Genomic DNA, 54,913 nt, shown 5'->3' on the forward strand with positions numbered 1-54,913 from the left:
TCCATCCAGCTATTCTGGCGCTGCTGGAGCTAAATAGATACCCCTTTTATTTATACAGTCATTCAATGCATTCCGAAGACGACCCCCCGCCCTCACTGGCTCCTGTCGTATGGGCGCCCGCGCAGCCGCTCAAGGGGCGGGGTACGGCCACGCGTATGGCCCACCGCTTTATGCGCGATGCGCGCGAGGCGTTCGACGACGGCTGGGGCGGGCCGGAGGAGGGTGTGACGGGCGACGAAAGTGCCGCGCCCGCCGCGCCGCTGACCCAGGTGATCTGGGAAGATGCGCGCAGCGCGCTGTGCGGCAACGATTCGCCCGACATTTTCTTCGAGCAGTCGGTGAACCCTTACCGCGGCTGCGAGCATGGCTGTGTGTACTGCTACGCACGGCCCACGCACAGCTACCTCAACCTGTCGCCGGGGCTGGACTTCGAGACCCGCATCATCGCCAAGCGCAATATCGCCGAGGTGCTGCGGGACGAGTTGGCGCGCGCCAGCCATCGGCCTTCGGTGGTCAACATCGGCTCCGCCACCGACTGCTACCAGCCGGTGGAGCGTGAGCTGCGCCTCACGCGCGCGCTGATCGAGGTGATGCGGGATGCGCGACACCCGTTCTCGCTGATCACCAAGAGCAGCGGCGTGGAACGTGACCTGGACCTGCTGGCTCCGCTGGCGCACAGCCGGCTGGCGGCGGCCTACGTGACCATCACCACGCTGGATGCGCGCCTGGCCCGCGTGCTGGAGCCGCGCGCGGCCGCGCCGCACCGGCGGCTGCGCACCATCCGCGCGCTGGCCGAAGCCGGCGTGCCCGTCGGCGTGAGCGTGGCGCCGCAGATTCCTTTCATCACCGAGGACATGGAGCAGGTGCTGGCCGCCGCGCGCGACGCGGGCGCCACCTCGGCCTTCTACACGGTGATCCGCCTGCCGTGGGAACTCAATGCCCTGATGCGCGAGTGGCTGCAACTGCACTACCCGCAGCGTGCCGAGCGCGTGCTGGCGCGCATTCAGGATCTGCACGGCATCGACGCAACCGCGCGTATCGCGGGCAAAAGCTACGACAGCAGCCACGCCACGCGCATGAAGGGCTCGGGCCTGTGGGCCGACCTGCTGCGCCAGCGCTTCGAGAAGACCTGTGCGCGCCTGGGCCTGAACCGCCAGCGCACGGAACTGGACCTGTCGCAGTACCGCCCGGCGCTGGCGCGCGGGCAGGGCGTGCTGTTCTGAGCGCGGTGCGCGCCGCGGCTAGCATGGGCGCTTTGCTGTGGGGAGGGGTGCCGAATGCTGTTGATCGTAGGAACCATTCGCCTGCCGGCGGACGGGCTGGCCGCCGCGCTGCCGGCCATGCGGGCGATGGTGCAGGCCTCACGGGCCGAACCGGGCTGCATCGAATATGCGGATGCGCAGGATGTGCTGGACGCCGGGCTGATCCACGTGCATGAGCTGTGGCGCAGCCAGGACGACCTGGACCGGCACTTCGCCAGTGCCCACATTGCGCAGTGGCGCGCTCTGTGGCCGGCGCTGGGCATCGGCGGGCGTGACCTGCGCGCCTACGCGGTGGGTGCGCCCCGCCCGGTGTGAGCGGTTTGGCGGGCGCCGGGTGTCAGACGGTGCATGACCTCGGGCGGCCCGGGCCACCGCGAAAGGGCGACAGAAGCGCGGCCAATCGCGGCGCCAGGCGCATCCCTCGTGCGGGCTGTAGCGGGCATCCGCAACGGCGCGCGGACAGGTGGGGCGGAACGAGAGAGCCGGGCGGTTCGTTCACACTGCCTCAGGCGCGCCCAACTGCTGCGCGTGGTGGCGCAGGTGGTCGTCGATGAAGCTCTGGATGAAGTAGTAGCCGTGGTCATAGCCCGCGTGGCGGCGCAGCGTGAGCGGCTGGCCGATGGCGCTGCAGGCCGCCTCGAACAGGTGCGGGTGCAATTGATCGGCCAGGAATTTGTCGTCCAGCCCCTGGTCGATGAGGATGCCGCCGGGGTAGGGCGCGAGGGGCTGGTTCTCCATGAGCACGGTGGCGTCGTGCTGTCCCCAGGAGGAGCGGTCCGGGCCCAGGTAGCCGGTGAACGCCTTCTCGCCCCAGGGGCAGCGCGTGGGGGCGCAGATGGGTGCGAAGGCCGACAGGCTCTTGAACCGGCCCGGGTGGCGCAGTGCCAGCGTCAGCGCGCCATGGCCGCCCATGCTGTGGCCAAACAGGCCCAGCCGGGCACCGTCGATGGGCAGGGNCCAGGCCCAGCTCTGCCGCCAGGCGCTGGGCGCCGGCCTTGGTGGGGAAGGTCTCCTCGGTGCAGGTCAGGCCCGCGAGGTAGAGCAGCGCGGGGACCTTTCTATCCGCACTCTCGGCTGCCAGCGCACGGGGCGGCAGGTAGACGGCGAAGCGCATCGGCAGACCCACTGCGTGCGATGCATGGCGGTAAAAGCGTTGCTCGCCGCCAAAGCAGGCGTGGGCCGAGAGTTGTTCCAGGGTGTCGGACATGGGCGTGTTGCTCCTTTTTAAGTAGCTGCTGGCGCTTGGTATGGGCGGGATTCAGTAATAAAAGTACTGGAATCCCTTGCGCATCAAGCGCCAAGCGCTCCTGTTTTTATGCAGCGTAGTTCACCACCGAGCGGATCGACTTGCCCTCGTGCATCAGGTCGAACGCCTGATTGATGTCCGTGAGGCCCATGGTGTGGGTGACGAACGGGGCGAGCTGGATCTTGCCGGCCATGGCGTCCTCCACCATGCCGGGCAGTTCGCTGCGGCCCTTGACGCCGCCGAAGGCCGTACCCAGCCACTTGCGGCCCGTGACGAGCTGGAACGGGCGAGTCGAGATCTCTTGTCCCGCACCGGCCACGCCGATGATCACGCTCTGCCCCCAGCCGCGGTGTGCGCATTCCAGCGCCGCACGCATCACGTTGACGTTGCCAATGCACTCGAAGCTGTGGTCCACACCCCAGCCAGTCATCTCCACGATCACCTGCTGGATGGGCTTGTCGAAGTCCTTGGGGTTCACGCAGTCGGTGGCGCCGAAGGTGCGTGCCAGGTCGAACTTGCCCGGGTTGGTGTCGATGGCGATGATGCGGCCCGCGCCGGCCAGTTGGGCGCCCTGGATCACCGCCAGGCCGATGCCGCCCAGGCCGAACACGGCCACGCTGTCGCCCGGCTGCACCTTGGCGGTGTTCTTGACCGCGCCCAGCCCGGTGGTCACGCCGCAGCCCAGCAGGCAGACCTGCTCGGGGTTGGCGTTGGGGTTGACCTTGGCCAGCGACACCTCGGCCACCACGGTGTATTCGCTGAACGTGGAGCAGCCCATGTAGTGGTACACGGGCTGGCCGTTGTACGAGAAGCGCGTGGTGCCGTCGGGCATCACGCCCTTGCCCTGCGTGGCGCGCACGGCCACGCACAGGTTGGTCTTGCCGCTCTTGCAGAACAGGCATTCGCCGCATTCGGCGGTGTACAGCGGAATCACATGGTCGCCCGGCTTGACGCTGGTGACGCCTTCGCCCACCTCCACCACGACGCCCGCGCCCTCATGGCCCAGCACGGCGGGGAAGATGCCCTCGGGGTCGTCGCCGCTGAGCGTGAAGGCATCGGTGTGGCATACGCCGGTGTGGGTGATCTTGACCAGCACCTCCCCCTTGCGGGGCGGGGCCACGTCGAGTTCGACGATCTGCAGAGGTTCACCAGCTTTGAAGGCGACGGCGGCGCGGGATTTCATGGGAGGGCTCCTTGTGGTGAAAGGGTGGGGGACGTTACTTCAGGTACGAGCGCAGCAGGGCCAGCGTCTCGTCCACGGCCTCGGGCGAGGGGGCGGGCTCTTGCGCCAGGGTTTCGCGCACATGGCTGTCCAGCATGTCGGCCATCAGCCCATGCACGGCGCCGCGCAGGGCGGCCAGCTGCTGCAGGATGGGTGCGCAGTCGCTGCCCGCCTGGACGGCGCGCTCCAGCGCCTCGGCCTGGCCGCGGATGCGGCGCAGGCGTGTGATGGCGCGTTGCTTGTCTTCGGCGGTATGGGGCATGGCGGTTGGATGGGCGGGCGTTGTGCCGGGACGTGTTGCTATGTGTCTTGTACTAGGGGGAAGTATAAATCGATGGCGCTTTAGGATAAAGCGCTGGCGGGTATTAAATACCTATTACTGGGAGGGGGTATAGGTGGATGCGCCCGATCGGCGTGTCGCGCGGGCATTGGCGGCGCAGCGGTTGACCGCGGGCTGCAGCACGGTTCCCGTTGTGCGCAGCAAAAAGGCCCGGACGCAAAAAAGCCCGCAGGCAACAGGTGCGTGCGGGCGGGGGGCGGGGCACGCCTGCCTTCGCGGCAGGCGGCGCTGCTTGATCAGCGCTTGTTGAGGGCTGGAACGTCGCGGCGCTCGGCGCCCACGAACAGCTGGCGGGGGCGGCCGATCTTGTACTCGGGGTCGCCGATCATCTCGTTGAGCTGGGCGATCCAGCCCACCGTACGGGCCAGCGCGAAGATGCCGGTGAACAGGTTGACCGGGATGCCGATCGCGCGCTGCACGATGCCGGAGTAGAAGTCCACGTTCGGGTAGAGCTTGCGCTGCACGAAGTAGTCGTCCTCCAGGGCGATCTTCTCCAGCTGCTTGGCCAGGGCGAACAGCGGGTCCTTTTCCAGGCCCAGCTCGGCCAGCACTTCGTTGCAGGTTTCCTGCATCAGCTTGGCGCGGGGGTCGTAGTTCTTGTACACGCGGTGGCCAAAGCCCATCAGCTTCACGCCGGAGGACTTGTCCTTGACCTTCTCCATGAACTCGCCCACCTTGGACACGCCGCCCATGGCCTGGATTTCTTCCAGCATGTTCAGGCAGGCCTCGTTGGCGCCGCCGTGGGCAGGGCCCCACAGGCATGCCACGCCGGCAGCGATGGCGGCGAACGGGTTGGTGCCCGAGGAGCCGCACAGGCGCACCGTGGAGGTGGAGGCGTTCTGCTCGTGGTCGGCGTGCAGGATGAAGATGCGGTCCATCGCGCGTTCGATCACGGGGTTGACCTTGTAGTCCTCGCAGGGCGTGCCGAACATCATGCGCAGGAAGTTGCCTGCGTAAGAGAGGTCGTTGCGGGGGTACATGTAGGGCTCGCCCTTGCCGTACTTGTACGCCATGGCCACCAGCGTGGGCATCTTGGCGATCAGGCGAATGGCGGAGATCTCGCGGTGCTCGGGGTTATTGATGTCCGTACTGTCGTGGTAGAAGGCCGACAGCGCGCCCACCAGGCCGGTCAGCACGGCCATGGGGTGTGCGTCGCGGCGGAAACCGCGCAGGAAGAACTGCATCTGCTCGTTGACCATCGTGTGCTTGGTCACACGGTCGTTGAACGTGGCCTTCTGCGCGGCGTTGGGCAGCTCGCCATTCAGCAGCAGGTAGCAGGTTTCGAGGTAGTCGCACTGGGTGGCGAGTTGCTCGATGGGGTAGCCGCGGTACAGCAGCTCGCCCTTGTCGCCGTCGATGTAGGTGATGGACGACTGGCAGGAGGCCGTGGAAAGGAAACCGGGGTCATAGGTGAACATGCCCGTTTGCGCGTACAGCTTGCGGATGTCGACCACGTCCGGGCCGATGCTGCCTTGGTACACGGGGAGTTCCACGCTCGGGCTGCCGTTGCTGAACGATAGCGTCGCTTTGTTGTCTGCCAGTTTCATTTCCAGTTTCCTTCTGTTGTTTGCCTTGCACGGGGCTGGGGCTTAAGCGCGGTTGCGCAACTGCTCCAGCACTTCCTTGACTTCGTCCTTAGCGACTTCGCCCGTGGGCTCCTTGCGGCGCAGCAGCAGGTCCAGCAGGTCGTTGTCCGACAAGTCCATCAGTAGCGTGAGTCCTCGCGCCTGACGGATCGTCAGGCAGGAGCCGTGGGTTGCGAAGAACCGCTCGAGAAACAGGTCGTTCTCCACCAGCCCGCGGCGGCAGCGCCACCGCAGGATGGCCACTTCGCGTTCGTCCAGCAGCGCTTCGTCAGCCATGGTTCTCAGATGGCACGGCGTGCCATCAATTCCTTGATCTTGCCAATCGCGCGCGTGGGGTTCAGGTGCTTGGGGCACACGTCCACGCAGTTCATGATGGTATGGCAGCGGAACAGGCGGTAGGGGTCTTCCAGGTTGTCCAGGCGCTCGCCCGTGGCCGTGTCGCGGCTGTCCGCGATGAAGCGGTAGGCCTGCAGCAGGCCGGCGGGACCCACGAACTTGTCGGGGTTCCACCAGAACGAGGGGCAGCTCGTGGAGCAGCTGGCGCACAGAATGCACTCGTACAGGCCGTTGAGCTCTTCACGCTCTTCGGGCGACTGCAGGCGCTCCTTGGTGGGCGACGCGTAGATGTCGCTTTGCAGGTAGGGCTTGATCGAGTGGTACTGCTTGAAGAACTGCGTCATGTCCACGATCAGGTCGCGGATCACCGGCAGGCCGGGCAGGGGCTTCAAGACGATGTCGCCCGAGAGGGTCTTCATGTTCGTCAGGCAGGCCAGGCCGTTCTTGCCGTTGATGTTCATGGCGTCGGAGCCGCACACGCCTTCGCGGCAGGAGCGGCGGAACGACAGCGTGGGATCCTGTGCCTTGAGCTTGAGCAATGCATCCAGCAGCATGCGTTCGTGGCCGTCGAGCTCGACCTCCACGGTCTGCATGTAGGGCTTGGCGTCCTTGTCCGGGTCGTAGCGGTAGATCTTGAAAGTGCGTTTCATGGGTTGTTTCTCTCGTGGGCAGCGGCTGTCTTAGAACGTGCGGACCTTCGGAGGAATGCTGTCCACCGTCAGGGGCTTCATGTTCACGGGCTTGTAGCTCAGGCTGTTGCTGGCGCTGTGCCACAGCGTGTGCTTGAGCCACTCCTTGTCATTGCGGCCCAACGGGAAGTCGGGATGGTCGGCAGGGTGCTCGTAGTCGTCCACGGTGTGTGCGCCACGGCACTCCTGGCGGGCCGCGGCCGAGGTCATCGTGGCCTGGGCAACCTCGATCAGGTTGTCCACTTCCAGCGCTTCCATGCGTGCGGTGTTCCAGACCTTGGACTTGTCCTTCAGGGTCACGGTGCCCACGCGCTCGCGGATGGCGTTGATCTTGACCACGCCTTCGTCCATGCCCTTTTGCGTGCGGAACACGCCGGCGTGCTGCTGCATGGTCTGGCGGATGTCGTTGGCCAGGTCCTGGGCGTAGACGCCGTCCTTGGATTCTTCCAACTGGTTCAGGCGCGCCAGGGTGCGGTCGCTGCCATCGGCCGGCACGGCCTTGTGCTCGCCGTAGCCCCCAACGAATTGCACGATGTGCTTGCCGGCCGACTTGCCGAACACCAGCAGGTCGAGCAGCGAGTTCGTGCCCAGGCGGTTGGCGCCGTGTACCGACACCGCGGCGCATTCGCCGACGGCGTACAGGCCATTGACCACGTTGTTCTTCTCGCCGTCCCAGGTGACCACCTGGCCGTGGATATTGGTCGGAATGCCGCCCATCTGGTAGTGGATGGTGGGCACGACGGGGATCGGTTCCTTGGTGATGTCCACGTTGGCGAAGTTGTGGCCGATCTCCTCCACAGACGGCAGGCGCTTGCGGATGGTGTCAGCGCCCAGGTGGTCGAGCTTCATCAGGATGTAGTCCTTGTTGGGACCGCAGCCACGGCCTTCCTTGATCTCCTGGTCCATCGAGCGGGACACGAAGTCGCGCGGTGCCAGGTCCTTCAAGGTGGGCGCGTAACGCTCCATGAAACGCTCACCATTGCTGTTCAGCAGGATGGCGCCTTCGCCGCGGCAGCCTTCGGTCAGCAGCACGCCCGCGCCGGCCACGCCGGTGGGGTGGAACTGCCAGAACTCCAGGTCCTGCAGCGGGATGCCCGCGCGTGCGGCCATGCCCAGGCCGTCGCCGGTGTTGATGAAGGCGTTGGTCGATGCCGCAAAGATGCGGCCAGCGCCGCCTGTGGCCAGCAGCACGGCCTTGGCGTGCAGTTCGTACAGGTCGCCGGTTTCCAGTTCCAGCGCGGTTACGCCGACCACGTCGCCCTCAGCGTCGCGGATCAGGTCCAGCGCCATCCATTCCACGAAGAAGTTGGTCTTGGATTCGACGTTCTTCTGGTACAGCGTGTGCAGCATGGCGTGGCCGGTACGGTCGGCCGCGGCGCAGGCGCGCTGCACGGGCTTCTCACCGTAGTTGGCCGTGTGGCCGCCAAAGGGGCGCTGGTAGATGGTGCCGTCGGGGTTGCGGTCGAACGGCATGCCGAAATGCTCGAGCTCGATCACCACCTTGGGTGCTTCGCGGCACATGAACTCGACGGCGTCCTGGTCGGACAGCCAGTCGCCGCCCTTGATGGTGTCGTAGAAATGGTAGTGCCAGTTGTCTTCGCTCATGTTGCCCAGCGATGCGGACACGCCGCCTTGCGCTGCCACGGTGTGCGAGCGGGTGGGGAAGACCTTGGACAGGCAGGCCACGTTCAGGCCCGCGCGCGACAGTTCCAGCGAGGCGCGCATGCCGGAGCCGCCGGCCCCCACGATGACCACGTCGAACTTGCGCTTGGTGATGTTGGCTTTGGTGTAGCTCATTGTTTTCTTTCAATCGCGGGAATCAGAGACGCCACAGAGTCTGGAAGCCCCAGCCGGCGCAGGCCACCAGCCAGACGATGGTGAAGACCTGCAGCAGCAGGCGCAGCCCGGCGGACTTCACGTAGTCCATCCACACGTCGCGCACGCCGACCCAGACGTGCCAGACCAGGGCCACGATGACGGAGAACGTGAGCACCTTCATCCACTGGGTTGAGAAAATGCCGGCCCAGCGGTCGTAGCCGATGGGGCCCTTGCTGAAGATCACCTGCGCCAGCAGCGCGATGGTGAACAGGGCCATGAGGGCGGCGGTCACGCGCTGGGCCAGCCAGTCGCGGATGCCGTAGTGGGCACCGACCACGGTGCGCTTGGAGCCGTAATTCACGGACATGGGGAGTTCCTTATCGTGGGTGGGGAGAGCGATCCGCGCGGGATCAGTACAGGCCGAACAGCTTGGCGCCCAGCACCAGCGTGAGGCCGATGCTCAGCACCAGCGTCACGATGGCGGAGCTCTTGCCGAACTCCTTGCTGACGGCCTCGTGGCTCACGTCCATCCACAGGTGGCGCAGGCCGGCGATGAAGTGGTGCAGGTAGGCCCAGATCAGGGCCAGCGCCACCAGCTTGACGAACCAGCCCGGCACGAAACCCAGGCCCGCGGTGAACGCGGAGGTGAAGCGGCCGAACGAAATCTCCGAGGACACCGAGGTGTCGAACATCCACAGCACGAAGGGCAGCAGCAGGAACATGATCATGCCGCTCGCGCGATGCAGGATGGAGACCCAGCCCGCGGCCGGCAGGCGGTAGGTCCTCACGTCGTTGAAGATGTTGATGTTGCGGTATTCGGGCCGTTTCTTGGCGAGCTCTGTCATGGCGGGTGCTTTCGTGGATGTAACTGCGTTGTAATCGCGCTGAAGGCAGACAACCCAAAATTCTATTGCAATGCATTACGGGAAGCTTGCGGAGACTGCGTATTTTCCCTGGTTGCATTCGTGGTCGGGCAGTGGATCAGCTCAGTTCATTGTGATAGTGATGTGTGTCAGTCCGGTACAGCCCGCGCCGTAACTCCATGGGAACATCGTTATAGGTGTAAGCGAGGCGCTCCACGCTGAGCAGTGGTGTGGCGACGGGGATATTCAGCCATTGAGCCTGCGTTTCATCGGGAAACACGGCGCGGATCTTTTCTTCGGCGCGCACCATGCGCACGCCAAAATCCAGCTCGAACATGGCGTAGGTGGGTCCCTGGTAGTGGGCCATCTGCTCCGCGGTCAGGCCCTTGAACGCCTGGCCGGGCAGCCAGATGTCCTCCAGGATGGTGGGTACGCCCACAAACGACAGGATGCGCTTGACCTGCACCACCACATCTCCGGTCCGCAGCGCCAGCGTGCGTGCAATCTCCGCACTGGCGCGCATGCGCCGGCACTCCAGGATGGTGCGCTGCGCCGGGCCTTCCACGCGGGCGTCTCCCGTGTCAGGCAGCAGTTTCAGGAAGCGGTACTGCACCTGCCGCTCTGCGTGGGTGGCCACGAAGGTGCCTTTGCCCTGGCGGCGCATGACGAGGTTTTCGGCTGCCAGCTCGTCGATGGCCTTGCGCACCGTGCCCTGGCTCACGCGAAAGCGCGCAGCCAGTTCCATTTCGCTGGGGATGGCTTCACCGGGCTTCCATTCACCATGCTGCAGGCTGTGCAGGATGAGCCCCTTGATCTGCTGGTACAGGGGGCTGAATGCGGGAGTCGATGCCCCCGCGCCCGCACCTGGGGGCGTGCCTTCTGTGGTCGGAGGGGGCGAGGAGGACATGGTGGGCTGTGCCGGGGGCGGAGCATGCCGCTGAATTGAGGGCGATCATATCTTATATAAGACATAAGACAAATTGACCCTGCGCAGTAATCGGCGGTAAACTCCTGGGCTGTTCTGCGGGGCACGGGCTGCTGATGACTGGCGCTGGTGCGACCTTGCACCAACACCACCTCCCTCACACCTCTTTCTGGAGTTTTCGCATGAGCAAGAAACCCGTTCGTGTCGCCGTGACCGGCGCTGCAGGCCAAATCGGTTACGCGCTGCTGTTCCGCATCGCTTCCGGCGAAATGCTGGGCAAGGACCAGCCCGTCATCCTGCAACTGCTGGAAATTCCCGACGAGAAGGCCCAGAACGCGCTCAAGGGCGTGATCATGGAATTGGAAGACTGCGCGTTCCCGCTGTTGGCCGGCATCGAAGCCCACTCGGACCCCATGACCGCCTTCAAGGATACCGACTACGCCCTGCTGGTCGGCGCCCGTCCGCGCGGCCCCGGCATGGAGCGTGCCGACCTGCTGGCTGCCAATGCCCAGATCTTCACGGCCCAGGGCAAGGCCCTGAACGCCGTGGCCTCGCGCAACGTGAAGGTGCTGGTGGTGGGCAACCCCGCCAATACCAACGCCTACATCGCCATGAAGTCGGCCCCCGACCTGCCGGCCAAGAACTTCACGGCCATGCTGCGCCTGGATCACAACCGTGCAGCTTCCCAACTGGCGGCCAAGGGTGGCTTCAAGGTGGGCGACATCAAGAAGCTGACGGTGTGGGGCAACCATTCGCCCACGATGTACGCCGACTACCGTTTCGCCACGGTGGACGGCAAGTCCGTGAAGGACGCCATCAACGACCCTGCCTGGTACAAGGATGTGTTCCTGCCCACCGTCGGCAAGCGCGGCGCAGCCATCATCGCCGCTCGTGGCCTGTCCTCGGCTGCGTCTGCCGCCAACGCCGCCATTGACCACATGCGCGATTGGGCCCTGGGCTCCAAGGGCGAGTGGGTGACGATGGGTGTGCCCTCCAACGGCGAATACGGCATTCCCGCCGGTATCGTGTTCGGCTTCCCGGTCACCACCGAGAACGGCGAGTACAAGATCGTCGAAGGCTTGCCCATCGACGCTTTCTCGCAAGAGTGCATCGACAAGACTCTGGCCGAGCTGCAAGGTGAGCAGGACGGCGTCAAGCACCTGCTGTAATCGCGCATCTCCATGCACGACTGGGATCCCGCGCTCTACCAGCGCTTCGAGAGCGAGCACACACGCCCGGCTGTCGAGTTGCTGGCGCGGGTCTCCCATCCCGCACCCCGCCACATCGTGGACTTGGGCTGCGGGAATGGCAATTCCACGCAATTGCTGCTGGAGCGGTTCCCGCAGTCGCAACTCATCGGTCTGGACAACTCCGAAGCGATGCTGGCCAGTGCGCGCAAGCGTTTGCCCGGTGTGCCCTTCGTGCAGGCCGACATTGCCGACTGGGCGCCCACCGTGGCGCCCGATTTGATTTTTGCCAACGCCTCCCTGCAGTGGGTGGCAGGGCATGCCGGGCTGTTCGCCCGGTTGATGCGCTGCCTGGCACCCGGCGGTGTCCTGGCGGTGCAGATGCCCGACAACCTGGACCAGCCGTCGCACCAGCTCATGCGCGAGCTGGCGAGCCAGTCTGCGTGGCGTGATCAGCTGGCGCATGCCGCGGACCAGCGCGCGGCGCTGTTGTCGGTGGAGGCTTATTACGACCTTCTCGCGCCCATGGCCTGCCGGGTCGATATCTGGCACACCGCGTACCGCCATGTCATGCCTTCGGTCCAGACTATCGTTGAGTGGCTGGAGTCCACAGGCCTGAAACCCTTCCTTGATCCGCTCCCCGCCGTGTTGCGGGATGCGTATCTGCAAGCCTACACGCAGCGCATTGGCGAGGCCTATACCGAGCGCGCGGATGGCCATCGGCTGTTTGCGTTTCCCCGTTTGTTCATCGTTGCCCAGCGTGCCCCATGACCTCGTCCGCTGCCCATCCCGCTGAAGTCCTGCTGGGCGCTCAGGCGGGCGCCCATGCGATCCCCGTATGCGACCACTACAGCGGCGTGGAAGTGCGCATGCGCAAGAGCCTGCAACTGCAGCAGGAGCTGCTTGCCGAGTTTGGCCATTGCGTGTTTGACGTGACGCTCGACTGCGAGGACGGCGCGCCCGTGGGGCAGGAGCGCGAGCACGCCATGCTGGTGGCACGCCTGGCGCGCGAAGCCGGGGCCGGCGCGCGCGTGGCGGCACGTGTGCACACGGTCGACCACCCCGCCTTCGCGCAGGACATGGCCATCATCGCCGGTGAGGCGGGGCAACACCTGTGCCACATCATGCTGCCCAAGGTGGAAACCGTGGACGACGTGCTCGCAGCCGAGCGAGCGCTGGAGGCCGCAGGCGCCAGCCATCTGCCGCTGCACGCCCTTATCGAGTCCCCCGCTGCCGTGCACCGGGCCTTCGAGATCGCCGCGCACCCGCGCATCCAGAGCCTGAGCTTCGGCCTGATGGACTTCGTTTCCGCCCATGGCGGTGCGATTCCCGCCTCGGGCATGACGTCCACCGGGCAGTTCGAGCATCCGCTCGTCGTGCGTGCCAAGCTGGAGATCTCCGCCGCCTGCCATGCCAATGGCAAGGTGCCATCGCACTGCGTGGTTACTGAATTCAGCGATCCCGACGCCATGCAGGCCGCGGCCGGCAGGGCTGCGCGCCAGTTCGGCTACACGCGCATGTGGAGCATCCACCCCGCGCAGATCCGGCCCATCCTGGCGGCTTTCGCACCGGAAGGTGCGGAAATCGCGCGGGCCAGCCGCATCATTTCTGCCGCCATCCAGGCTGACTGGGCTCCCATCAGCGAGGAGGGCGTACTGCACGACCGCGCAAGCTACCGCTATTTCTGGCAGGTGCTCGAGCGTGCACACCAGACCGGCCGCATGCTGCCCGCCGAGGCGCAGGGCTGGTTTGCCAAGGCTGAGACCACGTTCACCTGATACGGGTATTCTTGTCGCCCCATCTGCCTTCCATTCATTCTTTCCCCGCAGGAGTCACCATGAAGACCCTCATCGCTTCCGCATTGATACTGTTGGCGCCCGCCCTCACCACGGCGCAGACGGCGACCAAGCCCGCCGCCCCCGCCGAGGCCAAGAAGAGCAGCGCCAAGCCTGCGGCGAAGAGCACCTCCGCCAAGGCGACCAAGCCCAAGGCCGAGAAGAAGAGCGACACCGTCGCCAAGGCATCGCCCACCAGCAGCCGCACGCGCCTGCACAGCGGTGCCGTGCAGGTGGCGTCGGGCCTGGCTGCGGCCGAGGCGGCGCTCACTCCCGAAGAACTGCAGATCGCCGAGCGCGTGTACACGGGCCGCATGGCGTGCGAACTGGGCGCGTTCGTGAGCATCGAGGCCGATACGCAGTCGCCCGGGCGCTTCCATGTGGAAGGCAAGGGCTTCAAGTACCACATGGCCCCGGTGGCCACCACCACCGGCGCGGTGCGCCTGGAAGACCAGCGCGCGGGTGCCGTGTGGGTGCAGATCGCCAACAAATCCATGCTCATGAACCAGAAGCTGGGCCAGCGCATGGCTGACGAATGCATGAGCCCGCAGCAGGTGGTGGTGGCCGAGGCCATCAAGAAGAACCCGCCGCAAAGCCTGCTGGACAACCCGGCCGCCAAGTAAACCTAGAACCGCCTGCCGGCGGGGCCACGCAGTGCACGCCTGCCGTGTGCGCCAGTGTGGCCGGCCGGTTGTCGCCCCACTTTGAAAACCTAGACTATCCCGGAGAAAGAAGACATGTTGAAAGCCTACCGCGACCATGTGGCCGAGCGCGCTGCATTGGGCATCCCGCCGCTGCCGCTCGATGCCAAGCAGACGGCCGAACTGATCGAGCTGATCAAGAACCCGCCCGCTGGCGAGGAGGCTTTCCTGGTGGACCTGCTGACCCACCGCGTGCCGCCGGGGGTGGACGACGCAGCCAAGGTCAAGGCGTCCTTCCTCGCGGCCGTCGCCCATGGCGACATCACGGTCGGCCTGATTTCCAAGGCCAAGGCCACCGAGCTGTTGGGCACCATGGTGGGTGGCTACAACGTGCACCCTCTGATCGAGCTGCTGGACGACGCCGAAGTCGCTTCCGTGGCTGCCGAAGCGCTGAAGAAGACGCTGCTGATGTTCGACTTCTTCAACGACGTGGCCGCCAAGGCCAAGGCCGGCAACGCCAAGGCCCAGGAGGTCATGCAGAGCTGGGCCAATGCCGAGTGGTTCACCAGCCGCCCCGAGGTCGAGAAGAAAATCACCGTCACCGTGTTCAAGGTGCCCGGCGAGACCAACACCGACGACCTGTCGCCCGCACCCGATGCCTGGAGCCGCCCCGACATTCCGCTGCACTACCTGGCCATGCTCAAGAACACGCGTCCTGACGCGGCGTTCAAGCCCGAGGAAGACGGCAAGCGCGGCCCGATGCAGTTCATCGAAGACCTGAAGAAGAAGGGCCACTTGGTTGCCTACGTCGGTGACGTGGTGGGCACCGGTTCTTCGCGCAAGTCCGCTACCAACTCGGTGATCTGGGCCACCGGCCAGGACATCCCCTTCGTGCCGAACAAGCGTTTCGGCGGCGTGACGCTGGGTGGCAAGATCGCCCCCATCTTCTTCAACACGCAGGAAGATTCCGGCGCTCTGCCGATCGAAGTGGACGTTTCCAAGCTGGAGATGGGCGACGTGATCGATGTGCTGCCCTACGACGGCAAGATCGTGAAGAACGGCGAAACCGTGGCTGAGTTCGCGCTCAAGAGCGACGTGCTGCTGGACGAAGTGCGCGCCGGTGGCCGTATCAACCTGATCATTGGCCGCTCGCTCACCGCCAAGGCGCGCGAGGCCCTGGGCTTGCCCGCATCGACCGTGTTCCGCCTGCCCAAGGCGCCGGCTGAATCCAAGGCCGGCTTCACGCTGGCGCAGAAGATGGTCGGCCGTGCCTGCGGCCTGCCCGAAGGCCAGGGTATCCGTCCCGGCACGTATTGCGAGCCGAAGATGACCACCGTGGGTTCGCAGGACACCACCGGCCCGATGACGCGCGATGAGCTGAAGGATCTGGCCTGCCTGGGCTTCTCGGCCGACCTCGTGATGCAGTCCTTCTGCCACACCGCTGCGTACCCGAAGCCGGTGGACGTGAAGACCCACCGCGAACTACCAGCCTTCATCAGCAGCCGCGGCGGCGTGTCCCTGCGCCCCGGCGACGGCGTGATCCACAGCTGGCTCAACCGCCTGCTGCTGCCCGACACAGTGGGCACCGGCGGTGACTCGCACACCCGCTTCCCCATCGGCATCTCCTTCCCCGCAGGCTCCGGCCTCGTGGCTTTCGGCGCTGCCACCGGCGTGATGCCGCTGGACATGCCCGAGTCGGTGCTGGTGCGCTTCAAGGGTGAGATGCAGCCCGGCGTGACGCTGCGCGACCTGGTGCACGCGATCCCGCTGTACGCCATCAAGGCGGGCCTGCTGACCGTGGCCAAGGCCGGCAAGAAGAACATCTTCTCGGGCAAGATCCTCGAAATCGAGGGCCTGCCGGACCTGAAGGTGGAGCAAGCCTTCGAGCTGTCCGACGCCTCGGCCGAGCGTTCCGCCGCCGGCTGCACGATCAAGCTCAACCCCGAGCCGATCGCTGAGTACCTGCGCTCCAACGTCGTGCTCATGAAGAACATGATCGCCGATGGCTACCAGGACGCGAAGACGCTGCAGCGCCGCATCGAGAAGGTCGAAGCCTGGCTGGCCAACCCGAATCTGCTCGAAGCCGACAAGGACGCCGAGTACGCCGCCGTGATCGAGATCGATCTGGCCGACATCAAGGAGCCCATCGTTTGCTGCCCGAACGACCCGGACGATGCCAAGTTCCTGTCCGAAGTGGCTGGCACCAAGATCGACGAAGCCTTCATCGGCTCGTGCATGACCAACATCGGTCACTTCCGCGCCGCAGCCAAGCTGCTGGGCGGCCAGCGCGACATTCCCGTCAAGCTGTGGGTGGCACCGCCCACCAAGATGGACCAGAGCGAGCTGATCAAGGAAGGCCACTACGCCGCCTTCGGCACGGCTGGTGCGCGTACCGAAATGCCCGGCTGCTCGCTGTGCATGGGCAACCAGGCCCAAGTGCGTGAAGGTGCGACGGTGATCTCTACCTCCACCCGCAACTTCCCCAACCGCCTGGGCAAGAACACCAACGTGTTCCTGGGCTCGGCCGAGCTGGCCGCCATCGCCTCGCGCCTGGGCAAGCTGCCCACGAAGGAGGAATACCTCCAGGAAATGGGCGTGATCGATGCCGACAAGGCCAGCGTGTACCGCTACATGAACTTCGACCAGATCGAGGAATATGCAGAGGTCGCCAAGGGCGTGACGGCCTGATCGCCGGCTGAGGCCCGGGCCGCGGCGCGGCCCCTCCCGTCAACCCCCGCAGGGCGCATGCCTGGCGGGGGTTTTCTTTTGCTCATTAATTGATAGCTGTTGGCGCTTGCTGGTGCTGCGTTAGCGGCCATTTTCACTTAAATGCTCGCGCCGCGTGTGCCCGAGCAACGGGGGATGTCGCACGCCGAGACCGTGGTCACGACCCGGGAGACGGTGCCGTTCAGGCCGCGGCCAGCGCGCGCAGTGCGGCGGCGCTGGCGTCGTCGGCGGGGAAGAACGTTTCCAGCGCCAGCTCCTGCAGCGTCACGTCGACGGGCGAGCCGAACACCGTGGTGGTGCTCACCAGCTGGAGCGTGCCGGCCGGCGTGCGGAACTCGAACGGCATGAGCACGCCCAGGTGCTCGCCCGGCAGCGGCGGGCTGGCAGGCGGCAAAGGGTAGGCCTGCAGTTCCTGCAGCAGGGCGGCCAGCACCGGGTCGCTGCTCTCGTGGATCTGCTGGCGCAACCGCTCCAGCAGGTGCGCGCGCCATTGCGCCAGGTTGGCGATGCGCGGTGCCAGGCCCCCCGGGTGCAGGCTGAGGCGCAGCACATTCACGGGCGGCTGCAGCAGCTCGGCGTCCACGCCGGACAGCAGCAGGGGCACGATGCGGTTGGCCATGAGCAGGTTTCAGTGCCGGTCCATCGCCAGCGCCGGCCAGGGTTCGTGGCAGTCCAGGATGCGCTGCACCGCCGCGCGCGCGCGTCGGCCATCTCGGGCGCATCGAGCGGGCGTTCGCGGTACATCGGGGCATAGCCCGCGGCCACCAGCAGCGCGTTGCGCTCGCGCAGGGGCACGTCCAGGCGACGCGCCAGGCGCAGCACCATGTCGCGGCTGGGGCTGGCGCGGCCCGTTTCCACGCAGCTCAGGTGGCGCGTAGACACCTCGGCCGCGTGTGCCAGGTCCAGTTGGCTCAACCGCCGGTGCTGGCGCCAGTGGCGCAGGCGTTCTCCAAAAGGCGCGGGTGTCGATAGGGCGGGAGCATGGTGCATGGCCTGCATGGTAGGGCCGGCCGCGCGGCGTGGGCATGACCTGCCAGGTCATGGACGCGCAGCCGCCGCGTGCCGACGATGCAGGCCATGTTCAACCCCTCAGGAGATCACACCATGGCCTTCATCGATGCTTTCACGTCCCCCGGCGGCCTGCGCCGCGTGCTCTGGGCCGATGCCGCCGCAGGCGCCGGCATGGCGGCGCTGCACCTGGCGGCGGCAGCGCCGCTGGCTGAATGGCTGGGCATGTCGCCCCGGTTGCTGTTGGCCAGCGGCTGGCTGCTGCTGCCTTTCGTGCTGGTGGCCGGGTCGCTGGCCCTGCGGCGCGAGGCAGCCGGCGGCGCGCTGGCGCTGCTGGTGGCGGGCAATGTCCTGTGGGTGCTGGCCAGCGCAGTGGTGCTGTGGGGCACGACGTGGGTGACCGGCGGCTGGGGCCAGGCCTATGTGGCCGTGCAGGCGGTGGCCGTGCTGGCCCTGGCGGAACTGCAGTGGATGGCGCTGCGCCGCGCACGCGTGGCGGTGCAGGGCGTGCGCGCGGCAGTCTCCTGACGGGCGCTCAGCCCTGCTCGGCCAGCAGGTCTTGCAGGGCCTTGACCTGTTGGCGCAGGCGCTCGTTTTCGGCCTCCAGTTCCGCCACGCGCTGCTGCAGCTTTGCGGCGTCGGGGGCGGCCGTCGATTCCGGCCCGGCGGTGCCGTCGGCCTCCGTTGCGGCGGCATCGGCCTTTGGTTTTTTCTTGCCATCGCGCACGCGCTTGGCGGCCTGCTTGAGTTCCTGTGCGCCGCCGGCCGCGGCGCTCTTTTGCTCCTCCACCGGCAGGGTGGCCACCACGGCTGCGGCGTTCAAGGACAGTTCGCCCGACTTGACGGCAGCCACCACTTCCGGCGCTGCGTTCTGGTGGATGGTCTCGATGGCCTTGACCTGGGCTGCCGTCAGGCGGGCGGCGCGGGCCAGGGCCTCGCGCGTGTCCAGCGCGTCTTCGGGCACCTTGGGCACGCTGGCCAGCGCCTGGGCGACGACCGGGTCGGTGTCACCCTCCCAGGGGGCCTGCTCGGGTGCCTGGGCGGCCTCGGCCTTGGCAGCCACCACGGCGGCGGCGGCCGCGGCGCGGCGCTCGGCAATGATCTCGCGCTTGCGCAGTGCCAGCACGCCGCGCTGGAACTCCGACACGCTGCGCCGCCCCAGGTGCTGGTCGATCATCCACAGGTGCACGTCCTCCATGTTCTGAAAGCGGGTGTTCTGCACCGTCTGGAAGGGCAGGCCGTGCTTGTGGCAGATGCCGAAGCGGTTGTGGCCGTCCACGAGGATGTTGCCCCACAGCACCAGCGCGTCGCGGCAGCCCTCTGCGAGGATGCTGCGCTCCAGCGCGTCGTGCTCTTCGGGCGTGAGCGGGTCGATGTAGGCCTTGAGTTCGGGCAGGACGACGATGTCTTCAGGATTCATGGGTTCTGGGTATGAGGCGGGGCAAGAAATGGGCAAAGGCCCCGCCGGGGCCTTTGTAAAAAGAGGAGCTGCTCGCGCTTGATGGCTGGGTGTTTCGGTATCAAATCTACCTGAAACGCCCTGTGGACGGGCGCTGCCAGCTATGGTTTCAGGAAGGCTGTAGCAGCCGCGCGATGAGCGCGCCGTCCACCGGGCCGTCGATCGGAATGCGCACACGCAGCGGATTGCCCGGCGCCACCTGCACGCTTTCGCCGTCCAGGTTGAACATCTGCGTGAGCTGCACCGTGCGGTTGCCGCTGGGGTGGATCACCTCCAGCGTGTCGCCCACGGCGAAGCGGTTCATGGTCTCGACCTCGGCCATGCCGTCGGCGTAGCCGCGCACCTGGCCGACGAAGTGGGCGCGCTGCAGCACGCTGTTGCCGGTCTCGTAGTTCTGGTAGTCGTTGGCCGGGCGGCGCTCCAGCAGGCCGCCGGTGTAGCCGCGGTTGGCCAGGCCTTCCAGCTCGGTGATCAGGTGCGGGTTGAACGGGCGGCCCGCCACCGCGTCGTCGATCGCGCGGCGGTACACCTGGGCGGTACGCGCCACGTAGTACAGGCTCTTGGTGCGGCCCTCGATCTTCAGCGAATCGACGCCGATCTTCACCAGCCGCTCCACATGCTCCACGGCGCGCAGGTCCTTGGAGTTCATGATGTAGGTGCCGTGCTCATCCTCCATGATGGGCATCAGTTCGCCGGGGCGGCCGATCTCCTCGATCAGGTAGACCTGGTCGGCCTTGGGGTGGCGCTGGCCGCTGCCGCAGGTGCTGGTGAACTGGCTGTCGGCTTCCTCGCGCGCCTGTTCGAAGTTGAAACCCTGCTCCATGGACGTGGCCAGCGCTTCGCCGGTGTTGGGGTCCACCGCCGCGTCGTGGGTCTTGTATTCCCAGCGGCAGGCGTTGGTGCAGGTGCCCTGGTTGGGGTCGCGCCGGTTGAAGTAGCCGCTGAGCAGGCAGCGGCCCGAGTAGGCAATGCACAGCGCGCCGTGCACGAAGACCTCGATCTCCATGTCAGGGCATTCCTGGCGGATCTTCTCGATCTCGTCCAGGCTCAGTTCGCGCGAGAGGATGATGCGCGACACGCCCGCCTTCTGCCAGAACTTCACCGTGGCGTAGTTGGTGGTGTTGGCCTGCACCGAGAGATGGATCTCGGTCTCGGGCCACTTTTCCTTGACCATCATGATCAGGCCGGGGTCGGCCATGATGAAGGCGTCGGGCTTGCACTCGATGACGGGCTCGATGTCGCGCAGGTAGGTGCGCACCTTGTCGTTGTGCGCGATCAGGTTGCTGGTGACGAAGAACTTCTTGCCCCGCGCGTGCGCCTCCTGGATGCCCTGGGCGATCTGCTCCAGGCGGAACTCGTTGTTGCGCGCACGCAGGCTGTAGCGCGGCTGGCCGGCGTAGATGGCGTCGGCGCCGAAGTCGTACGCCGCACGCATCTTGTCGAGCGAGCCGGCGGGCAGCAGCAGTTCGGGGGCTTTGAGGGTCATAGCCTGCAATTTTCGCTGATGTGCGGGGTGAGGGTGGGGCGCGTGGGTAATGACCGGGTTGGGGTCTTTGGGGCGGTTGCTTTGCGTTGTCGGCGGTGGCAGCTGGGAGGATTAGGAGGGGTGTGTGACGTAGGGTCGAGAGGCTGGAGCGAGAGCGGACTGCTCACTGGTGGCGGAGTTGGGCCCCCAGCGGCTTGTGCCGGACGCGAATCCGACGCGACGAACCTTTGCTCAACGCCGCGTGCGCCCGGCTTTCCCTTGGATATTGGAGCCATGAACAGGTATATCCAAGACGAGGGCCTGTTCACATTCCGTGCCAACAGGCCCTAGCTTCGTGGCATCGCCTCGAAATCGCTCGGGGCGGCGGCGCGGAAGGAGGGCAGCGCTTCACAGTGTTCGGCCAGTGAGATCAGCGCGGCGTGGGCGGACGGTGACAGCACTTCATCCATCCGGTTCCGCATGTACCAGATCAGCGTGGTGATCATCGCATCGGCATGGGTGAGTGCCGCCCCGCAGGCATACGGTGTGGCAAGGCGTTTGGTCAGTTCGTCGAGACCAGCGCGTGCCTGGCCAAGGCAGCGATCCAGCCAGACGGCGCTGCGGTGTTCGGGGGGTGAAAGTGCCTCTCGTACACCACAGCCGCGACCTTTTCGAGGGTGCCTTGCGCCAGTGCCGTCATCTGGAGAACGCGCCGGCGTTTGGTGCCGGAGCGGGGGATCAGCGCCGCGTCGCCTGCCTGCTCATCGAGATGATCCAGGATGGATGCGCTGTCGATCAGCACTTCGCCATCGTCGAGGACGAGGGCCGGGATGCGGGTCAGCGGGCTGATCCTCCCGATTGCTGCCGCATCGCCAAAGATGGATCGCGTATCGCGGGTGAAGGGGATGCCGTAGTGATGCAGCGCGATGGCGACACGGCGCGTGACGGGGCTGTCATATTGGCCGACGAGGATCATGGGCAGGTCTTCCATCTCAAACAACGCGGTTAGAGGATCCTGAATGTATACGGCGACAGCCTCCCCATCAGCCGCCCTTCGTAAAGGCAGGCTCAGGCCGATGACAGCCCATGCGCGCCCAAGGCGCTAAACCCGCCGCTTGTCCAGCTTGCGCGTGAGCGTGCGGCGGTGCATTCCTAGCCGCCGTGCGGCTTCGGAGATGTTGAAGCCCGTCTCGGCCAGCACTTCGTGGATGCGCTCCCACTCCAGCGTCTTGATGGAGCTGGCGCGGTTGGTCAGTTCCACGTCGGCATTGCCTTCGGTAAGGCCGAAGGCGGCCTCGATATCGTCGGTGTTCGATGGCTTGGCCAGGTAGTGGCAGGCACCCAGCTTTACGGCCTCGACGGCGGTGGCAATGCTGGCGTAGCCCGTGAGCACGACGATGAGCATGTCCGGGTTGGCCGCGTGCAGCGCCCGCACGCAGGCCAGGCCTGTGGCCTCGCCCTTGAGCTTGAGGTCTACGACGGCATAGTCGGGCGTGTGCCCGGCCAGCAGTGCTTCGGCCTGTGCCAGGCTATCGGCGTGCAGCACGCGGTAGCCGCGCCGCTCGAACGAACGGGCCAGCGTGCGCGCGAAGGCCTCGTCGTCTTCCACAATGAGCAGCAAGCGTTCAGCGTCCATGGTGCGTGGGTGTCTCCTGCAACGCAATCGCGGCCAGCGGCAGCGTGATCGTGACCTGGGCGCCGCCGCCCGGAAGGTTGCGTGCCTGCACGGTGCCCCCCAGGGTGCGCGCCACGTTCATTGCCAGGAACAGGCCCAACCCGCCGCCGGGGCGGCCCTTGCTGGACTGGTAGGGCTTGCCGAACTGCGACAGCATGGCCGGCGCGAAGCCGGGGCCATCATCGGTGACGGTAATGCGCAGCAGGTCTTGATCACGCTCGGCCACCAGGCCGACCCGGTGGGGCGATGCGTCGCGGGCATTGTCCAACACATTGAAAACCATTTGCTGCAGCGTGACATCGGACACCATAGGGGTGTCCTGGCCGAAGCGGTTGTCATAGGTGAACTCGTCAACCGAGCGCGTGGCCTGCCACTCGCTGGCGAGTGAGTCCAGGAATTGACACACGGTGGTCTGCGCCGATGCCTCGCCGCGCGTCTCGCCGGCGGACATCAGGATGCCGCTGACGATGGTCTTGCAGCGCTGCACCTGCGCCTGCATCTCGGCCACGTCTTCCTGCAGCGCGGGGTTGGCGGCCAATGCAGTGTCACGCTTCCAGTCCCCCAGGATCACCGCCATGGTGGCCAGCGGCGTGCCCAGCTCATGGGCAGCGCCTGAAGCCAGCAGCCCCATGCGCACCACGTGCTCTTCCTCGGCGGCGCGTTGGCGTATGGCGGCCAGACGCGCGTCCCGCTGGCGCAGGTTCTGGCCGATGCGGCTGATGAAGATCACCACCAGCGCCGCGTTGAGCATGAAGCACACCAGCAGGCCCAGCACGTAGGGACTGCCCAGCCCGCGCGCGAAGTCGGGCGCCAGCTGCAATGGCACGCTGTAATGCGCCAGCAGCGCAAAGCAGGCTGCGGTGATGAGCACCATGGTCCAGATGTAGGCGCTGCGCAGCAGCGCCGCGCCCAGCGCCACCTGCAGCAGGTACAAGAAGACGAATGGGTTGCGGATGCCCCCGCTCAGATACAGCTGCACGGTGAGCACGGCCACGTCCACCAGCAGCGCCAGAAACAGTTCCACATTGCGCACGCCGCGGCCGGTGCGCCAGCGCACGAAGCTCACCGCGTTGTAGAGCACCAGGCAACCCACCACCAAGAGCATCTCGCGCAGGGGCAGGGGAAGTTGCAGCACGTAGTGCGCCACCTCGATGGTGAACACCTGGCCCACCACGGCGATCCAGCGCAACTGGATGAGCTGGTGCAGGTTTTTCAGCCCGGCCGCGGCATCGGCCGAGCGTGCCTTCAGGGCGGGCGGGGAGGCGGAGGGGGTGGAGTTTGCGGATGCGGTCATCGGGAGCGCAAGGTGGCACGCAGGCGAAGCTCGTAGCGTGCCACATACGCAGCCGCTGCCGCCACCATGGCGGCCAGCCCAAACCAGGTGATGGCATACACCAGGTGGCTGTTGTGGAAGCGAACCACCGTCAGTCCCGGGCGGGGCCAGGGACCGGCGGTGGTGGAAGTCTCGGCATCCATCGGCGCTGGGGCGTTCGCGTCGGGAATGCCCGCGTCGATGAAAAACGGGGCCGCGGCGTCCAGGCCCTGGGCCTGGGCGATGGCCGCCACGTCGCGCGAATGCCAGCGCTGCGCCCCGGGGTCGTTGCGGCGCAGGAAGCCGCCTCCGGGCTCGCTCATGCGCAACAGGCCCTGCAGCTGTACGGCTTCGCCTTCCTGCATGCCGGGGCCGCCAGCGGCCCACTGGGCGCGCTGTGCCTGGGGGATGAAGCCGCGGTTGACGAGCACCTGGCCGCCGCCGTCCAGCTGCAGCGGGGTCATGACCCAGAAACCCGCGCCGAGCGCCGTGGTGGCCTGGGTCAATACGGTTTTGCTGGCCAGCCAGCGACCCTCAGCCTGCACAGGCTGGTATTCAAAGCCAGCCGCATCCACGCCAGGCCACTGCGCGCGCGCGGGCAGCGGCACGGGCGCGGCATGCAGACGCTGCTCTACGCGTTCCATCAGGGCCAGCTTCCAGGTGCGCCGCTCCACCTGCCACCAGCCGAGGGCACAGAACACAACGAACAAGGCGATGCCCGCCAGAGCGAGCACCGCCATCGTCAGGTTGGAGTGCGCGCGGGTGCGCTGCGGCTCCGGGGCGTGCATGGTCGGAGCGGTCAAGGCGCCTTCGGTTGGTGTGCCTCGCTGCCCTGGTGCTGTGCGGCCATGGGGTTGGCGTGCGCGGGCATCATGTTGGCGTTCATGTGGAACATGACCCACAACGTGCCGATGATGGTCACTGCCAGGAACACGATGGTGAAGATGGTGGACAGCATCGTCCAGCCGCCCTGGATCTTGCCGTTCATGTGCAGGAAGTACACCATGTGCACCACCACCTGGACCATGGCGAAGATGCCCAGCACCAGCACGGCGGTGGTGCGGCTCTGGATCACGTCGGCCATCACCAGGGCAAAGGGAATCACGGTGAGGATCACGGCGAGGATGAAGCCCTTGACGTAGTCTCCCTTGGTGACGTGCAGGTCGTCATGGTCGTGGCCATGGTCGTCGTGGCCGGCGTGAATTTCGTGTGCGCTCATTTACAGCACCCCCATCAGGTACACAAAGGTGAAGACGCCGATCCAGACCACGTCCAGGAAGTGCCAGAACATGGACAGGCAGTTCAGGCGGCGCTTGTTTTCATGGATCAGGCCGTGCTTGCTGATCTGAATCATCAATGTCACCAGCCAGATCAGGCCGAAGGTCACGTGCAGTCCGTGCGTGCCCACCAGCGTGAAGAAGGCCGACAGGAACGCGCTGCGCTGGGGTGTCGCGCCCTGGTGGATCAGGTGTGCGAACTCATACAGCTCCACGCCCAGGAAGGCCAGGCCCAGCAGGCCGGTGACGGCCAGCCAGGTCAGCGTGCCGCGCGCGTTGCCCGCCTGCTTTTGCAGCATGGCAAAGCCGAAGGTGATGGACGACGTCAGCAGGAAGGCCGTGTTGATGGCTACCAGAGACAAGTCGAACAGCTGCGCGCCCGTGGGGCCCGCAGCGTAGCTGCGGCCCAGCACGCCGTACGTGGCGAACAGCGCTGCGAAGATGAGACAGTCGCTCATCAGGTAGAGCCAGAAGCCCAGGGACGTGCCGTTCTCGGGGTGGGGCTCATGCGCGAGGTGGTACTCGCGCGGTGCCAGGGCGGCGGTGCCGCCCGCTTGGAGGGTGTGCGTATTAGACATGGGCTGCGGCAAGCTGCTTGGTGCGTGCGTCTTCCGTGGCGGCCACTTCGGCTGCCGGAATGTAGTAGTCACGCTTGTAGTTGAAGGTGTGGATGATCGAGGCCAGCACGGTCGCGGCGAACGAGGCGATCGCCAGCGGCCACATGTGCCAGATCATGGCGAAACCGAACACGGTGGACAGCGCGGCGATCACCACGCCGGCGCCAGTGTTGGCGGGCATGTGGACGGGCTGGAAGCCGGTCAACGGGCGCTTGTAGCCGTGCTTCTTCATGTCCCACCAGGCGTCGATCTCGTGCGCCACGGGCGTGAAGGCGAAGTTGTACTGCGGCGGGGGCGAGGAGGTGGCCCACTCCAGCGTGCGGCCGTCCCAGGGGTCGCCGGTCACGTCGCGCAGCTGGTCGCGCTTGATGTAGCTCACGAACAATTGGATGAAGAAGCAGGCGATGCCCGCCGCGATCAGGCATACGCCCACCGCGGAGATGATGAACCAGATGTGCAGCGAAGCGTCTTCCACATGGTTGACGCGGCGCGTGATGCCCATCAGGCCCAGGATGTACAGCGGCGTGAACGTGACCCAGAAGCCAGTCAGCCAGAACCAGAACGATGCCTTGCCCCAGGACTCGATCAGGCGGAAACCGAAGGCCTTGGGGAACCAGAAGTTGATGGCAGCGAACACGGCGAACACCACGCCGCCGATGATCACGTTGTGGAAGTGCGCGACCAGGAACAGGCTGTTGTGCAGCACGAAGTCGGCCGGGGGCACGGCCAGCAGCACGCCGGTCATGCCGCCGATGGCGAAGGTGCACATGAAGCCTACCGTCCACAGCATGGGCACGCTGAAGCGGATGCGGCCCTTGTACATGGTGAACAGCCAGTTGAAGATCTTGGCGCCCGTCGGGATCGAGATGATCATCGTCGTGATGCCGAAGAAGGTGTTCACCGTGGCGCCCGAGCCCATGGTGAAGAAGTGGTGCAGCCACACCAGGTACGACAGGATGGTGATACACACCGTGGCGTACACCATGGAGGTGTAGCCGAACAGGCGCTTGCGCGAGAACGTGGCGACGACCTCGGAGAACACGCCGAAGGCCGGCAGCACCAGGATGTAGACCTCGGGGTGGCCCCAGATCCAGATCAGGTTCACGTACAGCATGGAGTTGCCCCCCAGGTCGTTCGTGAAGAAGTTGGTGCCGATATAGCGGTCCAGCGACATCAGCACCAGCGCGGCCGTCAGCACGGGGAACGAGGCGACGATCAGCGCGTTGGTGCACAGCGCGGTCCAGGTGAACACGGGCATCTTCATCAGGTTCATGCCCGGCGCGCGCATCTTGATGATGGTGACGATCAGGTTGATGCCCGACAAGGTGGTGCCCACCCCCGCAATCTGCAGGCCCCAGATGTAATAGTCGAGACCCACGCCAGGGTCCTGCGCCCCGAGGTTGGACAGCGCCAGCCAGCCGGAGGTGGAGAACTCGCCCAGGAACAGCGAGATCATCACCAGCACGGCGCCGCCGGTGGTCATCCAGAAGCTGAAGTTGTTCAGGAAAGGGAACGACACGTCGCGCGCGCCGATCTGCAGCGGCACGAGGTAGTTCATCAGGCCCGTGACGAAGGGCATGGCCACGAAGAAGATCATGATCACACCGTGGGCCGTGAAGATCTGGTCGTAGTGGTGCGGCGGCAGGTAGCCCATGCTCTCGCCCACGGCCATGGCCTGCTGCAGGCGCATCATTACCGCGTCGGCGAAGCCGCGCAGGAACATGACCAGGCCCAGGATCATGTACATGATGCCGATCTTCTTGTGGTCGATGGAGCAGATCCAGTCACGCCACAGCGGGCCCCACAGGCGGAACTTGGTGAGGCCGGCCAGCATCACGATGCCACCCAGGACCACCGCGATGAAGGTCCACAGCACGATGGGCTCGTGCGCCATCGGGATCGAGTCCCAGGTGATGCGGCCCAACAGCCAGTGGGCTGGGGTAGTTTGTTCAGACAACATATCGAATCTCTTGGCTAATGGGCCCGGCGCCGGCTTGGCGCCCGCGTCGGGTCCGTCAAATTCACTGTTGGGTGGTGGCCTCGGGGAGGGCGGCTGCGGGCTGCAGCGCGGCCAGGATCTGTGGCGCGTTGCCTGCGGTGCATACGTCCTGCGGCAGCGTCAGACCATTGGCTTTGACGAAGGCTTCGCCGCCGAGCGCGTCGATAGCCATCATGTCGTGCATGCACATCTGCCCGTCTTCCACGCAGCGGTTGAGCACCTTGCCGTACAAGCCCGTTTCCACGGTAGAAAAGCGCTGCACGGGGTCGCGCTGGCTGGGCTTGGCCAGTTGCAGGTAGGTGGTCTTGTCCAGGGGCTTGCCTTCGGTCTTGGCCTTGTCCACCCACTGGGCGAACTCGGCATCGCTCAGGCCGTGGAACTTGAAGGTCATGCCGGAGAAGCCGGGGCCGCTGTAGTGCGAGGCAAGGCCATGGAACACGCCGGGCTTGTTGATGATGGCGTTCAGCTCGGTCTGCATGCCAGGCATGGCGTAGATCATGCCGGCCAGGTCCGGCACATAGAACGCGTTCATGGTCGATGTGGCGGTGAGCTTGAACAGGATCGGGCGGTCCACTGGCGCGGCCAGCTCGTTCACCGTGGCAATGCCCTGCTCGGGGTAGAAGAACAGCCACTTCCAGTCCATGGCCACCACCTGCACTTCCAGCGGTTTGACGTCGGCGGCCAGCGCGCGCTGGGCGTCGATGCGGTCCAGGGGGCGGTAGGGGTCCAGCTTGTGGGTAGCGATCCAGGTCAGCGCGCCCAGGGCAATGATGATCATCAGCGGCACGCTCCAGATCACCAACTCCAGCGAGGTGGAGTGGTGCCAGTCGGGGTCGTACTCGGCGTCGGTGTTGCCCTGGCGGTACTTCCAGGCGAACAGCAGCGTCAGCAGGATCACCGGCACGATGACGATCAGCATCAGCACCGTGGCAGTCACCACCAGGTTGCCCTGCTGGGCAGCGATATCACCCGCCGGGTTCAATACGACGGCCTTGCTGCAACCAGCCAGGCTGGCTGCGGCCAAAGCCGCGGCGAGCCAGGTGGGCCCGCGGAGTTTCTTCAGTTGGAGCATTGCTAGGCGTGTCAAAAAGCGTGCACGGCCTTGCGTCGCGCGGGCGGGCGCGGCGCTAGGTGTAAACGCGAATTACTGGACGGAGACGAATGTAATACGCCTAGCGCATTTGTCGATTGGACATTTTGTCCAGGGTCAAACTTATGGCGTGATGGCAGGCCGGATGCGGCCTGCGGGCGCGACCATGGCGGCGCGGATGGCCGACTGGGCGTGAGGGTTTTCCCGCGCGGGACGTCAGTGTAAGCGTACTTGTTGACCGCGGGGCTTGCGTGTAGAACGGAGCTGTGTCTGCAAAGCCAAGGAGTACGGTCATGAGTAGCGGTTCCGTCGCATACCCCGTTTACGGCCCCGAGAGCGCGGCATCGCTGTCGCGCGCGCACACCGACGAAGACGTCACCCCGGGCGAGATCGCCGTGGGCGTGATCATCGGGCGCGCGTCGGAGTATTTCGACTTCTTCGTATTCGGGATCGCCTGCGTGCTGGTCTTCCCGTCGCTGTTGTTCCCCTTCATGTCGCGGCTGGACGGCACGCTCATGGCCTTTGCCATCTTTGCCATCGCCTTCATCGCCCGGCCGCTGGGCACCGCCATCTCCATGGCCGTGCAGCGGCGCTGGGGGCGCGGCACCAAGCTGACGCTGGCGCTGTTCCTGCTGGGCGGCTGTACGGTGAGCATGGCTTTCCTGCCCAGCTACCAGGTGGCGGGGCTGGCAGCCGCCGGGGCGCTGGCGGTGCTGCGCTTCGGCCAGGGGCTGGCGCTGGGCGGCTCCTGGGACGGGCTGCCGTCGCTGCTGGCGATGGCCGCACCGCCGGAGCGCCGGGGCTGGTATTCCATGGTGGGGCAACTGGGCGCGCCCGTGGGGTTTGCATTGGCCGCCGGGTTGTTCGCCTACCTGTACGGCAGCCTCTCCAGCGAAGAATTCCTGGCCTGGGGCTGGCGCTACCCGTTCTGCGTGGCCTTTGCGATCAACGTGGTGGCGCTGTTTGCGCGGCTGCGCCTGGTGGTGGGGCAGTCCTATGCCGAATTGCTGCAAGAGAAGGAACTGGAGCCCGTGGGCGTGGCCCGCGTGATGCGCGAAGAGGGGAGCAATGTGGTGCTGGGCGCCTTTACGGCACTGGCCAGCTTCGCACTCTTTCACGTGGTGACGGTGTTCCCGCTGTCGTGGTTCGCCCTGTTCTCCGACCGCTCCATGGCCGAGGTGCTGTGCGTGCAGATCGCCGGCGCATTCCTGGCCATCGGCGCGGTGGCGGTGTCGGGGCGGTTGGCCGACCGCATGGGCCGGCGCAACCTGCTGGGCTCCATGGCCGTGCTGATTGGCCTGTTCAGCCTGGCCACGCCCTGGCTGCTGGGCGGTGGCGCGGTGGGCGGCACGGTGTTCCTGCTGCTGGGCTTCGTGCTGCTGGGCCTGTCGTACGGCCAGGCATCGGGCACGGTGACGGCCAACTTCTCCACCCAGCACCGCTACACCGGCGCGGCGCTGTCGTCCGACCTGGCGTGGCTGATCGGTGCGGCCTTTGCGCCGCTGGTGGCGCTGGGGCTGTCGGCGCGCTTTGGCCTGGGTGCCGTGACGCTGTATTTGCTGTCAGGCGTGGTGTGCACGCTGGGCGCGCTGCGCATCAACCGCATGATTGAGCGGCGCGCCTGAACGGGCTGGGCATTATCAAGAACAATAGCTGCCAGCGCTTGTTGCATAAGGGCTGGGGCCTGTTTTGGCTTAAATACATGCAGGCCAGCCGCTGACAGCGACCTGCCTGGCTGATCAATCCTTGGGCCGAAAGCCGATCACCAGCGATGAGGGCACGCGGCCGTCCACGTCGCGCGGCAGGGTCTCGGTGCGCTGTAGAGCGCGCACCACGGCGTCATCCCAGGCTTTGTTGCCGCTGGACTGGATGATGCGCGTGCCGACGATGGTGCCGTCCGGTGCGGCGCGCACTTCGACCTCGGCACGCGGGTTGCCGGAGATGGTGTCCGGATAGACGATGTTGGGCTTGACCTTGGCCGCCACCTTGCCGCCGTAGCCGCCCGACGGGCCCGCGCTGCGCAGCGCCGTGCCGGTGGCAGACTCGCCGCCAGTGGCGCCTGGCACGCCCTGCATCATGCGGCGCAGGTTGTCCTGGCGCATGGCTTCCACGCGCTTGGCTTCTTCGGCGGCCTTGCGTTTGTCCTCGGCCAGTTTTTTCTGTTTTTCCTGCTCGGCCTTTTGCTGCTCCAGCTTCTTTTGCTCGGCCAGCTGTTTTTCGCGCTGCTCCTTCTCGCGCTGGGCTTTTTCGCGTTCGGCTTTTTCCTTCTCTTTTTGCAGGCGCTCTTTTTCTTTCTTTTCCTGCTCCAGCTGTGCCTGCCGCTCGCGTTCACGTTCGCGTTTTTCGCGCTCCATTTGCTCGCGCTTTTTCTTTTCTTCTTGCAAACGCTTTTTTTCGCGCTCAAGGGCAATGTCGGCCTCGCGTGCGTCGGCCTGCTCCGGCCGTGGTGGCGGTGGAGGCGGCGGGGGCGCAGGTGTCGGCGCGGGTGCGGGCTCAGGTGTCGGGCTGGGCGGTGGCGGTGGCTCTGCGGCGCGTGGCGCGGCTTGCTGGGGCACGGCTGCCCACAGCTCGGCCTCTACCGCTGGCTGGTCTGCGCTGCTCTTCCAGTTCACGCCCCATGTCAGCGCGCCGATGAGCGCCGTGTGCGCCAGCACTGCCAGCGCGACGGCACGCAGGCGCGCGGGCGGGCGGGGCGGGGCAAACTGGTCGCGGTCGTCGGTAGCGTGCATGCGAATGGCGGTTTTGTGCGGGTCAGCCGCCGCTCTTGACGGCCAGTGCGACGCGCGCAACGCCCGCGCCCTGCAGCGCCGACATGGCCTTCATCACCGAGTCGTACGACGCGTTCTTGTCAGCGCTGATGAGCACGGGCGTGTCCTCGGGCTGGTCCTTGAGCCAGTTTTTGGCCGTGGCGCCCAGGTTTTGCAGGGGCACGGTGCGCTCGTTGCCGTCGGCCTTGAAGCGGATGCTGCCGTCCTTGTCCACGATGACGTCCGCCCGCGTCTTGGGCACCTTGGCGCCCTTGCCGACGGACGGCACGTTGACCGAGCTGGGCGTGAGCATGGGCGCCGTCACCATGAAAATGATGAGCAGCACCAGCATCACGTCGATGAAGGGCACCATGTTGATCTCGTTCATGGAGCGGCGGCGCGTACCGCTGCGCGAGGCCATTGCGGGCATGCCGTTCTTCCCTTCAGTGTCCCGAGGGCGAACCGGGCTGAGCGCCCAGGTTGCGCTGCAGGATGTTGGAGAACTCCTCGATGAAGGTCTCCTGGTGGATGGCCACGCGGTCGATGTCGCGTGCGAAGCGGTTGTACGCAATCACGGCGGGAATGGCGGCAAACAGGCCGATGGCGGTGGCCACCAGCGCTTCGGCGATGCCGGGCGCCACCGTGGCGAGCGTTACCTGCTCCATGCCGGCGAAACCGGTAAAGGCGTGCATGATGCCCCAGACGGTGCCGAACAGGCCCACATAGGGCGACACCGAGGCCACCGAGCCGAGGAACGAGAGGCTGGACTCGATCACGTCCATCTCGCGCTGGAAGCTCGCGCGCATGGCGCGGCGCGCGCCGTCCAGCAGTGTGCCGGGGTCGCTGATGCGGCGTTCCCGCAGCTTTTGGTATTCGCGCATGCCGCTGGCGAAGATGCGCTCCATCGGGCCCGCGCTCTTTGCGTTGTGCGTGGCGCTGGCGTACAGGTCATTCAGGCTGGTGCCCGACCAGAAGTCGCGCTCGAAGTCTTCGTTCAGGGCCTTCACGCGCTTGAGTGCGAACAGCTTGCGGAAGATGGCGGCCCAGCTGGCCACGGAAACCGCGAGCAGCAGCAGCATCACCAGCTGCACCACCCAGCTGGCATTGAGCACCAGGCTCAAGATGGACATGTCTTGGGAATTCATGATGAGGAGAGTCGTTCCAAAAGGGACCCCGGAATGCGTGCAGGGCGCATGGTGGCGGCATCCACCCAGCCGATGCGGATGGTGCCTTCGCACAGCAGTGCGGGGGGAGAGTCGGGGATCATCTGCTCTGGTTTCAAGAGCGCCTGCTGCTCGATTGTGAGCGAAGCGCGGCCCCCTTCGCGCAGGCTGGCGGTAACAATCAGTTCATCGTCCAGGCGGGCGGGGCGCAGGTAGCGCAGGCGTGCGTCGGTTACGACAAACATGCCGCCCGTGAGTTCCCGCAATCGTTGCTGGCCCAGGTCCCGCGAGCGCAGCCACTCGGTGCGCGCGCGCTCGAAGAACTTGAGATAGTTGGCATAGAACACGATGCCGCCGGCATCGGTGTCTTCCCAGTAAATGCGAACGGGCCACTCGAAAGCCATGCTGGCACGCCTGGAGGGGTCAGCCGATCAGGCGCTGCAGGCGCGCCGCCGCTTCCTGCAACTGCGCCATGGAGTTGGCCGTGGAAAAGCGCACGAAGCGTTGGGTGTCGGCCGTGCCGAAGTCGCGCCCCGGCGTGATGGCCAGGTGGGCACGGCGCATCAGCTCGTAGGCGAAGTCCCAGCTGCCGGCGACGCCCAGGCGCTCGGCGGCCTGCGTGCAGTCGGCCCAGGCGTAGAAGGCGCCATCGGGCTGCACCGGCACCGTGAGGCCCAGTGCATCGAGTGCGGGGATGAAGTAGTCTCGCCGCGCCTTGAACTCTGCGCGGCGGCGTTCGTACTCGGCGATGCTGTCCGGCTCGAAGCAGGCCAGCGCCGCATGCTGCGACACCGTGCTGGCGCAGATGAACAGGTTCTGTGCCAGACGCTCCACCACGGGCACCATGGCTTCGGGCACCACCATCCAGCCCAGGCGCCAGCCGGTCATGTTGAAGTACTTGCTGAAGCTGTTGATGCTGATGATGTCCTCGCCCAGCGCCAGCGCCGTCTGGCCGAAGGCGTCGTCATAGGACAGGCCGAGGTAGATCTCGTCGATGATCGTGAGCCCACCCTTGCCGCGCACCACATCGTGGATGCGGCGCAGCTCATGGGGCGCGATCGAGGTGCCCGTGGGGTTGGAGGGCGATGCCAGCAGCACGCCGCGTGTCTTGGTACCCCATGCGGCCTCGACCTTGGCGGCGCTGAGCTGGAAGCGCTCCTCGGCCGTGGTGGGGATCAGCACCGCTTTGCCTTCCGCCGCGCTCACGAAGTGGCGGTTGCAGGGGTAGCTGGGGTCGGGCATCAGGATCTCGTCGTCCGCGTCGATCAGCGCCAGGCAGGCCAGCTGCAGCGCGGCCGATGCGCCGGCCGTGACCACGATGCGCCGCGCCGGCACATCCACGCCAAAGCGCTCGGCATACCAGCCGCTGATGCGCTCGCGCAGCGCCTCCAGGCCCAGGGCGTTGGTGTACTGCGTGACGCCGCTGCGCACCGCGCGGTCGGCCGCCTCCACCACCAGCGGGGGCGCGGTGAAGTCGGGCTCGCCGATGTTCAGGAAGATCATCGGCTCGCGGGTGCCGGCGACCTCGCGCGCAAGGGCCTGGGCGGCCTTGGCCACTTCCATCACGTAAAAGGGTTCGATGCGCTCGGCGCGGGTGGAAAACTTCATGGCGATGCAACGTGCAGGCACCCGCCGGCTGAGGCCAGCGGCGGGTGCGCTGAGGGAACGAACAATGCGAAGCGGCGCAAGAGGGCGGGGCCTTCAGCCGCGGGCGGCGGCCTTGTCGGCCGCGACCTCGGTGGCGCGCAATTGCGGCGCCAGGCCGTTGAGCACGCCGTTGACGTACTTGTGGCCGTCGGTGCCGCCGAACTCCTTGGCCAGCTCGATGCACTCGTTGATGACCACGCGCCAGGGCACGTCCTGGCAATGTTGGAATTCGTACACGCCGATCCACATCACCGCATGCTCGATGGGCGAGATCTCGCTCATCTTGCGGTCCAGCTGGGGTGCGATCAGCTCGTCCATGTACTGGGCGGTGGTGATGCAGCCGTGCAGGAGCGCGTCGTAGTGCGCCGCGTCGGCCTTGTGAAAGCCCGAGAGGTCGCGCGTGAACACGTCGATGGCGGTGGCGTCGTTGCCTCCTACCAGGTGCTGGTAGAGCGCCTGCAGGGCGAACTCGCGCGCGCGGCTGCGGCCCGACTTGGAGCCGGCCTTGCGCGCGCCCGTGCCGGTGGTGCCGGTGCGCGGCTGGCGCGGCGGCCGCGCGGATGGCGTGGGGTGGGTGGAATCGGTCACGACAGCTCCTCCAGCAAGTTGGCCATTTCCACGGCCACGCGGGCCGCGTCCACGCCCTTTTCGGTCTGGCGGGCGAGGGCCTGTTCCAGGTTCTCGGTGGTGATGATGGCGTTGGCGATCGGTACCTGGTAGTCCAGGGCCAGGCGGGTCACGCCCGCGCCGGATTCGTTGGCCACCAGCTCGAAGTGGTAGGTCTCGCCGCGGATGATGCAGCCCAGCGCGATCAGCGCGTCGTACTCGTCGCGCTCGGCCAGGGCCTGCAGCGCCACGGGCACTTCCAGCGCGCCGGGCACCAGCACGTGGCGGATGTGCTTTTCCTGCACGCCCAGGCGCAGCAGCTCTGCACGGCAGGCCGCGGCGAGGGTGTTGGTGATGTTCTCGTTGAAGCGGGCCTGCACGATGCCGATGTGCAGCTTCTTGCCATCGAGCTTGTCCGCGGTTCCTTTGTCTGCGCCAAACATGTCTTATTCCTTGGGGATGTAGCCGGTGATTTCGAGTCCATAGCCCACCATGCTGGGCATGCGGCGCGGCTGGCCCATGAGCTGCATCTTGGCCACGCCCACTTCGCGCAGGATCTGGGCGCCCACGCCGTAGGTGCGCAGGTCCATGCGACCGCGCTCGGGCGCCTGGGCGGCGCGGGCCGTGCCTTCGAACTGCTCCAGCAGTTGCTCGGCACTCTCGCCGCAGTTCAGCAGCACGGCCACGCCCTGGCCGTGGTGGTGGATGTATTGCAGGCTGGCGTCCAGGCTCCACGAGTGCATGCCGCGGCCCACTTCCAGCAGGTCCAGCACCGACAAGGGCTCGTGCACGCGCACGGGCACGCTCTCGGCGGTGTCCCACTGGCCCTTGACCAGGGCCAGGTGCACGGCCTGGCTCGGCTCGTCGCGGAAGGCGTGCATGGTGAACTCGCCGAACGCCGTGGTGATCTGGCGCGAAGCCACCTTGTGCACCAGCGACTCGGTGCGGCTGCGGTATTCGATCAGGTCGGCGATCGTGCCGATCTTGATGCCGTGCTCGGCCGCGAACAGCTGCAGGTCCGGCAGGCGGGCCATGGTGCCGTCGTCCTTCATCACCTCGCAGATCACGGCGGAGGGGCTGCAGCCGGCCATGGCGGCCAGGTCGCAGCCGGCCTCGGTGTGGCCGGCGCGCATGAGCACGCCGCCATCCACCGCCTGCAGCGGGAAGATGTGGCCGGGCTGCACCAGGTCGGCAGCCTGGGCGTTGGCGGCCACGGCGGCCTGCACGGTGCGCGCGCGGTCGGCAGCGCTGATGCCGGTGGTCACGCCCTCGGCCGCCTCGATGGAGACGGTGAAGGCGGTGCCCATCTTGGTGCCGTTGCGCGCCACCATGGGCGGCAGGCGCAGGCGCTCGCAGCGTTCGCGCGTGAGGGTCAGGCAGATCAGGCCGCGGCCGAAGCGCGCCATGAAGTTGATGGCCTCGGGCGTGACATGGTCCGCGGCGATCACGAGGTCGCCTTCGTTCTCGCGGTCTTCCTCATCGACGAGGATCACGATGCGGCCGGCGCGCAACTCGGCCACGATGTCCTGGACGGGCGAGATGGGCGCGGGCGTGAGGGGGGTTGTCATGCAGGGCTTTCGGATGGGCCATGCGGGCCGGGGCGGTGTGCGTTCCCCGGCGGGCGGGCAACGGGCGTGCCCCCAAAGAACGGCGATGCGGCCCCTGCCGCACGGAGGAGGGACGCGCGGTCCCGAAGCGGCCAATTCTAGTCGCGCCGCCGGGCCGTTGTCCGCGCGCCGCCGCGGTAAGTCTGCCGCAGGTGGGGGCAAGCGGGCCGCAGGTTGCGCTGCCTCAACCGTACCGGTGCGCGGAGCGCGGCACAGGGCTCAGATGGCGGGGGCCTCCAGCTTCACGTCGCTCACGGGATAGGCCACGCAGGGCAGCACGCAGCCCTCGGCCTTTTCTTCTGCCGTCAGGCCCGGCCAGTCGATGGCGTAGCGCACCTCGCCCTCCGCCAGCACGCCGATGCAGGTGCGGCAGGTGCCGTTGCGGCAGGAGCTGGGCCAGTCGATACCGCCTTGCTCCAGCGACAGCAGCAGCGGCTGCTCGGGCCAGGCATCGCACTGGGTGCCGTCGTCGCCCACGCGGGCCGTGAAGAAGGGGGCTACGGGGGAATTCATGCGAAGTTCTAAGCAAAAAGTGGCTCCAGCGCTTGTGGGGTGAGCGCTGGTAGCTATAAAAAAAAGAGCGAAAGCGTTGGGTCAGCTGCGCTGCTGCGTCTGGATCATCTTCATGGCCGAACTGACGAGTGCGGATACCTCGGTCATGTTGCTGGGCACGATGAGCGTGGTGGTGGCGTCCGCGGCCACCTTGCCATACGCCTCCACGGCCTTTTCGGCGACCTTGAGCTGCACGGCCTGCTCGCCGCCCGGCTGGCGGATGGCGGCGGCAATGCGCTCGATGGCCTGGGCGGTGGCGTCGGCCACGGCGGTGATGGCTGCGGCCTCGCCCTGGGCGTTGTTGATGGCGGCTTGCTTTTCGCCCTCGGAGCGGGCGATGAAGGCCTCACGCTCGCCGGTGGCGATGTTGATCTGTTCCTGGCGGCGGCCTTCCGAAGCGGCAATCAACGCGCGCTTTTCACGCTCGGCGGTGATCTGGGCCTGCATGGCGCGCAGGATCTCGGCGGGCGGCGTCAGGTCCTTGATCTCGTAGCGCAGCACCTTCACGCCCCAGTTCAGCGCCGCTTCGTCGATGGCCTGCACCACCTGGGCGTTGATCATGTCGCGCTCTTCGAACGTCTTGTCCAGCTCCAGCTTGCCGATCACGCTGCGCAGCGTGGTCTGGGCCAGCTGCGAGATGGCGGTGATGTAGTTGGACGAACCGTAGCTGGCGCGCATGGGGTCGGTCACCTGGAAGTACAGGATGCCGTCCACCTGCAGCTGGGTGTTGTCCTTGGTGATGCAGACCTGGCTGGGCACGTCCAGGGGGATTTCCTTCAGGCTGTGCTTGTAGGCGATGCGGTCGACGAACGGGATGATGAACTTCGGCCCCGGCGTGAGCGTGCCGGCGTACTTGCCCAGGCGCTCCTTCACCCAGGCATGCTGCTGCGGCACGATCTTGACGGCGCGCGCGATGAAGATCACCGCGATGACGAAGAGGATGATGGCGATTTCCATGAGGTTTTTCTTTCTGTGCCGCGTGCGGCGGTGAAGGGCAGGGCGGATGGTAGCGAGGCCGCCCCCGGTTCCGGATGACTACAGCGGATCCACCAGCAGGCGGTTGCCCACCAGTTCGGCCACGCGGTGCGGGCCAGTGGCGGGCGTGATGCCCGGGCGGTGGATGGCGGTCCAGCTCGCGCCGCGGTACTTCACGACGGCTGTGCCGTCGGGCTGCCAGGCGTCGATGAACACCGTCTCGCCCACGTCCAGGTTCACGCTGCGGTCGGCCCGCGCGGACGGCTCGCCCGGCCGGCTGCGGCGCTTGACGTAGGCCCCCAGCACGGTGCCGGCCCCGACCAGTGCGCTCACCAGGATCTGCGCCGTGTTGCCCAGGCCCGCGTGGGCCGCGAGTGCGCCGGCCGCCAGGCCCACGGCCAGCATCAGCAGGTAAAAGGTGCCGGTGAGCAGCTCGGCCACCACGGCCACCCCGGCCATGAGCCACCAGAGCGTGGATGCGTCCAGATTCATGTGTTTTCTCCTTCCCTCTCTGTCGGGTGCGCGCCGGCGGGCGGCGCGGTGTTGTTTCCAAGTCGATGGATTCTGGGCGAAATGCTGCGGTGTTCATAGGGATAGCACGCATATTCCTTACACTGCGCGCCTCTTTCGTTTTTTTGGCCCGGTCATCGGAGGCAGCGCATGAAATTTCGCTTTCCCATCGTCATCATCGACGAGGACTATCGTTCAGAGAACACCTCCGGCCTGGGGATTCGGGCGCTGGCGCAGGCCATCGAGGCCGAGGGCTTCGAGGTGCTGGGCGTGACCAGCTACGGCGACCTGTCGCAGTTCGCCCAGCAGCAAAGCCGCGCCAGCGCGTTCATCCTGTCGATCGACGACGAGGAATTCACGCTGGGCACGGGGCAAGACCCCATCGTGCACAGCCTGCGCGCCTTCATCGAAGAGGTACGCCGCAAGAACGCCGACGTGCCGATCTACGTGCACGGCGAGACCAAGACCGCGCGCCACCTGCCCAACGACATCCTGCGCGAGCTGCACGGCTTCATCCACATGTTCGAGGACACGCCCGAGTTCGTGGCCAAGCACATCATCCGCGAGGCCAAGAGCTACCTGGAGGGCGTGCAGCCGCCATTCTTCAAGGCGCTGCTGGATTACGCGGAAGACGGCTCCTACAGCTGGCACTGCCCGGGCCACTCGGGCGGCGTGGCGTTCCTCAAGAGCCCCGTGGGCCAGATGTACCACCAGTTCTATGGTGAGAACATGCTGCGCGCGGACGTCTGCAATGCCGTGGAAGAACTGGGCCAACTGCTGGACCACAACGGCGCCATTGGCGAATCCGAGCGCAACGCGGCGCGCATCTTCAACGCCGACCACTGCTTCTTTGTCACCAACGGCACCAGCACGTCCAACAAGATCGTCTGGCACCACACGGTGGCGCCGGGCGACGTGGTGGTGGTGGACCGCAACTGCCACAAATCCATACTGCACGGCATCATCATGACCGGGGCCATCCCCGTATTCTTGAAGCCCACGCGCAACCACTTCGGCATCATCGGCCCGATCCCGCAAAGCGAATTCGAGCCCGAGGCCATCCAGGCCAAGATTCGCGCCAACCCGCTGCTCAAGGGCGTGGATGCGACGCAGGTCAAGCCGCGCGTGCTGACGCTCACGCAGTCCACCTATGACGGCGTGCTCTACAACACCGAGACCATCAAGAGCATGCTCGACGGCTACGTGGAGAACCTGCACTTTGACGAGGCCTGGTTGCCGCACGCGGCCTTCCACCCGTTCTACGGCAGCTACCACGCCATGGGCAAGAAGCGCGCGCGGCCCAAGCAATCGGTGGTGTACGCCACGCAGTCCATCCACAAGCTGCTGGCCGGCATCAGCCAGGCCAGCCATGTGCTGGTGCAGGACAGCCAGACCACCAAGCTGGACCGCCACCTGTTCAACGAGGCGTACCTGATGCACACCTCGACCAGCCCGCAGTACAGCATCATCGCCAGCTGCGACGTGGCTGCGGCCATGATGGAGCCGCCCGGCGGCACCGCCCTGGTGGAGGAAAGCCTGGTCGAAGCCCTGGACTTTCGCCGCGCCATGCGCAAGGTGGAGGACGAGTTCGGCAAGGACGACTGGTGGTTCAAGGTCTGGGGCCCCGACAAGCTCGCCGACGAGGGTGTGGGCCGCGCAGACGACTGGATCATCCGCGGCGACGCCAAGGGCAAGAAGAACGGCGCGAGCAAGTGGCATGGCTTCGGCGCGCTGGCCGACGGCTTCAACATGCTGGACCCGATCAAGTCCACCATCGTCACGCCCGGCCTGAACCTGGACGGTAAGTTCGACAAGACCGGCATTCCGGCCAGCATCGTCACCAAATACCTGTCCGAGCACGGCGTGGTGGTGGAGAAGACGGGCCTGTACTCGTTTTTCATCATGTTCACCATCGGCATCACCAAGGGCCGCTGGAATACGCTGCTGGCCGCGCTGCAGCAGTTCAAGGACGACTACGAGAAGAACCAGCCCATGTGGCGCATCCTTCCCGAGTTCTGCCAGCAGCACAAGCGCTACGAGCGCATGGGCCTGAAGGATCTCTGCCAGCATGTGCACCAGCTGTACGCCAAGTACGACATCGCCCGCCTGACGACCGAGATGTACCTCTCGGACCTCACGCCGGCCATGAAGCCCAGCGACGCCTATGCCCACATCGCGCAGCGCAAGACCGAGCGCGTGGAGATCGACCACCTGGAAGGCCGCATCACCACCAGCCTGATCACGCCGTACCCGCCGGGCATTCCGCTGCTGATTCCCGGCGAGGTGTTCAACAAGAAGATCGTGGACTACCTCAAGTTCTCGCGCGAGTTCTCCAAGCTCTGCCCGGGGTTTGAGACCGACATCCACGGCCTGGTGGAGATCGAGGACGACAACGGCAACGTGCGTTATTACGCCGACTGCGTGGCGCAGGGCACGGGCGGCAGCCGCAAGCCCCGCGCCAACGACCCTGAGTCGCTGGTGCAGGTGGGCAGCGACGGCCCGTTTGGCCGCACCATCTGAAGTGCCGGCAGCGCCTCTCGCAGGAGGGGCGGGCTGAAAAGGGGCGGGCGACCGCCCCTTTTGCTTTTGTTTTGATAGCTGGCAGCGCTTGCTGGGTGTGTGCTAGAGCCTCATTTACCTCTGTTTCTTGCTGGGCCGGGCTCCAGATTGGCCTGCCCGCCGGCAGCGGCTGCGTTGGCCGCGGAGGGCGCGTGGGCGCGCACTCGCCAGAAGCGCGCAAACCGCGGCAAGCCGCTTGCGTGGGTGCCGTTGAAGCGGTAGGTCACCACGGTGCCCACCGGCGGTGGATTGCGCCGCACCGCATCCGGCAGGCCGCTGCCCAAGCGCAGGCGCCGGCCGTCGGGCAGCGCCACCAGCAGCGCGCCGGTCTGGCCCGCGTATTTGCCGCGTCCGGGCTCTTGCCCTACCACCACGGCCTCCGCATCCTCGAAGGTCTTGAGCTTGAGCAGATCATCGCTGCGCCCGCCACGGTAGGGCGCGTCGTCCCGGCGCAGCATCAGTCCCTCGGCGCCGGCCTTCTCCAGCCGGTGCAACTGCCCCATCAGTTCCGTGTGGCTGGACACCCTCCATTGCGCTGCAGGCTGGACCCACGGCTGGCCCAGATGGGCCACGGTGCGGCGCAGCAGGGGCAGGCGCTCGCCGAAACCGCCCGGCGCGCGCGGCAGGTCGAACACCATGTACCGCAGCGCGCGCCACCGGGCATCGTCGGGCGTGGCCTGCGCCACGGCCGCCTGCGCGGCGGCAAACTGGCCGCGGCCGGCCCACAGTTCGCCATCCATCGGTACCGGCGGCCAGCCGGCGGTGAACCACGCTGGCGCCCGGATGGGCAGGCCCTGCCGGCTGATCAGTTGCTGACCGGTCCAGAGGGCGCGCACACCGTCGTATTTTTCGCTCACCCAATAGTCCGCGACCATCACGCCCGGGTGGTAATGCTGCGCCAGCGTGGGCGAGTGCGCCGCCGGGTCCGCGGAGGAGGGCGACTCCAGGGCAGCAGCCGGCTGCGCGTTTGCTGCTCCTACACAAGCAGCTACGGCCAGTAGCCAGGCCCAGCGTCGGAGGGCCAACAGTGCGAAGTGCGTCGCAAGGAGCATGGCAGGGTCCGGATTCAGGAACTCTGGATTGTCGGCGATGCAAAAAATATAGCGGTCAGCGCTTGCTGGATGCTCGCTAGAGGTCGAAGGGGTCTTTAAGTCGGCTTTGCGCTGCGGAGGGTGAATGGCAGAGAAGCCGCAACGGATGGTCCAACTCTCCGAGAGCGGCGGACTTCCCATGCACTCCGCCAAAGCAAAAGCCCCTGACTCTTGCAAATCAGGGGCTTTCATTGTGGTGCCGGAGACATGAATCGAACACGCGACCTTCTCATTACGAATGAGCTGCTCTACCGACTGAGCTACTCCGGCGAAGACTCACATTATATACCGGAGTGGTAACTTGTTACGCGATCGACCTCATTCTTTGAGCCCAGGATCACGCTCACGCGTTCGTGCAACTGGGCGGGCTGGATGTCCAGGATGCGTTGGCGGCCGTTGGTGGCGGCGCCGCCGGCCTGCTCGACCAGCCAGCCCATGGGGTTGGCCTCATACATCAGGCGCAGCTTGCCGGGCTTGTTTGGCTCGCGCTTGTCCCAGGGGTACATGAAGATGCCGCCGCGCATCAGGATGCGGTGCACGTCGGCGACCATGCTGGCGATCCAGCGCATGTTGAAGTCCTTGCCGCGCGGGCCTTCCTTGCCCTGCAGGCATTCGTCGATGTAGCGGCGCACGGGCGCATCCCAGTGGCGCATGTTGCTCATGTTGATCGCGAATTCCTTGGTGTCTTCGGGAATACGGATGTTCTCGCGCGTGAGCACGAAGGAGCCCTGTTCGCGGTCCAGCGTGAACATGGCCACGCCGTCGCCCACGGTGAGTACCAGCGTGGTCTGCGGACCATAGATGCAGTAGCCCGCGGCGACCTGCTGGTGGCCGGGTTGCAAGAAGTCGGCTTCGGTGACGGGTTCGTCGGTGGTGGGATCGTCATGGTGCTTGTGCAGCACCGAGAAAATGGTGCCAATGCTCACGTTGACGTCGATGTTGGACGAACCGTCCAGGGGGTCGAACATCAGCAGGTGCTCGCCCTGGGGAAAGCGGTTGGGCACCACATAGATCCCATCCATCTCCTCAGACGCCATCGCAGCCAGATGCCCGCCCCATTCGTTGGCTTCGATCAACACCTCGTTCGCAATGATGTCCAGCTTCTTCTGCACCTCACCCTGAACGTTCTCGGTTCCGGCGGTGCCCATCACGTCGCCGAGATCGCCCTTGTTCACGGCGAAGCTGATGCGCTTGCAGGCGCGCGCAACCACCTCCACCAGCAGGCGCAGCTGCGGGGGGATGCGGCCATGGACGCGCTGCTGCTCGACAAGGTAGCGGGTGAGGCTGATACGTTCGGTCATGGAGGCCTTTCTTAATCGGCAAGGGCGCGGGTGACGACTTCGCGCACGTCGTTGGAGAGGTCGGACTTGGCGGCCACGCGGGAGATGGCTTCGTGGGCGGCCGTGCGGTAAGGCTCGGCGAGCTTCTTCCAGCGGTCCAGCGCGCGCGCCAGGCGGGCGGCCACCTGGGGGTTGAGACTGTCCAGCTCCAGCACGCGGTCGGCCCAGAAGACGTAGCCGGCGGCGTCGGTGCGGTGAAAGCCCCCGGGGTTGCCGTTGCAGTAACTGAAGATCACGCTGCGCGCGCGGTTGGGGTTCTTGATGTGGAAGTCCGGGTGCTTCATGAGCTGGCGCACGGCCGGCAGCACCTGGCCGCCGCGGTCGGGCGCGCCCGCCTGCAGCGCGAACCACTTGTCCAGCACCAAGGCGTCGTCCTTGAACAGCGCATGAAAGCGCGCCAGCGCGGGCGCCGCCAACTCGTGGCCGCTGCCGACCAGCGCCGCCAGCGCGTTGAAGCGGTCGGTCATATTGCCCGCGTCCTTGAAGCGCTGGTAGGTCTTGCCGGGCCACACGACGTCGCCGCTGGAACGCGCGGCCAGGCACAGCATGCCCAGGGCCAGGCCGGCCAGGGCGCGGCGGCCCGCCGACACGGCATCCGGGCGGTAGCCGCCCGTGGCGTGGTGCTCCTCCCAGGCCCAGACCCAGTCGTCACGCAGCGCCAGGGCCAGCTGCTCGCGCAGCGCCTCGCGCACGGCATGCACGCGCTGCGGGTCCACCGTGTCCAGCTGCTCGGCGATGTAGCCCTCGGACGGCAGGGTCAGTACCAGTTCCTTGAAGGCCGCGTCCAGCGTGGGGTGGCGCAGTACGTCGCGCATGGCCTGCACCAGCGGCTGGGGCAGGAGGTTCTGGCCGATCTGGCCGTTTACGCCCGCCAGTAAAGCGCCATCAGCTATCGCATTGATAGCGATGCGCAGCATCAGGCGCTGGCCGGCTTCCCAGCGGTTGAAGGCATCGCTGTCGTGCGCCAGCAGGGTGAGCAGCTCGGCGTCGCTGTATTCGCAGTCCAGGACCACCGGTGCGCTGAAGGAGCGCAGCAGCGAGGGCACGGGCGGCACGTCCACCCCTGTGAAGGTGAGCGTCATCTCGCCCTCGGTCAGCACCACGGTGCGCTCCGGAGCGCCCGCCGCGGCTTCGCCGTCCAGCTGCAGTGCCAGCGCGCGGCCGTCGGTGCCCACCAGGCCCAGCGTCACGGGGATCACAAAGGGCAGCTTGTCGGGCTGGCCCGGCGTGGCGGGGCAGCTTTGGGACAGCGTGAGCGTGTAGCGGCGTGCGTCGGCGTCGTACTGGCCAACGGCCTTCACGCGCGGCGTGCCTGCCTGGGAGTACCAGCGCTTGAATTGCTCCAGGTGCTGGGCCAGCGGGCTGCCGGGGTTGGCGTCGGCCATGGCCTGGGCGAAGTCGTCGCAGGTCACGGCCTGGCCGTCGTGGCGCTCGAAGTACAGCTTCAGCCCCTTGGCAAAGCCGTCGCGCCCGACCAGGTTGTGCTGCATGCGCACCACCTCGGAGCCCTTCTCGTAGATTGTGACGGTGTAGAAGTTGTTGATCTCGACATAGCTGTCGGGCCGCACGGGGTGGGCCATGGGGCCCGCATCCTCGGGGAACTGCACGGTGCGCAGCACGCGCACGTCCTCGATGCGCTTGACGGCGCGCGCGGACGGGCTGCCCGCCATGTCCATGCTGAATTCCTGGTCGCGAAAGACGGTGAGGCCTTCCTTGAGCGACAGCTGGAACCAGTCGCGGCAGGTGACGCGGTTGCCTGTCCAGTTGTGGAAGTACTCGTGGCCCACTACGGACTCGATGTTGGCGAAGTCCACGTCCGTCGCCGTGGCCTGGCTGGCCAGAACGTACTTCGTGTTGAAGATGTTCAGGCCCTTGTTTTCCATGGCGCCCATGTTGAAGTCGCTGGTGGCGACGATCATGAAGCGGTCCAGGTCCAGGCTCAGGCCGAAGCGCGCCTCGTCCCACGCGATGCTGGCCATGAGGGAGTTCATGGCGTGCTCGGTCTTCTCCAGGTCGCCCGGGCGCACGTACACCTGCAGCAGATGCTCGCGCCCCGCGCGGCTCTTGATCTTCTGCTCGCGCGCGACCAGCTTGCCGGCCACCAGGGCGAACAGGTAGCTGGGCTTCTTGTGCGGGTCCACCCACTTGGCGAAGTGGCGGCCGTCTTCCAGCTCGCCGCTGTCCACCAGGTTGCCGTTGGACAGCAGCACGGGGTAGTCGGCCTTGCTGGCGCGCAGCAGCACGCTGTAGCTGGCCATGACGTCGGGGCGGTCCAGGAAGTAGGTGATGCGCCGAAAGCCCTCGGCCTCGCACTGCGTGAAGAAGGTGCCCTGGCTCACGTACAGGCCCGATAGCTGGGTGTTCTTGGCGGGCGCGCAGGTGGTGAAAATCTCCAGCTCGAAGGGCTCGGTGCCCTCCGGCAGGTTTTCCAGCACCAGCTGGCCGCCGTCCAGCTTGAACGAGGTGCCGGCGCCGTTGACCATCACGCGCGCCAGGTTCAGCTCGTCGCCATCCAGGCGCAGCGGCTGCGCGGGTACGTCGGCATTGCGGCGCACGCGCAGGCGGCTCAGCACGCGGGTCTTGGCCGGGTCCAGGTCAAAGGTGAGATCCACCGTGTCGATCCAGTACGCGGGGGCCGCGTAGTCGGCACGGTGGATGGCGATGGCTTGTCCTTCTCTCATCATGGCGATGGGCTTTCCAATCTGTGCGGGCGCGTTTGCACGCCCTGTTTAGACACCCTGCTTGAGCGAGGCTTCGATGAACACGTCCAGGTCGCCGTCCAGCACCTTCTGCGTGGCGGAGACTTCGACGTTGGTGCGCAGGTCCTTGATGCGGCTGTTGTCCAGCACGTAGCTGCGGATCTGGTGGCCCCAGCCCACGTCGGTCTTGGTGTCTTCCAGCTTCTGCTGCTCTTCCATGCGCTTGCGCATTTCGAAGTCATACAGGCGCGAGCGCAGGCGCTGCCAGGCCACGTCGCGGTTGCTGTGCTGGCTGCGGCCATCCTGGCACTGCACCACGATCCCCGTGGGGATGTGTGTCAGACGGACGGCCGAATCGGTCTTGTTGATGTGCTGGCCGCCCGCGCCCGAGGCACGGTAGGTGTCGGTGCGCACGTCGGACGGGTTGATGTTGATCTCGATGGAGTCATCGATCTCGGGGTAGACGAACAGCGACGCGAACGATGTGTGGCGCCCGCCCGACGAGTCGAACGGTGACTTGCGCACCAGGCGGTGCACGCCGGTCTCGGTGCGCAGCAGGCCGTAGGCGTACTCGCCCTCGATCTTGATCGTGGCGCTCTTGATGCCGGCGACGTCGCCCGGTGTTTCTTCTTCCACCGTGGCCTTGAAGCCCTTGCGCTCGGCGTACTTCAGGTACTGGCGCAGCAGCATGCTGGCCCAGTCGCAGGCCTCGGTGCCGCCGGCGCCGGCCTGGATGTCCACGAAGCAGTTCAGCGGGTCGGCCTCATTGCTGAACATGCGGCGGAATTCCAGCTCCTCGATGAGCGGGCGCAGCTTCTCGGCCTCGGCTTCGATGGTCGTCAGGCCGGCCTCGTCGCCTTCTTCCTTGCTCATTTCGTAGAGCTCGGCGTTGTCGGCCAGCTCGGTGGTGAGCTTTTGCAGCGTCAGCACCACGGCGTCGAGCGACTTCTTTTCCTTGCCGAGCTCCTGGGCCTTCTTGGGGTCGTTCCAGACAGCCGGGTCTTCTAGCGATGCGTTGACCGTGCGCAGGCGTTCGAACTTGGCATCGTAGTCAAAGATACCTCCGTAGCTCTTGGGTCCGCTCGGTCAGGTCTTCGAGGGTGGTGCCGATGAGGTTGATGCGTTCTGCTTCCATGGTGCGGGTGTCCTGGTGGTGTCTTGTGAATAACGCGCGATTTTCTCATGGCGGGCTGATGCCCCCGCTAACGCACCCTGCAGCGTCGGGAACCGACCGGGGTTATATGTGGTTGCTATATTTACGATAGCTGCCTGCGCTTGATGGGTGGGTGCTAGAGGCTGTTTTGGCCTGATGCCCGCGGGGCTTACAGGAACTGCTCGCGCAGTTCCGCCGCACTCTTGGCCGACAGCAGGGCGGGCGCCACGTCCAGCACGGTCTTGCAACCGAACTGACCCGCCGCGTGCATGCGGTGCACCGCGCGTGCATAGGCCACCAGCACGCTGGCGGTGAACTCGGGGTTGCTGTCCAGCTGCAGTCGGTATTCGATGACCTGCCTGCTGGACGCCGAGGTGTTGCCGCTGCGGATCACGAACCCGCCGTGCGGCATGGCGCCATGGTCGCGCGCCAGTTCCTCGGCGCTGATGAACTGCACCGTGGTGTCGTACTGGGCAAAGTAGTGCGGCATGCCGACGATGGCCCGGCGCACCGCGTCAGCGTCGGCACCGTCCTGCAGCACCACGAAGCACTCGCGCCGGTGCTTCTCGCGCGTGGACAGCTCGGGACGCACGCCGCTGCGCACCTTGTCCACTGCCTCGGGCACGGGGATGGTGTACTGCACGCCACCCGCCACGCCGGGCACGCGGCGCACCGCGTCGGAGTGGCCCTGGCTCAGGCCCTTGCCCCAGAAGGTGTAGGTGGCCCCGTCGGGCAGCAGGGCCTCGCCCATCACGCGGTTGATGGAGAACAGGCCCGGGTCCCAGCCGGCCGAGATCAGTGCGGTGGTCTGGCCAGCCTGGGCCGCGGCGTCCACGGCGGCGAAATGCCCGGGGATGCGCGCATGGGTGTCGAAGCTGTCCACCAGGTTGAAATGCGCGGCCAGCTCGGGGCTTTGCCGGGGCAGGTCGTCCTTGGAACCACCGCACAGCACCAGCACATCGATAGCGCCCTTGTGGCGCAACAGGCTGTCCATGGCGTGCACCGGAACGCTTGCGCCCAGCGGCTGGAGCTGCGCGGGGTCGCGGCGCGTGAAGATGCCGGCGATCGCCATGTCGGGGTTCTTGGTGATTGCGGCCTCGACGCCGCGCCCCAGATTGCCGTAGCCGACGATGCCGATGCGGGTGGCGGGAGGGTGGGCGTCGCGGTTCTGGTCCATGCGGTGGGGCTACCTTTCGAGGGTTGACAACAAAGCGGCAAAGCGCGGTTGCCCGATTGTCGGCCACGGGCGGCAGCGCCTGCCACGACACCGCGCTGCGCGGCGGGGATATCTGCAGTGGGGCCGCCGCGTGGGCAGCGGCCACGCCCGTTGCACGACGCTCAGGCGAGCGTGGGCACCGCGAGCGCCGCGTGCGCAAGGCGTCGGCTCAGGCTGCGGGCGCCGGCCCGGCCACGAACGCCTCGATCAGCGCTGCCACGGCCTGCGGCTGGTCGTGGTGCAGCATGTGGCCTGCGTCCTCGACGACGGCATGCCGCACGTCGCGCACCTGGGTCAGGCGCTGGTGGTATTCCTGCAGCGTGTAGCGGCCCTTCCACCACTGGCCCAGGCTGTCGTCGCTGGCACGCACCGAGAGCACCGGCGCGGTGATGGCCTGGTACAGCGCCAGCACCTCGTCCACCCGGTACAGCTGCGGGTTCACGATCTTGTGCGCCGCGTCGCCCTGGATGAGCCAGCGGCCCTGGGCATCTTGCGCCGCCCAATGGCGGGCGAGCCATGCGGCCTTGTCGGAGGGCAGGCGCGGGTTGGTCTTCATCAGCCGCAGGGCCACGCCATCGGCGCTGTCGTAGTGCTTCAGGGCCAGGTCGCCGCGCTCGAACTGGCGGATCTCGTCCATCCACTGCGCCAGCCGCTGGGGGGCCTGCGCCGGCTGGGTGGCGGGCAGGCCGAAGCCCTCCAGGTTCACCAGGCGGCGGATGCGCGATGGCCGCGCGCCGGCATACAGCATGGCCACGTTGCCGCCCATGCTGTGGCCCACCAGGTCCACCGGCTGCTCGCCGGCATAGTGGTCCAGCAGCTGGTCCAGGTCGGCCAGGTAGTCCACGAAGTGGTAGCCGTCGCTCGGTGCGGGCGTGCGCGTGTGGCCGAAGCCGCGCCAGTCCGGCGCGATGATCTGGCGGCCCGCGGCAAAGGCGGCGCTGAAGGCGTCCACCACGAACTGGTAGGACGCGCCCACGTCCATCCAGCCATGCAGCAGCACGAGGGGCGGCGCATCGGCGGGGCGCTCGCCCCAGACCCGCACGTGGTAGTGCAGCGTGCGAACGGGAACGGTCTCGGTGCGGCAAGGGCGTTGGGCTTGGTACATGGGTGGATTATTTCGCGGTGAACCGTCCGCGGCGCGTCGTGGCCGCGACAACGCGGCGGAGTGGGGGCGGCCTGCGCGATGTGACGCGAATCCGTAAACTCGTGCGCAACTGTCTTTCGGAGCCTGCATGCATACCCTTCCCCTTGGCCATAGCGACCTGCACGTCACGTCGATCTGCCTGGGCACCATGACCTTTGGCGAGCAAGTGGCGGAGCCGGCGGCGCACGCCATCCTCGACCGCGCGCTGGAGCGCGGCGTGAACTTCATCGACACGGCCGAGATGTATGCCGTGCCCGCGCGCGAGGCCACCTGTGGCGCTACCGAATCCATCATCGGCCGCTGGTTCGCCAGCCGCCCGGGCATGCGCGGCAAGGTGGTGCTGGCCACCAAGGTGGCGGGCCCGTCGCGCGGCATGCCGTGGATCCGCAAGGGCCAGGGCATGACGGCGGCGGACATCGTCGCTTCGTGTGAGGGCAGCCTGCGCCGGCTTCAGACCGACGTGATCGACCTGTACCAGATCCACTGGCCCGAGCGGCACGTGCCCGCGTTCGGCACGCTGTACTACGACCCGTCCAAGGAAGCCAGCACCACGCCCATCCACGACCAGTTGGAGGCACTGGCCGGCCTGGTGCGTGCGGGCAAGGTGCGCTATGTCGGCCTGTCCAATGAGACGCCCTACGGCGTGCACGAGTTCGTGCGCCTGGCGGAGCAGCACGGGCTGCCGCGCGTGGTGTCGGTCCAGAACCCGTACTGCCTGCTCAACCGCAGCTGGGAAAATGCCATGGACGAGACGTGCCACCGCCTGGGCGTGTCGCTGCTTGCGTATTCGCCGCTGGCGTTCGGCCTGCTCACCGGCAAGTTCGACCAGTACGCGCCCACCGACGCGGGTGCGCCGCAACAGGCGCGCATCGCGCGCTATGAGTCGGTGCGCAAGCAGCGCTGGGGCCGTCCCGAGGCGCTGGCTGCGGCGCGCCGCTACAACCAACTGGCGCGTGACCACGGCCTGTCGCCCACGCAGATGGCGCTGGCCTTCTGCTACCACCAATGGCGCGTGAGCAGCACCATCATCGGCGTGACATCCCTTGCGCAACTGGACGAGGACCTGGATGCGTGGGACACGCGCCTGTCGCCCGAACTGCTGGCTGCCATCGATGCGGTGCGCTGGGAGATGCGCGATCCGGCGCAATGAGTTTTAGATCGAATCGGCCTGTAACGCTTGACTGGTAAGCGCGGGCAGCTATTGTTTTTGAGTTTATGGCCAAGAAGGACAAGACCGCCCACGTGAGCGAAACCCCTGCCACGCAACTGCTGCGCGCGCACAAGGTCGCCTTCACGGAGCACCCGTACGACTACGTGGAGCATGGCGGCACCGAGGAGTCGGCGCGCCAACTGGGATTGGACGAACACGTGGTGGTCAAGACGCTGGTGATGCAGGACCAGGACGCCAAGCCGTTGATCGTGCTCATGCACGGCGACTGCAAGGTGTCCACCAAGAACCTTGCGCGCCAGATCGGCGCCAAGAGCGTGGAGCCCTGCAAGCCCGAGGTGGCCAACCGCCACAGCGGCTACCTGGTGGGCGGCACTTCGCCGTTCGGCACGCGCAAGCAGATGCCGGTGTTCATCGAGGAGAGCATCCTGCAGCTGCCGCGCATCGCCATCAACGGCGGGCGCCGCGGCTTTCTGGTGCAGTTGGACCCGCAGGTCTGCGTGCAACTGCTGGGTGCGCGGCCGGTGCAGTGCGCGCTGGCAGAATAGGGCGGTTTTGCTTTTGTCATTCACCTTCCCTGAGCGCCCCTTGTCGTGAGCACTGTCCTTCTGCCCCTTGCCGCTGCCGTGGCCGCCTACCTGCTGGGCTCCCTGTCGTTTGCCGTCATCGTCAGCCGCGTGATGGGGCTGTCCGACCCGCGCACCTACGGCAGCAAGAACCCCGGCGCCACCAACGTGCTGCGCTCGGGCTCCAAGGCGGCGGCGGCCGTCACGCTGCTGTTCGATGCGCTCAAGGGCTGGCTGCCCGTGGTGCTGGTGCGCTGGTTCGGCGCGCCCTACGGGCTGGAGGAGGGCACCATGGCGCTGGTCGGCTTGGCGGCGTTCCTCGGCCACCTGTGGCCGGTGTTCTTCCGCTTTGAAGGCGGCAAGGGCGTGGCCACGGCGCTGGGAGTGCTCCTGGGCATCAGCGGCTGGCTGGGGCTGGCCACGCTGCTCACCTGGGTGATCATTGCGTTCTTCTTCCGCTACTCGTCGCTGGCCTCGCTGGTGGCCGCGGTGTTCGCGCCGTTCTTCTACGTGCTGGGCGGTGGCGTGGCCTGGTACACCGATGCGCGCGTGGGCATGGCCATCGCCGTGATGTCGGGCCTGCTGGCCTGGCGCCACAAGGAAAACATCCAACGCCTGCTGCAGGGCAAGGAATCGCGCCTGGGCTCCAAGAAGAAAGCCTAAAAGCCGGATACGCGCCTGTCCGCACCCGGCAGGCGGCACGCAGTGCCGTGTGTTTCCTGATGCTGCAGGCTCAGTTTTTCAGCGGGACAGGGTCTGTGTGCGCTGGGCCGCATAAAGCCCCAGGCGCACCATGGTGCGGTTGTGCAGTTCCACCGTCACCGCCGACCGTGCCAGCGCCGACTGGATGCGCGGCTGTCCGCGCACCGTGTGGTAGAGCGCGGGCGAGGCCAGCGGCTCGCCCTTGGCATCCAGCACGCTGGCCACCAGCGGGAAGTTCGCCCGCTCGCTGCGGCGCAGCACGACGGCCGTCTCGCCATTGTCCAAGCGTACGAACGTGCCCGGCGGGCACAGGCCCACGGTGCGCACCAGCATGAGGCTGGCTTCGTCGCGCGCGTCGCTGTCCTGGCCCACGATGGCGCGCACCGAATCGGTGGCGCTGCGGCCGGCGCGGGACTTGCGCGGGCTGATCAGGGCCGCGTAGCGGTCGATGGTGCTCAGGATGCGCGTGAGCCGCTCCCGTACGGGCAGGCTCGCCAGGGGGACGGCCGCGTCGGACGAGGGCGCATGGTGCGTCGCCACGATCTCCAGCCACAGGTCGTTGGTGACCTGCAGATCTTCCAGCATGTCCAGTCCAAGCCGAGGGTGGCTGGCCACGACCTGCTGCTGCTCGGCCGTGAGCGGCTCGCGCTGCACGGCCAGCGCATCCTGCAGCGCCGTCATGCCGACGTTCATGGTGAACGCCGCGCGCACCAGGCTGTCGCGCTCCTGCGGCGGCAACTGCAACTCCTGCGCCAAGATGTGGCACAGCGTGCCGCACACCAGCGCATGCGATGCGCTGTAGCCCACGGTGGAGGTGGCGGCGAGCTGGAACATGAGGTACAGCGCGGCGTCGATGTCGTGCGCCACCAGGTCCTGAAGCCAGCGGTCGCACTGGCGCACCTTGGCCACGAAGTCGCGCGCCTGCCGTGGCCGCGCGAGCAGCGCCGACAGGGCGGACTCCAGGTCGGACCACTGGCCCAGCAGGTCTTCGTAGTCGCTGCCCGACGGATCGGTGCCACTGGTTTGGGGCTGTGCGGACATGGGGGCCTGAGGGCGACGCGCGTCAGCGGCGGCGTTGCAGCACCATCTCGTCGCCGCTGCGGTTCATGTGGAATTCGCGCAGGAAGCTGTTGCCCAGCAGCACATAGGGCATGGCCTCCGCGGTGACGATGGCGTCCACGCTGCGCAGTTCCACATCGCCCACCCGCACGGACTCCAGCCGCATGCGCCAGCCCTGCGCCGTGCCGTTGGCGGTGTTCATCATCACGGGCTGGCCCTGTTCGAACTTCAGGCCCATGCGCTGCGCGTCGGGCCGGCCGATGGCCACGGTGGTGGCGCCCGTGTCCACCATGTACTGCATCACGCGACCGTTGATGAAGCCGCTGTTGATGAAATGCCCACGCGCGTCGGCCTTGAGCACGATACGCTGGCCGGCCGCGCTGCCGCCAATGCTCACGGGCGACTCGCCCAGCTGAATCGCGCGCTGCGCGCCCGCGACCTCCAGCACCACGCCGTCGCGGCCCACCGAGACCACGCGCACGCCCATGTGGGAGCCGCCCGGTGCCACGCTGCGCGGCGCGCTGCCGTCCACCACCAGCAGGGCCTTGCCGCCCAGGATGCCGGCCAGCGCCACGCTTTGCGCGTAGGCGGCGGGCAAGCCGGTGGCTGCCAGCAGGGCAGCGGCCAGGCGCAGGGTCAGGCGGTGCATGGGCGGCGGGCGGTCATCAGTCGCGGAAGTTGTCGAACGTGAGCGGCAGGTCGGCGATGTCCTTGCGGATCAGCGCCATGGCGGCCTGCAGGTCGTCGCGCTTGGCGCCGGTGACGCGCACCTTGTCTTCCTGGATGGCCGCCTGCAGCTTGAGCTTGCTGTCCTTGATCAGGCGCTGGATCTTCTTGGCCTGCTCGCTGTCAATGCCGTTCTTGACCTTCACCACCTGCTTGAGCTTGTCGCCGCCGATCTTCTGGGGCTTTTGCACGTCCAGGAAGCGCACGTCCACGTTGCGCTTGGTGAGCTTGTTGCGCAGGATGTCCTCGACTTGCTGCAGCTGGAAGTCGGCGTCGCCGTACAGCGTGATTTCCTTGTCTTTCAGCTCGACGGCGGCAGAGGTGCCCTTGAAGTCGAAGCGCGTGCCGATCTCCTTGGCGGTGTTCTCCACGGCGTTTTTCACTTCAACGAAGTTGGCTTCACAGACGGTATCAAAAGAAGGCATGGCATCACTCGCGGCTAACTCGGTACAAACCCGCGCCCGCCTGGGGGCGGGTGCGACAATCCGGTCGATGTTAGTCGAGAAAAATGTTCCCCTGCAGACTTACAACACCTTCGGCATCGCCGCGCGTGCGCACACCCTGGTGCGCGTGCGCTCGGCCAAGGACGTGCATGACCTGCTGGGCGACCACCGCTTGGAGCGCCAGCCGGTGTTCGTGCTGGGGGGCGGCAGCAACATCGTGCTGACCGGCGACGTCAAGCCCCTCGTGCTGAAGATGGAGATCAAGGGCCTGCGCCTGCTGGAAGAGACCGACAAGGCCTGGATCGTTGAGGCCGGCGCGGGCGAGGTCTGGCACGAGGCCGTGGCCTGGACGCTGGCCCAGGGCTACCCCGGCCTGGAGAACCTGGCGCTGATTCCCGGCACCGTGGGCGCGGCGCCCGTGCAGAACATCGGCGCCTACGGCGTGGAACTGCAGGACCGCTTTCATTCCCTGGTGGCCATCGACCTGGCCACGGGCCGCCCCTTCACGCTGGACGCAGCCCAGTGCGCCTTCGGCTACCGCGACTCGGTGTTCAAGCATGCCGCGCCCCAGGCGCCCCACGAGGGCGGGGGGCTGCACCGTGGCATGGGGCTGGCCGGGCGCGCGGTCATCACGCATGTGCGCTTTCTGCTGCGCAAGGAC

The 54,913-nt window shown here is 66.6% G+C and carries 55 protein-coding genes, 1 tRNA gene and 2 pseudogenes (1 of these 58 cut by a window edge); 14 read left to right on the plus strand and 44 right to left on the minus strand.

The features are described 5' to 3' along the window. Window positions 1–65: 65 nt before the first annotated feature. Window positions 66–1,223 carry a PA0069 family radical SAM protein gene (locus OX89_RS09385; RefSeq protein ID WP_047350432.1) on the plus strand — a complete coding sequence of 386 codons (1,158 nt, stop codon included), beginning with the start codon at window positions 66–68 and terminating at the stop codon, window positions 1,221–1,223. A gap of 54 nt (window positions 1,224–1,277) precedes the next feature. Then, a complete protein-coding gene (locus tag OX89_RS09390; RefSeq protein WP_015913708.1) occupies window positions 1,278–1,577 on the plus strand; it encodes a putative quinol monooxygenase in 300 nt (99 codons plus the stop codon). A 180-nt stretch (window positions 1,578–1,757) separates the two neighbouring features. Here OX89_RS09390 and OX89_RS19090 read toward each other — a convergent pair. The 11 genes and pseudogenes from OX89_RS19090 to OX89_RS09445 all read right to left on the minus strand — a co-directional run. Continuing rightward, a partial coding sequence (locus tag OX89_RS19090; protein WP_255352816.1) for an alpha/beta hydrolase-fold protein occupies window positions 1,758–2,218 on the minus strand: 461 nt, incomplete at its 5' end. A 1-nt stretch (window position 2,219) separates the two neighbouring features. After that, window positions 2,220–2,469: pseudogene (locus OX89_RS19095) on the minus strand (alpha/beta hydrolase-fold protein); the annotation flags it as partial. A 106-nt stretch (window positions 2,470–2,575) separates the two neighbouring features. Next, the gene (locus tag OX89_RS09400; protein WP_047350433.1) at window positions 2,576–3,691 is read right to left on the minus strand and encodes an S-(hydroxymethyl)glutathione dehydrogenase/class III alcohol dehydrogenase; all 1,116 of its coding nucleotides are present in this window, start codon (window positions 3,689–3,691) and stop codon (window positions 2,576–2,578) included. A gap of 34 nt (window positions 3,692–3,725) precedes the next feature. Further along, window positions 3,726–3,992 (minus strand): metal/formaldehyde-sensitive transcriptional repressor, encoded by a 267-nt coding sequence (locus OX89_RS09405; RefSeq protein ID WP_015913705.1) that lies wholly within the window; start codon window positions 3,990–3,992, stop codon window positions 3,726–3,728. 314 nt (window positions 3,993–4,306) lie between these two features. Continuing rightward, window positions 4,307–5,617, minus strand: a complete 1,311-nt coding sequence (locus tag OX89_RS09415; protein ID WP_011805954.1) for a citrate synthase — start codon at window positions 5,615–5,617, stop codon at window positions 4,307–4,309. A gap of 42 nt (window positions 5,618–5,659) precedes the next feature. Then, window positions 5,660–5,932, minus strand: a complete 273-nt coding sequence (locus OX89_RS09420; RefSeq protein WP_047350435.1) for a succinate dehydrogenase assembly factor 2 — start codon at window positions 5,930–5,932, stop codon at window positions 5,660–5,662. A 5-nt stretch (window positions 5,933–5,937) separates the two neighbouring features. Continuing rightward, window positions 5,938–6,642, minus strand: coding sequence for a succinate dehydrogenase iron-sulfur subunit (locus OX89_RS09425; RefSeq protein WP_011805952.1), 705 nt, complete (start codon window positions 6,640–6,642; stop codon window positions 5,938–5,940). Between the two features lie 30 nt (window positions 6,643–6,672). After that, window positions 6,673–8,478, minus strand: a complete 1,806-nt coding sequence (sdhA, locus tag OX89_RS09430; RefSeq protein ID WP_011805951.1) for a succinate dehydrogenase flavoprotein subunit — start codon at window positions 8,476–8,478, stop codon at window positions 6,673–6,675. Window positions 8,479–8,500: 22 nt separating this feature from the next. Continuing rightward, the gene (gene sdhD, locus OX89_RS09435; protein ID WP_011805950.1) at window positions 8,501–8,866 is read right to left on the minus strand and encodes a succinate dehydrogenase, hydrophobic membrane anchor protein; all 366 of its coding nucleotides are present in this window, start codon (window positions 8,864–8,866) and stop codon (window positions 8,501–8,503) included. Between the two features lie 43 nt (window positions 8,867–8,909). Continuing rightward, window positions 8,910–9,344, minus strand: a complete 435-nt coding sequence (gene sdhC / locus OX89_RS09440) for a succinate dehydrogenase, cytochrome b556 subunit (protein ID WP_011805949.1) — start codon at window positions 9,342–9,344, stop codon at window positions 8,910–8,912. Between the two features lie 136 nt (window positions 9,345–9,480). Further along, the gene (locus OX89_RS09445; protein WP_047350436.1) at window positions 9,481–10,269 is read right to left on the minus strand and encodes a GntR family transcriptional regulator; all 789 of its coding nucleotides are present in this window, start codon (window positions 10,267–10,269) and stop codon (window positions 9,481–9,483) included. Window positions 10,270–10,469: 200 nt separating this feature from the next. On the opposite strand from OX89_RS09445, the gene OX89_RS09450 reads away from it, so the two are divergent. From OX89_RS09450 to acnB, 5 genes are all read left to right on the plus strand, one after another. Next, window positions 10,470–11,456: a malate dehydrogenase gene (locus tag OX89_RS09450; protein ID WP_041836045.1), complete on the plus strand. Its 987-nt coding sequence runs from the start codon at window positions 10,470–10,472 to the stop codon at window positions 11,454–11,456. Between the two features lie 12 nt (window positions 11,457–11,468). Continuing rightward, entirely contained in the window at window positions 11,469–12,245 is a 777-nt protein-coding gene (gene tam, locus OX89_RS09455; RefSeq protein ID WP_047350437.1) for a trans-aconitate 2-methyltransferase, read from the plus strand. Next, complete coding sequence (locus OX89_RS09460) at window positions 12,242–13,252, plus strand: CoA ester lyase (RefSeq protein ID WP_011805945.1); 1,011 nt, start codon at window positions 12,242–12,244, stop codon at window positions 13,250–13,252. The genes tam and OX89_RS09460 overlap by 4 nt, the downstream gene beginning before the upstream one ends. A 59-nt stretch (window positions 13,253–13,311) precedes the next feature. Continuing rightward, the gene (locus OX89_RS09465; RefSeq protein WP_011805944.1) at window positions 13,312–13,932 is read left to right on the plus strand and encodes a hypothetical protein; all 621 of its coding nucleotides are present in this window, start codon (window positions 13,312–13,314) and stop codon (window positions 13,930–13,932) included. 114 nt (window positions 13,933–14,046) lie between these two features. Beyond that, window positions 14,047–16,638: a bifunctional aconitate hydratase 2/2-methylisocitrate dehydratase gene (gene acnB / locus OX89_RS09470; protein WP_011805943.1), complete on the plus strand. Its 2,592-nt coding sequence runs from the start codon at window positions 14,047–14,049 to the stop codon at window positions 16,636–16,638. 220 nt (window positions 16,639–16,858) lie between these two features. Here the strand turns inward: acnB and OX89_RS09475 are convergent. Continuing rightward, window positions 16,859–17,676 (minus strand): annotated as a pseudogene (locus OX89_RS09475) (helix-turn-helix domain-containing protein). A gap of 105 nt (window positions 17,677–17,781) precedes the next feature. Between OX89_RS09475 and OX89_RS09480 the strand changes: the two are divergent. After that, the gene (locus tag OX89_RS09480) at window positions 17,782–18,213 is read left to right on the plus strand and encodes a hypothetical protein (protein WP_047350474.1); all 432 of its coding nucleotides are present in this window, start codon (window positions 17,782–17,784) and stop codon (window positions 18,211–18,213) included. 7 nt (window positions 18,214–18,220) lie between these two features. Here the strand turns inward: OX89_RS09480 and OX89_RS09485 are convergent, their stop codons facing one another. The 11 genes from OX89_RS09485 to cyoA all read right to left on the minus strand — a co-directional run bounded on the left by OX89_RS09485 (window position 18,221) and on the right by cyoA (window position 28,561). Then, window positions 18,221–19,105 carry a plasmid replication/partition related protein gene (locus tag OX89_RS09485; protein WP_047350438.1) on the minus strand — a complete coding sequence of 295 codons (885 nt, stop codon included), beginning with the start codon at window positions 19,103–19,105 and terminating at the stop codon, window positions 18,221–18,223. Between the two features lie 148 nt (window positions 19,106–19,253). Then, window positions 19,254–20,630 (minus strand): tRNA 5-hydroxyuridine modification protein YegQ, encoded by a 1,377-nt coding sequence (gene yegQ / locus OX89_RS09490; protein WP_047350439.1) that lies wholly within the window; start codon window positions 20,628–20,630, stop codon window positions 19,254–19,256. 326 nt (window positions 20,631–20,956) lie between these two features. After that, window positions 20,957–21,217, minus strand: coding sequence for a glutathione S-transferase C-terminal domain-containing protein (locus tag OX89_RS19375; protein WP_369799274.1), 261 nt, complete (start codon window positions 21,215–21,217; stop codon window positions 20,957–20,959). After that, window positions 21,172–21,600, minus strand: coding sequence for a glutathione S-transferase family protein (locus OX89_RS09495; protein WP_234305544.1), 429 nt, complete (start codon window positions 21,598–21,600; stop codon window positions 21,172–21,174). The genes OX89_RS19375 and OX89_RS09495 overlap by 46 nt, the downstream gene beginning before the upstream one ends. Window positions 21,601–21,711: 111 nt before the next feature. Next, window positions 21,712–22,245, minus strand: coding sequence for a response regulator transcription factor (locus OX89_RS09500; RefSeq protein WP_011805937.1), 534 nt, complete (start codon window positions 22,243–22,245; stop codon window positions 21,712–21,714). After that, on the minus strand, window positions 22,235–23,578 hold the full coding sequence (locus tag OX89_RS09505; RefSeq protein WP_047350440.1) for an ATP-binding protein: 1,344 nt from the start codon (window positions 23,576–23,578) through the stop codon (window positions 22,235–22,237). Before OX89_RS09505 ends, OX89_RS09500 begins: the two co-directional genes overlap by 11 nt. Next, window positions 23,575–24,384, minus strand: a complete 810-nt coding sequence (locus tag OX89_RS09510) for an SURF1 family protein (protein ID WP_047350441.1) — start codon at window positions 24,382–24,384, stop codon at window positions 23,575–23,577. Before OX89_RS09510 ends, OX89_RS09505 begins: the two co-directional genes overlap by 4 nt. Before the next feature lie 11 nt (window positions 24,385–24,395). Further along, on the minus strand, window positions 24,396–24,815 hold the full coding sequence (cyoD, locus tag OX89_RS09515; RefSeq protein WP_047350442.1) for a cytochrome o ubiquinol oxidase subunit IV: 420 nt from the start codon (window positions 24,813–24,815) through the stop codon (window positions 24,396–24,398). Continuing rightward, on the minus strand, window positions 24,816–25,451 hold the full coding sequence (gene cyoC / locus OX89_RS09520; protein ID WP_047350443.1) for a cytochrome o ubiquinol oxidase subunit III: 636 nt from the start codon (window positions 25,449–25,451) through the stop codon (window positions 24,816–24,818). After that, window positions 25,444–27,450, minus strand: a complete 2,007-nt coding sequence (gene cyoB / locus OX89_RS09525; RefSeq protein ID WP_047350444.1) for a cytochrome o ubiquinol oxidase subunit I — start codon at window positions 27,448–27,450, stop codon at window positions 25,444–25,446. The genes cyoC and cyoB overlap by 8 nt, the downstream gene beginning before the upstream one ends. A gap of 61 nt (window positions 27,451–27,511) precedes the next feature. Then, entirely contained in the window at window positions 27,512–28,561 is a 1,050-nt protein-coding gene (cyoA, locus tag OX89_RS09530) for a ubiquinol oxidase subunit II (RefSeq protein WP_011805931.1), read from the minus strand. A 311-nt stretch (window positions 28,562–28,872) separates the two neighbouring features. Here cyoA and OX89_RS09535 point away from each other — a divergent pair, with 311 nt between their 5' ends. Then, the gene (locus OX89_RS09535; RefSeq protein ID WP_047350445.1) at window positions 28,873–30,204 is read left to right on the plus strand and encodes an MFS transporter; all 1,332 of its coding nucleotides are present in this window, start codon (window positions 28,873–28,875) and stop codon (window positions 30,202–30,204) included. A 114-nt stretch (window positions 30,205–30,318) separates the two neighbouring features. On the opposite strand, the gene tolA is transcribed toward OX89_RS09535, so the two are convergent. From tolA to OX89_RS09590, 11 genes are all read right to left on the minus strand, one after another. Beyond that, window positions 30,319–31,308: a cell envelope integrity protein TolA gene (gene tolA / locus OX89_RS09540; RefSeq protein ID WP_047350446.1), complete on the minus strand. Its 990-nt coding sequence runs from the start codon at window positions 31,306–31,308 to the stop codon at window positions 30,319–30,321. A gap of 22 nt (window positions 31,309–31,330) precedes the next feature. Continuing rightward, window positions 31,331–31,756, minus strand: a complete 426-nt coding sequence (locus OX89_RS09545) for a biopolymer transporter ExbD (RefSeq protein WP_047350447.1) — start codon at window positions 31,754–31,756, stop codon at window positions 31,331–31,333. 13 nt (window positions 31,757–31,769) lie between these two features. Further along, complete coding sequence (gene tolQ, locus OX89_RS09550) at window positions 31,770–32,471, minus strand: protein TolQ (RefSeq protein ID WP_047350448.1); 702 nt, start codon at window positions 32,469–32,471, stop codon at window positions 31,770–31,772. Beyond that, a complete protein-coding gene (locus tag OX89_RS09555; RefSeq protein ID WP_011805926.1) occupies window positions 32,468–32,893 on the minus strand; it encodes a YbgC/FadM family acyl-CoA thioesterase in 426 nt (141 codons plus the stop codon). The genes tolQ and OX89_RS09555 overlap by 4 nt, the downstream gene beginning before the upstream one ends. Window positions 32,894–32,912: 19 nt before the next feature. Further along, a complete protein-coding gene (locus OX89_RS09560) occupies window positions 32,913–34,097 on the minus strand; it encodes a pyridoxal phosphate-dependent aminotransferase (RefSeq protein WP_047350449.1) in 1,185 nt (394 codons plus the stop codon). A 93-nt stretch (window positions 34,098–34,190) separates the two neighbouring features. Next, the gene (gene nusB, locus OX89_RS09565; protein WP_011805924.1) at window positions 34,191–34,724 is read right to left on the minus strand and encodes a transcription antitermination factor NusB; all 534 of its coding nucleotides are present in this window, start codon (window positions 34,722–34,724) and stop codon (window positions 34,191–34,193) included. Next, window positions 34,721–35,185: a 6,7-dimethyl-8-ribityllumazine synthase gene (gene ribH / locus OX89_RS09570; protein ID WP_047350450.1), complete on the minus strand. Its 465-nt coding sequence runs from the start codon at window positions 35,183–35,185 to the stop codon at window positions 34,721–34,723. The genes nusB and ribH overlap by 4 nt, the downstream gene beginning before the upstream one ends. Before the next feature lie 3 nt (window positions 35,186–35,188). Next, on the minus strand, window positions 35,189–36,310 hold the full coding sequence (ribBA, locus tag OX89_RS09575; RefSeq protein WP_047350451.1) for a bifunctional 3,4-dihydroxy-2-butanone-4-phosphate synthase/GTP cyclohydrolase II: 1,122 nt from the start codon (window positions 36,308–36,310) through the stop codon (window positions 35,189–35,191). A gap of 258 nt (window positions 36,311–36,568) precedes the next feature. Further along, a complete protein-coding gene (locus OX89_RS09580) occupies window positions 36,569–36,862 on the minus strand; it encodes a 2Fe-2S iron-sulfur cluster binding domain-containing protein (protein ID WP_011805921.1) in 294 nt (97 codons plus the stop codon). Between the two features lie 81 nt (window positions 36,863–36,943). Next, window positions 36,944–37,858, minus strand: coding sequence for an SPFH domain-containing protein (locus OX89_RS09585; protein WP_011805920.1), 915 nt, complete (start codon window positions 37,856–37,858; stop codon window positions 36,944–36,946). Window positions 37,859–37,936: 78 nt separating this feature from the next. Beyond that, window positions 37,937–38,368 (minus strand): NfeD family protein, encoded by a 432-nt coding sequence (locus OX89_RS09590; protein WP_011805919.1) that lies wholly within the window; start codon window positions 38,366–38,368, stop codon window positions 37,937–37,939. Between the two features lie 168 nt (window positions 38,369–38,536). Between OX89_RS09590 and OX89_RS09595 the strand changes: the two genes are divergently transcribed. Then, complete coding sequence (locus OX89_RS09595) at window positions 38,537–40,906, plus strand: arginine/lysine/ornithine decarboxylase (protein WP_047350452.1); 2,370 nt, start codon at window positions 38,537–38,539, stop codon at window positions 40,904–40,906. Window positions 40,907–41,016: 110 nt separating this feature from the next. Here the strand turns inward: OX89_RS09595 and OX89_RS09600 are convergent, their stop codons facing one another. The 7 genes from OX89_RS09600 to OX89_RS09630 all read right to left on the minus strand — a co-directional run bounded on the left by OX89_RS09600 (window position 41,017) and on the right by OX89_RS09630 (window position 49,549). Next, a complete protein-coding gene (locus OX89_RS09600; RefSeq protein WP_052952260.1) occupies window positions 41,017–41,997 on the minus strand; it encodes a DNA ligase in 981 nt (326 codons plus the stop codon). Window positions 41,998–42,230: 233 nt separating this feature from the next. Further along, window positions 42,231–42,306: transfer RNA gene (locus OX89_RS09605), tRNA-Thr, on the minus strand. Between the two features lie 11 nt (window positions 42,307–42,317). Beyond that, window positions 42,318–43,337 carry a class 1 fructose-bisphosphatase gene (locus tag OX89_RS09610; protein ID WP_011805916.1) on the minus strand — a complete coding sequence of 340 codons (1,020 nt, stop codon included), beginning with the start codon at window positions 43,335–43,337 and terminating at the stop codon, window positions 42,318–42,320. Between the two features lie 11 nt (window positions 43,338–43,348). Then, window positions 43,349–46,057 (minus strand): aminopeptidase N, encoded by a 2,709-nt coding sequence (gene pepN / locus OX89_RS09615; protein WP_047350476.1) that lies wholly within the window; start codon window positions 46,055–46,057, stop codon window positions 43,349–43,351. A 48-nt stretch (window positions 46,058–46,105) separates the two neighbouring features. Continuing rightward, window positions 46,106–47,210, minus strand: a protein-coding gene (prfB, locus tag OX89_RS09620) for a peptide chain release factor 2 (protein ID WP_011805914.1) whose coding sequence is annotated in 2 segments (ribosomal slippage) — window positions 46,106–47,128 and window positions 47,130–47,210 — 1,104 coding nt in all. Because the reading frame shifts where the segments join, the coding sequence is not laid out codon by codon here. A 187-nt stretch (window positions 47,211–47,397) separates the two neighbouring features. After that, window positions 47,398–48,405 (minus strand): diaminopimelate dehydrogenase, encoded by a 1,008-nt coding sequence (locus OX89_RS09625; RefSeq protein ID WP_047350453.1) that lies wholly within the window; start codon window positions 48,403–48,405, stop codon window positions 47,398–47,400. Between the two features lie 208 nt (window positions 48,406–48,613). After that, a complete protein-coding gene (locus tag OX89_RS09630) occupies window positions 48,614–49,549 on the minus strand; it encodes an alpha/beta fold hydrolase (RefSeq protein ID WP_047350454.1) in 936 nt (311 codons plus the stop codon). 127 nt (window positions 49,550–49,676) lie between these two features. Between OX89_RS09630 and OX89_RS09635 the strand changes: the two genes are divergently transcribed. The 3 genes from OX89_RS09635 to plsY all read left to right on the plus strand — a co-directional run bounded on the left by OX89_RS09635 (window position 49,677) and on the right by plsY (window position 51,985). Continuing rightward, window positions 49,677–50,738: an aldo/keto reductase gene (locus OX89_RS09635; protein WP_047350455.1), complete on the plus strand. Its 1,062-nt coding sequence runs from the start codon at window positions 49,677–49,679 to the stop codon at window positions 50,736–50,738. Window positions 50,739–50,803: 65 nt separating this feature from the next. Then, the gene (gene ybaK, locus OX89_RS09640; RefSeq protein ID WP_047350456.1) at window positions 50,804–51,304 is read left to right on the plus strand and encodes a Cys-tRNA(Pro) deacylase; all 501 of its coding nucleotides are present in this window, start codon (window positions 50,804–50,806) and stop codon (window positions 51,302–51,304) included. Window positions 51,305–51,349: 45 nt separating this feature from the next. Next, window positions 51,350–51,985: a glycerol-3-phosphate 1-O-acyltransferase PlsY gene (plsY, locus tag OX89_RS09645; protein WP_047350457.1), complete on the plus strand. Its 636-nt coding sequence runs from the start codon at window positions 51,350–51,352 to the stop codon at window positions 51,983–51,985. A gap of 78 nt (window positions 51,986–52,063) precedes the next feature. On the opposite strand, the gene OX89_RS09650 is transcribed toward plsY, so the two are convergent. Genes OX89_RS09650 through OX89_RS09660 form a run of 3 tightly spaced genes read right to left on the minus strand, consistent with a single transcriptional unit; the run spans window position 52,064 to window position 54,234 of the window. Continuing rightward, complete coding sequence (locus OX89_RS09650; protein ID WP_047350458.1) at window positions 52,064–53,065, minus strand: HD-GYP domain-containing protein; 1,002 nt, start codon at window positions 53,063–53,065, stop codon at window positions 52,064–52,066. Window positions 53,066–53,087: 22 nt separating this feature from the next. Next, entirely contained in the window at window positions 53,088–53,732 is a 645-nt protein-coding gene (locus OX89_RS09655) for a TIGR02281 family clan AA aspartic protease (protein WP_011805907.1), read from the minus strand. A gap of 16 nt (window positions 53,733–53,748) precedes the next feature. Next, the gene (locus OX89_RS09660; RefSeq protein ID WP_047350459.1) at window positions 53,749–54,234 is read right to left on the minus strand and encodes a YajQ family cyclic di-GMP-binding protein; all 486 of its coding nucleotides are present in this window, start codon (window positions 54,232–54,234) and stop codon (window positions 53,749–53,751) included. 67 nt (window positions 54,235–54,301) lie between these two features. Here OX89_RS09660 and murB point away from each other — a divergent pair, with 67 nt between their 5' ends. Next, a protein-coding gene (gene murB / locus OX89_RS09665) for a UDP-N-acetylmuramate dehydrogenase (RefSeq protein ID WP_015913668.1) crosses the window boundary here: on the plus strand, window positions 54,302–54,913 show its 5' portion. Its footprint extends 465 nt past the window's final position; 612 of the gene's 1,077 nt are visible here — the first part of the coding sequence; its start codon is at window positions 54,302–54,304; the stop codon falls past the right edge of the window.

The organism is Diaphorobacter sp. J5-51 (assembly GCF_001023515.1).
Classification (GTDB): Bacteria; Pseudomonadota; Gammaproteobacteria; order Burkholderiales; family Burkholderiaceae_C; genus Diaphorobacter; species Diaphorobacter nitroreducens.

Coding starts and splice junctions, on each gene's coding strand:
- sdhD (WP_011805950.1), bottom strand. CDS start 8,866: ATGTCCGTGAATTACGGCTCCAAGCGCACCGTGGTCGGTGCCCACTAC.
- OX89_RS09610 (WP_011805916.1), bottom strand. CDS start 43,337: ATGACCGAACGTATCAGCCTCACCCGCTACCTTGTCGAGCAGCAGCGC.
- sdhA (WP_011805951.1), bottom strand. CDS start 8,478: ATGAGCTACACCAAAGCCAACATCACCAAGCGCAAGTTCGACGTGGTC.
- OX89_RS09655 (WP_011805907.1), bottom strand. CDS start 53,732: ATGCACCGCCTGACCCTGCGCCTGGCCGCTGCCCTGCTGGCAGCCACC.
- OX89_RS09595 (WP_047350452.1), top strand. CDS start 38,537: ATGAAATTTCGCTTTCCCATCGTCATCATCGACGAGGACTATCGTTCA.
- pepN (WP_047350476.1), bottom strand. CDS start 46,057: ATGAGAGAAGGACAAGCCATCGCCATCCACCGTGCCGACTACGCGGCC.
- OX89_RS09385 (WP_047350432.1), top strand. CDS start 66: ATGCATTCCGAAGACGACCCCCCGCCCTCACTGGCTCCTGTCGTATGG.
- OX89_RS09400 (WP_047350433.1), bottom strand. CDS start 3,691: ATGAAATCCCGCGCCGCCGTCGCCTTCAAAGCTGGTGAACCTCTGCAG.
- ybaK (WP_047350456.1), top strand. CDS start 50,804: ATGGCCAAGAAGGACAAGACCGCCCACGTGAGCGAAACCCCTGCCACG.
- sdhC (WP_011805949.1), bottom strand. CDS start 9,344: ATGACAGAGCTCGCCAAGAAACGGCCCGAATACCGCAACATCAACATC.
- OX89_RS09650 (WP_047350458.1), bottom strand. CDS start 53,065: ATGTCCGCACAGCCCCAAACCAGTGGCACCGATCCGTCGGGCAGCGAC.
- OX89_RS09390 (WP_015913708.1), top strand. CDS start 1,278: ATGCTGTTGATCGTAGGAACCATTCGCCTGCCGGCGGACGGGCTGGCC.
- acnB (WP_011805943.1), top strand. CDS start 14,047: ATGTTGAAAGCCTACCGCGACCATGTGGCCGAGCGCGCTGCATTGGGC.
- OX89_RS09600 (WP_052952260.1), bottom strand. CDS start 41,997: ATGCTCCTTGCGACGCACTTCGCACTGTTGGCCCTCCGACGCTGGGCC.
- OX89_RS09420 (WP_047350435.1), bottom strand. CDS start 5,932: ATGGCTGACGAAGCGCTGCTGGACGAACGCGAAGTGGCCATCCTGCGG.
- OX89_RS09495 (WP_234305544.1), bottom strand. CDS start 21,600: ATGGAAGACCTGCCCATGATCCTCGTCGGCCAATATGACAGCCCCGTC.
- OX89_RS09450 (WP_041836045.1), top strand. CDS start 10,470: ATGAGCAAGAAACCCGTTCGTGTCGCCGTGACCGGCGCTGCAGGCCAA.
- OX89_RS09580 (WP_011805921.1), bottom strand. CDS start 36,862: ATGAATTCCCCCGTAGCCCCCTTCTTCACGGCCCGCGTGGGCGACGAC.
- OX89_RS09415 (WP_011805954.1), bottom strand. CDS start 5,617: ATGAAACTGGCAGACAACAAAGCGACGCTATCGTTCAGCAACGGCAGC.
- OX89_RS09545 (WP_047350447.1), bottom strand. CDS start 31,756: ATGCCCGCAATGGCCTCGCGCAGCGGTACGCGCCGCCGCTCCATGAAC.
- OX89_RS09555 (WP_011805926.1), bottom strand. CDS start 32,893: ATGGCTTTCGAGTGGCCCGTTCGCATTTACTGGGAAGACACCGATGCC.
- cyoA (WP_011805931.1), bottom strand. CDS start 28,561: ATGCTCCAACTGAAGAAACTCCGCGGGCCCACCTGGCTCGCCGCGGCT.
- OX89_RS09510 (WP_047350441.1), bottom strand. CDS start 24,384: ATGCACGCCCCGGAGCCGCAGCGCACCCGCGCGCACTCCAACCTGACG.
- ribBA (WP_047350451.1), bottom strand. CDS start 36,310: ATGACAACCCCCCTCACGCCCGCGCCCATCTCGCCCGTCCAGGACATC.
- OX89_RS09460 (WP_011805945.1), top strand. CDS start 12,242: ATGACCTCGTCCGCTGCCCATCCCGCTGAAGTCCTGCTGGGCGCTCAG.
- OX89_RS09480 (WP_047350474.1), top strand. CDS start 17,782: ATGGCCTTCATCGATGCTTTCACGTCCCCCGGCGGCCTGCGCCGCGTG.
- cyoB (WP_047350444.1), bottom strand. CDS start 27,450: ATGTTGTCTGAACAAACTACCCCAGCCCACTGGCTGTTGGGCCGCATC.
- OX89_RS09660 (WP_047350459.1), bottom strand. CDS start 54,234: ATGCCTTCTTTTGATACCGTCTGTGAAGCCAACTTCGTTGAAGTGAAA.
- OX89_RS09405 (WP_015913705.1), bottom strand. CDS start 3,992: ATGCCCCATACCGCCGAAGACAAGCAACGCGCCATCACACGCCTGCGC.
- OX89_RS09560 (WP_047350449.1), bottom strand. CDS start 34,097: ATGAAGTTTTCCACCCGCGCCGAGCGCATCGAACCCTTTTACGTGATG.
- OX89_RS09630 (WP_047350454.1), bottom strand. CDS start 49,549: ATGTACCAAGCCCAACGCCCTTGCCGCACCGAGACCGTTCCCGTTCGC.
- OX89_RS09585 (WP_011805920.1), bottom strand. CDS start 37,858: ATGGAAATCGCCATCATCCTCTTCGTCATCGCGGTGATCTTCATCGCG.
- cyoC (WP_047350443.1), bottom strand. CDS start 25,451: ATGTCTAATACGCACACCCTCCAAGCGGGCGGCACCGCCGCCCTGGCA.
- tolA (WP_047350446.1), bottom strand. CDS start 31,308: ATGCACGCTACCGACGACCGCGACCAGTTTGCCCCGCCCCGCCCGCCC.
- OX89_RS09485 (WP_047350438.1), bottom strand. CDS start 19,105: ATGAATCCTGAAGACATCGTCGTCCTGCCCGAACTCAAGGCCTACATC.
- yegQ (WP_047350439.1), bottom strand. CDS start 20,630: ATGACCCTCAAAGCCCCCGAACTGCTGCTGCCCGCCGGCTCGCTCGAC.
- OX89_RS09425 (WP_011805952.1), bottom strand. CDS start 6,642: ATGAAACGCACTTTCAAGATCTACCGCTACGACCCGGACAAGGACGCC.
- OX89_RS09635 (WP_047350455.1), top strand. CDS start 49,677: ATGCATACCCTTCCCCTTGGCCATAGCGACCTGCACGTCACGTCGATC.
- ribH (WP_047350450.1), bottom strand. CDS start 35,185: ATGTTTGGCGCAGACAAAGGAACCGCGGACAAGCTCGATGGCAAGAAG.
- OX89_RS09465 (WP_011805944.1), top strand. CDS start 13,312: ATGAAGACCCTCATCGCTTCCGCATTGATACTGTTGGCGCCCGCCCTC.
- OX89_RS09505 (WP_047350440.1), bottom strand. CDS start 23,578: ATGACCGCATCCGCAAACTCCACCCCCTCCGCCTCCCCGCCCGCCCTG.
- OX89_RS09500 (WP_011805937.1), bottom strand. CDS start 22,245: ATGGACGCTGAACGCTTGCTGCTCATTGTGGAAGACGACGAGGCCTTC.
- tolQ (WP_047350448.1), bottom strand. CDS start 32,471: ATGAATTCCCAAGACATGTCCATCTTGAGCCTGGTGCTCAATGCCAGC.
- OX89_RS09445 (WP_047350436.1), bottom strand. CDS start 10,269: ATGTCCTCCTCGCCCCCTCCGACCACAGAAGGCACGCCCCCAGGTGCG.
- OX89_RS09590 (WP_011805919.1), bottom strand. CDS start 38,368: ATGAATCTGGACGCATCCACGCTCTGGTGGCTCATGGCCGGGGTGGCC.
- OX89_RS09625 (WP_047350453.1), bottom strand. CDS start 48,405: ATGGACCAGAACCGCGACGCCCACCCTCCCGCCACCCGCATCGGCATC.
- cyoD (WP_047350442.1), bottom strand. CDS start 24,815: ATGAGCGCACACGAAATTCACGCCGGCCACGACGACCATGGCCACGAC.
- tam (WP_047350437.1), top strand. CDS start 11,469: ATGCACGACTGGGATCCCGCGCTCTACCAGCGCTTCGAGAGCGAGCAC.
- OX89_RS09535 (WP_047350445.1), top strand. CDS start 28,873: ATGAGTAGCGGTTCCGTCGCATACCCCGTTTACGGCCCCGAGAGCGCG.